Source organism: Mycolicibacterium brisbanense, assembly GCF_001570425.1.
GTDB lineage: Bacteria > Actinomycetota > Actinomycetes > Mycobacteriales > Mycobacteriaceae > Mycobacterium > Mycobacterium brisbanense.
Genome location: NZ_BCSX01000068.1, coordinates 1 through 51962 on the forward strand (window position 1 = coordinate 1; position 51962 = coordinate 51962).

Genomic DNA, 51962 nt, shown 5'->3' on the forward strand with positions numbered 1-51962 from the left:
CCCGGTCAAACAACTCCCGCCGCGTCGCCTTCGAATGCCGATAACCAGTTGGCACGACAACCTCCCAAATCACCGATGTTGTCGTAACCGTATGAATCTGCCGGCCGATTTTTCGCAGCCGATGCACGCTCGCGACGGGACTGGGTCTGACCCCCCGACGAGCTTGCGACGCCGGACAGCACGTCAGCGAATCGTTGGGCCTCGGTGCCGATGATCGCAATCCGGTCCACGCCGTCAGCATGTCAGCCGATCAGGTGTTCTGTCCTGCGGTCGCCGTCCCATCTGCGCAGGCCCGTGATCTTGCCGGTGATCTCGGCGGGCTTGCCCGCGATCCGCAGCGCGGCCGGCAACTTCGCCGGGGAGATCCTGCGGGCCAGCGTGACGTGCGGAGTCCAGTGCCCAGGCTCGGTGCGTGGCATCGGGCCGGGCGTCATCAGCGGCACGCACGAGCGGTAGACGTGCGCATGGACATCGAGGATTTCAGGCGATGGCAGCAACAGGCGCGCGAGTACCCCGGCGGTGCGCCCGAAGATCAGGGTCGCGCCGATGTGGCATGACAGCGGGAAGCGGTCGATGACCGGCAGCAGCACCGTCTCGACCGTCGCATCGATGTGTTGGGCGACCGCCAGCGTGGTGTGGGGTCGGCTCGCGGGCGCCTGACTGGGGATGCCCGCCTCGCGCAATCCGTCCCAGATACCGCGGATCGCACCCTCGGTATCGGCGTCGAAAACGAACTCGACGGAATGCACCATGTCAAAGACTCTCGATCCACCCTCGGTCGAACGCACTGGCGCTGATCGCCTCGAACTCCTGCGCAGTCGCCGCGCCGGCCCCGGCAGGCAGCACCGCGCGCAGCGGCGCCAGTCGGGCCAGCTCCTCCAGATTGCCTTCCTCAGCGGTTCCGGGCTGCGCGGGCCATGCGCCGATGACCAAGCCTGCACATGGAATACCTTGTCCAGCAAGTGATTCCAGTGTCAGCTCAGTGTGGTTGAGGGTGCCCAAGCCCGCCGAGACCACGACGAGCACCGGGGCCGAGACCTCGGCGGCCAGGTCGCGCAGCGTCACCCCGTCGGCGCCGATCCGCACGAGCAGCCCGCCCGCTCCTTCTACCAGGGTCAACCGCCCGGGCGCGTCGGCCGATCGCACCGCATCGACCAACTCGGCGCGGGTCGGCAGCGCCAGTCCGGCCCGTTGCGCGGCCGCCTCTGGCGCCAGCGCCTCGGGATAGCGCCAGCCGCCGTGCAGCGCCGTCACCCCCGCCAGTCGGCGCACCTCGCCGAGGTCGTCGTCGCCGTCCGCGTCGCCGGTCTGCACGGGCTTGCACACGGCGACGTCGCGGCGAGCCAGCCGGGCCGCGCACGCCAGCGCCGCGGTGGAGACCGTTTTCCCGACGCCGGTGTCCGTACCGGTGACGATGAGCAACGTCATGCGCGGGCGGCCGCGAGGACCTCGGTGAGCACCCGGCGCGCCAGGTCCATCTCATCGTCGGTCAGCGAGGCCCGTGCCGTCAGCCGAAGTCGCGAGGTCCCGGCCGGTACGGTCGGCGGCCGGAAGCAACCGACCCGGACACCGCGCTCCAGACAGGCCGTCGCGGCGGCGAACGCAACGTCGGGCTCACCGAGAATGACCGAGACCACCGCTGAGTCGGGCTCGGCCGTGACACCCGAGATTCGTGCCAGCTCGGCCGCGTGCGCCAGCACCGCTCGGGCCCGCTGAGGTTCGGCGATCAGCACGCGCAGCGCCGCGAGCGCGGCACCGGCGGCGGCAGGCGCCAGCCCCGTGTCGAAGATGAACGGCCGTGCCGCATCGATCAGGTGAGCCCGTACCGCCTCGGGGCCGAGGACGACGCCGCCCTGACTGCCCAGCGCCTTCGACAGCGTCGTCGTCATGACGACGTCCGGCGCCCCGGCCAAGCCGACCTCGTGCAGGAGACCCTGGCCGCCGGTGCCGCGGACGCCGAGACCGTGCGCCTCGTCCACGATGAGCAGCGCTCCGTGCCGGCGGCACACCGCGTGCAGTTCCCGCAGCGGGGCCAGCACGCCGTCGGCGCTGAACACCGACTCGGTCACCACGACCGCGCGGTCCTCGGTACGCGCACCGAGCGCCGCGTCGACGGCAGCCACGTCGCGATGCGGTGAGACCACCACCCGGGCGCGGGACAGCCGGCACGCGTCGACCAGCGACGCGTGCGTCAACGCGTCGGAGACCACCAGCGAACCGGGTCCGGACAGGGCCACGACCGCGCCGAGGTTGGCGGTGTAGCCGGACGAGAAGACCAGGGCGGACTCGGCGCCGACGAACTCGGCCAGCGCGTGCTCGAACTCCTCGTGAAGCTCGGTGTTGCCGGTGACCAGGCGCGATCCCCCGGCGCCTGCACCCCACGTGCGCAATGCCTCGACGCCGCCGTCGAGTACATCAGGATGCTGCGACAGGCCCAGGTAGTCGTTGGACGCGAGATCGAGCTCGGCGCCGACCGGCGGGCGGACCCGCAGCTCGCGCCGCAGTCCAGCGGTCCGGCGCTGCTGTTCGACGTCGGCCAACCAGGACAGCGGTGATAGATCTGTGCGTGTCACCTGATGCTCCTCGGTGCTCGGCCGGCAATTGAACATGCCGGCGGTGCCGGCAATTGAACACCGTTCAGGTTAGTGCACCCGCCACCCCGACCATCGCCGCGGTGATCTGTTCGACCTCCTCGGGAGTGCAGATGTACGGCGGCATCGCGTAAACCAGGTTGCGGAACGGACGTAGCCAGACCCGGTGCCGCAGCGCTGCCGCGGTGGCCACGCGCATGTCGACCGGCTGTTTCATCTCGACCACGCCGATCGCCCCGAGCACCCGGACGTCGGCGACACCGTCGAGGTCACGGGCCGGGGCCAGACCCTTGCGCAGCCCCGCTTCGATCGTGCGGACCTGCGTGCGCCAGTCGCTGTCGATCAACAGCTCGACGGCGGCCACGCCGACCGCGCAGGCCAGGGCGTTGGCCATGAACGTCGGCCCGTGCATGAGCGCGCCCGGCTCACCCGAGCTGATGGTCTGGGCGATCCAGGCCGTGCACAGCGTGGCGGCCAGGGTGATGTAGCCGCCGGTGAGTGCCTTCCCGACGCACATGATGTCGGGACTGACGCCTGCGTGATCCGCGGCGAACAGCTCGCCGGTGCGGCCGAAGCCGGTGGCGATCTCGTCGAAGATCAGCAGCACGTCGTGGCGGTCGCACGTCGCCCGCAGGTCCGCCAGGTAACGCGGATCGTGGAACCGCATACCGCTCGCACCCTGCACGACCGGTTCGACGATCACGGCCGCGAGCTCGTCGGCGTGGTCGGCCAGCTGCTGTTCGAACGCCGCACTGTAGGCCGGGTCGTACTCGCCGGGAACCTGGGGCGCGAACTCCTGGGCGACCAGCACGTCGGTCCAGATGGAATGCATGCCGCCGTCGGGATCGCACACGCTCATCGGGGTGAACGTGTCGCCGTGGTAGCCGCCCCGCCACGTCATCAGCCGGTGCTTGCCGACCCGCCCGAGGCTGCGCCAGTACTGCAGGGCCATCTTCACGGCCACCTCGACCGAGACGGATCCGGAGTCGCTGAAGAAAACCGTGTCGAGTCCGGCGGGGGTCAGCTCGACCAGGAGTTGCGCCAGTCGCGCAGCAGGCTCGTGGGTGAGCCCGCCGAACATGACGTGGTTCATCGTCGCCATCTGGCGGGTGATGGCCCGGTCCAGGGCCGGATGCCCGTGGCCGTGCACCGCCGTCCACCACGAGGCCATCGCGTCGAGCACCTCGACGGGCTCGCCGTCGATGGGGTCGATCACGGTCAGCCAGGCACCCTTGGCGCCGACGGCCACCACCGGTGCGAGAGCCTCGGCCCCGATGGTGCTGTAGGGGTGCCAGACGTGTGCCGTGTCGATGGCACTGATCTGGGCCGGTGTCAGCTCAGCCACAGAGCGGCAGCCTAGCCCTTTGCTCACTTGCCGCGCCGTAGGCATACGAAATGTGAGCACCACAGGGTTTTTAGGTAAATTGACCTCGATCATGATGACTCTCGCCCCAGCCCGGTCGGCGCCCGTCACCGACGATTCGCGCGCCGCCACTGCCGCCATGGGGACCCGAAACTCGGGTTTCTATCGGCACGATCTGGACGGCCTGCGCGGTATCGCCATCGCGCTGGTCGCGGTTTTCCATGTCTGGTTCGGGCGCGTTTCCGGTGGTGTGGACGTTTTTCTGGCGTTGTCCGGGTTCTTTTTCGGTGGCAAATTGTTGCGTACTGCGCTCACCCCGGGTGCCTCGCTGTCAGCGGTTCCCGAGGTGGTTCGGCTGGTCCGCCGGCTGCTGCCCGCACTGGTGGTGGTGCTTGCGGCCGCGGCGGTGCTGACCATCCTGATCCAGCCCGAGACCCGCTGGGAGACATTTGCTGACCAGAGCTTGGCAAGCCTGGGGTACTACCAGAACTGGGAACTGGCCAGCACGGCGGCGAATTATCTGCGCGCGGGCGAAGCGGTCAGTCCGCTGCAGCACATCTGGTCCATGTCGGTACAAGGCCAGTTCTATATCGCATTTCTTGCCTTGATCTTCGGATTCGCCTATCTGTGCCGGAAGGTCTTCGGCCGGCACCTGCGCACCGCGTTCGTCGTGCTGCTCAGCACGCTGACCGTGGCCTCCTTCGTGTACGCGATCATCGCGCACAACATCGACCAGGCGACCGCGTACTACAACAGCTTTGCCCGGGCCTGGGAGTTGCTGCTCGGTGCGCTGGTCGGTGCCGTCGTGCCGCTCGTGCGCTGGCCCATGTGGCTGCGCACGGTGGCCGCGACGATCGCGCTGGCCGCGATCCTGTCGTGCGGCGCGTTCATCGACGGCGTCAAGGAATTCCCCGGCCCGTGGGCGTTGGTTCCGGTCGGCGCCACGATGCTGTTCATCGTCTCGGCGGCAAACCTGATGACCGGTACCGGGTCGGACGACCGGTTGCCGCTGCCCAACCGGATGCTGGCCACCAAGCCTTTCGTCTCGCTCGGTTCGATGGCCTACTCGCTGTACCTGTGGCACTGGCCACTGCTGATCTTCTGGCTCTCCTACACCGGTCACTCGCACACCAGCTTCGTCGAGGGCACGGTTGTGCTGCTCATCTCCGGTGTCCTGGCCTGGCTCACCACCCACTACGTCGAGGAGCCACTGCGGCTGCAGAAGTCGGCCAAACCGGCCTCGCCAGCCCCCGTCATCCCGCTGCGGACCCGGTTGAAGCGCCCGACCATCGTGCTGGGCTCCGGCGTCGCCCTGCTCGGCGTCGCCCTGACCGCCACGTCGTTCACGTGGCGTGAACACGTCACCGTGCAGCGGGCCAACGGCAAGGAGCTGGCCGGATTGTCCGCTCGGGACTATCCCGGTGCCCGCGCCCTGCTCAACCACGAGCGGGTGCCCAAGCTGCCCATGCGGCCGACCGTTCTGGAGGCCAAGGACGATCTGCCGGCCACCACGCTCGACGGCTGCATCAGTGACTTCTCCAATGCCGACGTGATCACCTGTACCTACGGCGACAAGGACGCGACCCGCACCATCGCGCTGGCGGGCGGTTCGCACGCCGAACACTGGATCACCGCCCTGGACCTGCTCGGCCGGTTGCACAACTTCAAGGTCGTCACCTATTTGAAGATGGGTTGCCCGCTGACCACCGAGGAAGTGCCGTTGGTGATGGGCGACAACCGGCCATACCCGAAGTGTCACCAATGGAACGACGAGGTGATGTCCCGGCTCATCGCCGACCGGCCCGCCTACGTGTTCACCACGTCGACCCGGCCGTGGAACATCAAGCCCGGCGATGTCATGCCGGGTACCTATATCGGTATCTGGGAAACCCTGTCCAAGAACAACATTCCGGTTCTTGCGATGCGGGACACCCCGTGGCTGGTACGGGACGGCCAGCCGTTCTTCCCGGCCGACTGCCTGGCCAAGGGCGGCGACTCCGTATCCTGCGGCATCAAGCGCTCCGAGGTACTCTCCGACCGGAACCCCACTCTGGATTTCGTCGGGCAGTTCCCACTGCTGAAGCCGCTCGACATGAGCGATGCGGTGTGCCGTAAGGACTATTGCCGGGTAGTGGAGGGAAATGTGTTGCTATATCACGATTCTCACCACATCTCGACGACGTACATGAGAACGATGACGGGTGAGCTGGGCCGTCAGATGGCGGCTGCAACGGGTTGGTGGTGAGGCCGTGACCTCGTCCGTCGAACCGCCCGCTCCTCCGTCCCGCACCACGCCGACGGTGTGGCCGGGCGACGCGTATCCACTCGGTGCCACCTACGACGGCGCGGGCACCAATTTTTCGCTGTTCTCCGAGGTGGCCGAACGCGTCGAGCTGTGCCTGATCGCCAAGGACGGCACCGAAGAACGGATCAACCTCGACGAGGTCGACGGGTATGTGTGGCACGCGTACCTACCGACCGTCACCCCGGGCCAGCGGTACGGTTTCCGGGTCCATGGGCCCTGGGACCCGAGCGCCGGGCACCGGTGCGATCCCAGCAAGCTGCTGCTCGACCCGTACGGCAAGTCGTTCTACGGCGATTTCGACTTCACCCAGGCGCTGTTCTCCTACGACCTGACCGCCGTACCGGAGGGCACCGGAACACCCCCACGCGTGGATTCCCTGGGCCACACCATGACCAGCGTGGTGATCAACCCGTTCTTTCAATGGGGATCCGATCGGGCGCCCAAGACCCCTTATCACGACACGGTGATCTACGAGGCCCACGTCAAAGGGATGACCCAGACCCACCCCGGCATCCCGGAGGCGCTGCGCGGAACCTACGCCGGCCTGAGCCACCCGGCGATCATCGACCACCTCAAGTCGCTTCACGTCACGGCCATCGAGCTGATGCCCGTGCACCAGTTCATGCACGATCACCGGCTGCTGGAACTCGGGCTGCGGAACTACTGGGGCTACAACACCGTGGGGTTCTTCGCGCCGCACTACCAGTACGCCGCCAACCGGCACGCAGGCGGCGCGGTGGCCGAATTCAAGACGATGGTCAAGACGTTCCATGACGCGGGCATCGAGGTGATCCTCGACGTCGTCTACAACCACACCGCCGAAGGCAACCACCTCGGCCCCACCATCAACTTCCGCGGTATCGACAACGCCGGTTACTACCGTCTGATGGACGGCCAGCGCGAGCTCTACAAGGACTTCACCGGAACCGGTAACAGCCTCAACGCCCGGCATCCCCACACCCTGCAGCTCATCATGGATTCCCTGCGCTACTGGGTGTTGGACATGCATGTCGACGGATTCCGGTTCGACCTGGCATCGACCCTGGCGCGCGAGTTCTACGACGTCGACCGGTTGTCGGCGTTCTTCGACCTGGTGCAGCAGGATCCCGTGGTCAGCCAGGTCAAATTGATCGCCGAACCGTGGGATGTCGGCGAGGGCGGCTACCAGGTGGGCAACTTCCCAGGTTTGTGGACCGAGTGGAACGGGAAATACCGCGACACTGTGCGTGATTACTGGCGGGGCGAGCCCGCAACCCTGGGTGAGTTCGCGTCCCGTCTCACCGGTTCGTCGGACCTCTACGAGGCGACGGGCCGGCGGCCCGGCGCCAGCATCAACTTCGTCACCTGTCACGACGGCTTCACGCTGCGGGACCTGGTGTCGTACAACGAGAAACACAACGAGGCCAACGGCGAGGACAACCGCGACGGCGAAAGCCACAACCGGTCGTGGAACTGCGGTGTCGAAGGGCCCACCGACGACCCCGACATCCTGGCGCTGCGCGACAAGCAGATGCGCAACATCATCGGCACGCTGATGCTCTCGCAGGGCACGCCGATGATCGCGCACGGCGACGAGATCGGCCGCACGCAGCTGGGCAACAACAATGTGTACTGCCAGGACTCGGAGCTGTCCTGGATGGATTGGTCACTGTGTGAAACCAACGCCGACCTGTTGGCGTTCACGCGCAGGATCGTGAAGTTCCGCAAGCGTCACCCGGTGTTCCGGCGCCGCCGGTTCTTCGAAGGCAAGCCGATCCGCAGCGGCGATCAGGTGCGCGACATCGCGTGGCTGACGCCATCGGGAACCGAGATGACACCGGACGACTGGGGCGCGGGCCTGGGCACCTGCGTCGCGGTGTTCCTCAACGGCGAGGCCATCGAGGCGCCCGATGCCCGCGGCGAACGCGTGGTCGACGATTCGTTCCTGTTGTGCTTCAACGCCAATGACCACAGCCAGGATTTCGTCACGCCGGACGGCGACTACGCCAGCCAGTGGACGGCGGCGTTCGACACTGCCGATCCGACCGGGGCGTCGGACCTGGTGGTCGCCGCAGGCGAGAAGATCTCGCTGCAGGCCCGCTCGCTGCTCGTGCTGCAGAAGACGGCCTGACCGGTGGCCATTCCCGTCCTGTCCACGTATCGACTCCAGATGCGTGGAGATTGCTGCACATTCGACGACGCGGTGGAATTGCTCGACTATCTCGACGAACTCGGCGTGTCGCACCTGTACCTGTCCCCGATCCTGACGGCGGTCGCGGGGTCGACCCACGGTTACGACGTCACCGACCCCACCAGCGTGTCGCCAGCGCTGGGCGGCGCCGACGGACTCCGGCGACTCGCCGAGGCCGCGCGCACAAGGAACATGGGCCTCATCGTCGATATCGTGCCCAACCACGTCGGCGTGTCCGACGCCGAGCAGAACCGATGGTGGTGGGACCTCCTCGCCAACGGCCGCCAATCCCCCTACGCGCAGTTCTTCGACATCGACTGGGATCTCGACGACGGGCGGATCGTGTTGCCCGTCTTGGGTTCCGATGCGGACGTCGAACACCTGACCGTCGACGGCGATGTGCTGCGCCTGGGTGATCTGGTCTTCCCGGTCGCCACGGGCACCGGCGAGGGTACGGGTGCACAGGTCCACGACCGGCAGCACTACCGGCTCACCGGGTGGCGCACCGGCCGCTGCGGGTATCGGCGGTTCTTCTCGATCACCTCCCTGGCCGCGCTGCGTCAAGAGGACCGTGACGTGTTCGACGCCACCCACGCCGAGGTCAAGCGGTGGTTCGACGAGTCGCTGGTCGACGGCCTGCGGGTCGACCACCCCGATGGATTGTCCGATCCGGCAGGCTATCTCGCATGGCTGCGCGATCTGGCCGGGCCGTCGGCGTGGATCGTGGCCGAGAAGATCCTCGCGGCCGACGAAAGCCTGGACGCTTCGCTGCCGGTCGACGGCACCACTGGATACGACGCGCTGCGCGAGGTCGGCGGTCTGTTCGTCGATCCCGCAGGCGCGGGTGTCCTGACGAAACTGGCGAATCAGGACGATGCCGCGTCCGAGATCCAGCTCAAGGCCATAGCGGTCACCGACACCCTGGGCAGTGAGCTGGCCCGGCTGTGCCGGGTGATCACCTCAGCCACGGACACCCCACACCCACTGCTGCCCCAGGCTGTCGCGGCCCTGGTCAGCCGAATCCCGGTGTACCGCTGCGACTATCCCGCGCTGGCCAGTGTGCTGCCCGTTGCGATTGCTGAAACAGCCGTGGCCGCACCGGAATTGGCAGAGGCATTGGCTGTCGTGTCGGCAGCGGTGGCCACCAGCCCCGAAGCGGCGGCCCGGTTCAACCAGCTGTGCGGGGCCGCGACTGCGAAATCGGTTGAGGACTGCGCGTTCTACCGTGATGCCCGCCTCGTGTCGCTGAACGAGGTGGGCGGCGATCCGGCGCTGTTCGGGGTCAGCGCCGCCGAGTTCCATCAGCGGGCCGCGACCCGGGCCCGACTCTGGCCGCTGGCCATGACGGCACTGACCACGCACGACACCAAACGGGGTGAGGACGTGCGGGCCCGCATCGGGGTGCTGTCGCAGGTGCCGTCGGAGTGGGCCGACCGGGTCGGTGAGTGGTCTGCCCTGGCGGTGCCTCCGGACGACGGCACCGCGTTGTTCCTGTGGCAGAACATCTTCGGTGTGTGGCCGGTCGACGGCGTGGTGAGCGCAGAGCTGCGGGCGCGGCTGCATGCCTACACCGAGAAGGCCATCCGGGAAGCCGGCGCCCACACGTCCTGGCATGACCCCGACGACGAGTTCGAGACGGCCGTACACACCTGGCTCGATCAGGTGCTCGACGGCCCGGTCGCGGCGGGCTTGACCGAGCTCGCCACGCGCCTGCACGAGCATGCCGTCAGTGACATCCTGGGCCAGAAACTCATCCAATTGACCGCGCCTGGCGTGCCGGACGTGTACCAGGGCACCGAGCTTCCCGAGGACAGCCTGGTCGACCCGGACAACCGTCGGCCCGTCGACTACGAGGTGCGTCGCCGTGCACTGCGCGACATGGACGACCCGAAAATGCGGGTGACGAGCGCGGCGTTGCGGTTACGCCGGGAGCGTCCGCAGAGTTTCTTGGCCGGTGGTTACCGTCCGGTGCCGGCCGTCGGACCTGCCGCGGCGCACGTGGTGTCGTTCCGGCGCGGGGCCGATGTGCTCGTGGCGGTCAGCCGCTGGACCGTACGGCTGGCCGAGACCGGTTGGGCGGACACCACGATCACGTTGCCCGACGGGGCGTGGGCCGACCGGCTCACCGGTGCGCAGTACCGCGGTACGGTCCCCGCCGCACAGCTGTTCGGCGACCTTCCGGTCTCCCTCTTGGTGCGTGGAGATGACTGAATTCGCGGTGTGGGCACCGAAACCCGAGGTGGTACGGCTCGATGTCGACGGCTGCCGCCACGACATGACCCGGGATGGCGACGGGTGGTGGCGCGCCGACGTCGACGCTGCCGCCGGCAGCCGATATGGATTCGTCCTCGATGACGACCCGCAGGTACTTCCGGATCCGCGCTCGCCCCGTCAACCCGACGGCGTGCACGAACGCTCCCAGCTGTGGCAACCCGCGCCGGACGCCTGGACCGACGCGCACTGGGCCGGGCGATCCATCGCAGGGGCGGTCATCTACGAGCTGCACACCGGCACGTTCACCCCGGCCGGAACCTTCGACGCGGCGATCGAAAAGCTGGACTATCTGGTGGATCTCGGCGTCGACTTCGTCGAGCTGATGCCGGTCAACGCCTTCAACGGAACACACGGCTGGGGCTATGACGGCGTGCTCTGGTACGCGGTGCACGAACCCTACGGCGGCCCCGACGGTCTGATCCGTCTGATCGACGCCTGTCATGCCCGCGGGCTCGGCGTGCTGATCGACGCGGTGTTCAACCACCTCGGCCCGTCGGGCAACTACCTTCCCCGGTTCGGTCCATACCTGTCCTCCGGCCATAATCCCTGGGGCGCCTCTATCAACCTGTCCGACGCCGACGCCGACGAGGTGCGCCGCTACATTCTCGATTGCGCGTTGCGCTGGATGCGGGAGTTCCACGCCGACGGGCTGCGCCTCGATGCCGTACACGCCCTCATGGACAACACCGCGATCCACCTGCTGGAGGAGCTTTCGGCCGAAACCGATGCGCTCGCAGCAGAACTGGGCAGACCGCTATCGCTGATCGCCGAGAGCGACCTCAACGACCCGCGGCTGATCACACCGCGGGATCAGGGCGGCTATGGCCTCACGGCACAGTGGGACGACGACATCCACCACGCCATCCACACCGCTGTCTCAGGCGAAAGGCAGGGTTACTACTCCGATTTCGGGTCGCTGCGTACGCTCGCCAGCACCCTGAAGAACGGCTACTTCCACGCAGGCACCTACTCGTCGTTCCGGCGCCGCAGGCACGGCCGCCCACTGGACACCGCGACCATACCGGCCACCCGGCTGCTGGCCTACACACTGACGCACGACCAGGTCGGCAACCGCGCAGTCGGCGACCGGCCGTCTCAGCGGCTCGATACCGGACAGCTCGCCGTCAAAGCCGCCCTGGCACTCGGATCGCCTTATACCGCAATGCTTTTCATGGGTGAAGAATGGGGCTCGTCATCGCCGTTCCAATTCTTCAGCTCGCACCCCGAACCGGAGCTGGCCCGCGCCACGGCCGAAGGCCGCAAAGCGGAATTCGCCGAGCACGGGTGGGATGCCGATGAGGTGCCCGACCCTCAGGATCCCGCGACGTTCGAACGGTCGAAACTGAACTGGGACGAGATCGACGAGGGTGAGCACGGCCGGTTGCGGCGCCTCTACCGGGACCTGATCGCCTTGCGTCACACCGAGGCCGACCTCGCCGATCCGTGGCTGGACCATATGCACGTCGAGTTCGACGAACGTCAACGCTGGATCGTGATGCGGCGGGGCGCACTGTCCATCGCCTGCAATCTCGGAGAAGACGCCGCCAGCGTCCCGGTGACGGGTGAGCTGGTGCTGGCGTGGGGCGAGCCGGAGCCGGGGCCCGACGCGACGACACTGGCGGGACATTCTTTCGCGATTCTGCGAACTGTCAAGCCGCTGTCCACAGCCGAGGAGCCTGTGGATAACGCGTTACCCCGGTAGCCGGTCCCGCGCCGATGATGTCGCCATGAGTCATCGTGAACTGCTGCCCGTGCCGCCGATCGACACCGCCACTGACCCCATCCATTCCACGGCAGATCTGCGCCAGCGCTGGCGCGCGCTGATGGGCGAGCTGGGGTTCGGGCAGCGGTTGCTGTGGGTCGGATTTGTCGGCGCCGACCGCTGCCTGTACAAAACCATGAGCCAGGTACCGGTGCGGGCCAAACCACAGCCCGGGCTGGTCGAGTACATCGTGAGCCGGCTACCGCGCGTGCTGGCCGGGCTGGAGGATGGCGCGACGGTGGCATTGCTGCTGACGCGGCCGGGCCGCGGCCCGGTGTCGAACCTCGACCGGGACTGGGCAACACTGCTCACCGCAGCGGCCGTCGAGTACCGCGTGCCGCTGGAGCCGATCTTCCGGGCCAACGACGAGGCGGTGCTCGAAGTCGAGCCGACTCTGCGGCTCGCCGGCTAGGTCAAGGGCGCGCCTGCCGCCTCGATGACCGCCAGGACGATGAGCGCCGCGACCGCGCCAAGAGCTACGTCGCAACCGAATGCCGCACCCCTGGCGACTACCCGAAACCGGAAGCCGCCGAGGGGAACACGACCAGCCCGACGCTCAGGTCAGGTAGCGGTACGTCGGGGACCCGGGCTCGAGCAGCTCGACGTGGATGTCGGAGGCGTCCATCCGCGCCAGCAGACCTTCGAGGTCGGCCGCCGAACTCAGTTGCACACCGCACAGCGCCTCACCGGTCTCCCGGTTGTTGCGCTTGACGTACTCGAACAGGGTGATGTCATCGCCCGGCCCGAGCACCTCGTCGAGAAAGCGCCGCAGCGCGCCGGGCTCCTGGGGGAAATCCACCAGGAAGTAGTGCTTGAGGCCCAGGTGGACCAGCGAGCGTTCCAGCACCTCGTTGTACCGGGAGACGTCGTTGTTGCCGCCGGAGATCAGGCAGACCACGGTGGAGCCGGGCTCGATGTCAGCCTCCAGCAACGCCGCCACCGACAAGGCGCCGGCCGGCTCGGCGATGATGCCCTCGTTCTGGTACAGGTCGAGCATCGCGGTGCACACGGCGCCCTCGTCGACGGTGGTGATCGACACCATGTCGCCTGCCGCGGCCAGTGCGGCGTAGGGCCGCGCACCCGCCCGGGCAACGGCGGCCCCGTCGACGAACTGGTCCACATGCTCGAGGGTGACCGGCTCGCCTGCCGCCAAGGCCGCGATCATCGACGCCGCCCCGGCCGGTTCGGCACCGAGCACCGAGGTGCTGGTGGTGCGCTCGGCCAGATAGGTGGTGATGCCGGAGATGCAACCTCCGCCGCCGACGGGCACGATCACCAGATCGGGTTCGGTGTCGAGTTGCTCCAGCAGTTCGGCGGCGATGGTGCCCTGCCCGGCCATGGTGCGCAGGTCGTCGTAGGGCGGTACTAGGGTGGCGCCTGTGCGTGCCACGTCGTCGAGCGCCGCCGCGGCGGCCTGGTCGTAGGTCGAGCCGATGGCGATCAGCTCGATGAACTCCCGGCCGTGATACCGGATGCGGTCGCGCTTCTGCTTGGGGGTCTTGGCAGGCACGTAAACCCGGCCGTGGATACCCATCGAACGGCACGCCATCGCAAAGCCCTGCGCATGGTTGCCGGCCGAGGAGCACACCACGCCGGCGGCCTTCTCGTCGTCGGAGAGCTGCGCCATCAGGTTGAACGCACCACGTACCTTGTAGGACCGCACCGCCTGCAGGTCCTCACGCTTGAGGTACACCGTGGCGCCGGTGGCCTCGGACAACCGCTCGCAAATCTGCAGTGGGCTCTGCGTGACCACGCCGGAAATTCGCCGGGCAGCCTCGTCGATATCGGCCGCGCGAAGCGGCGCCGACGTACGGGGGCTCAGTTCGGCAGTCACCGGTCAATAGTGCCACCGGCCAGCGGTTTCACTTCACCGGGGTGAGCACGAACACCGGGATCTGCCGGTCGGTCTTCTTCTGATACTCGGCGTAATCCGGGAATGCCGCCACGGCCCGGTCCCACCACGCGGCTTTCTCGTCGCCGAACACCTCGTGTGCCTCGTAGTCGCCGGACACCGTCCCGTCCTGTAGTTCGACCCGGGGATTCTTCTTCACGTTGTAGTACCAGACCGGGTTCTTGGGCGCGCCACCCAGCGAGGCGACCACGGCGTACTCGCCGTTGTGCTCGACGCGCATCAGCGGTGTCTTGCGGATCTTGCCGGTCTTGGCCCCCACCGTGGTCAGCAGGATCACCGGCCTGCCGTTGAGTTCGGTGCCTGCGGTGCCCCCGGACGACATGTAGGTCTCGGCGTTCTCCCTGGCCCAGTCGGATGTGCTCGGTTCGTATTCTCCAGTCAGCGGCATGTGGCCAGCCTAGAACCGCGGGCTACAGAATTGGTTCGACTTCCGCGGCTCCCAACCGGTAGCACCGTCATCCCTTCGTCGCTGCAGGCAGCGTCAGGGTGAACGTCGCACCGTGTCCGACTTCGGACGAGACCGCGATATCACCGTCATGTCCGTGGGCGATGTCGCGGACCAAGGCCAAGCCGATGCCGTGCGGTTGGCGGCCCGGGGCGCCGCCATGCGAAAAGCGCGCGAACATGGTCGACATGGTCTGAGGGTCGATGCCGGCGCCGTCGTCAGCGACTGTGACGATGACGTGTCCGTCGTCCCGGCGCACATGTACATCGACCGAGCCGCCCTCGTGTTCGTGGGTGAGCGCGTTGTCGATCAGCGAGGTAAGTGCCCGGCGCAGCGCCGCCGCTGACCCGTTGACCTCCGCCGCGGGGTGGTCGACGGACGTGAAAGATATTGTGACGCCGAGAGATTCGGCGTATGTCCGCATACTGTTACATACCGCGGTTGCCAGCTCCGCCACGTTGACGAGCTGCCTGGGGGTTGCGCCGGCCGTCATCGTCGCCGACGCAAGCAGGTCTTCGACGACATCGCCGAGAACCCGTGTGTCGGCGACCAAGGCGTCGGCGTCGTTCTGGAGCCCAGCCCGGTCACCGTCGCTCACCCGACTGGCCAACAGCTGAGCTCGGGTGTGCAGCACGGTCAACGGTGCCCGCAGCTCATGAGAGGCGTCGGCGATGAATCGGCGTTGCAGGGTGAGCGCCAGCGCAAGTGGCCGCACCGACCGTCTCGTGAAGAGCACCACCACGGCAATCGAGGCCAGAATGCCCGCCAGTTCGGCAAGCCCCAGCGACAGCAGCACCCCGTTTCGACCCGCTCGATACGGCGCCAGGTCCAAGAGCGCCACCACGGTCCCCTCGGGCCGCGCCATGACATACGCGCGCATCTCGGTATCGCCGACTTTCAGGTCCGAAAACCCGGCCGGCCCTGCGAGCAAACCGACGCCGGGCTGGCCTCCGTCGCTCACCGACACCTTGCCGGTGTTGTCTCGAAGCACCAGTTCCATACCGGGAGGCGGATCGTTGACGTCGTCGGCGGTCGCAGCCACCGCCTGCAGTTGGCTGTTGATCTGCCTGTTCTGGGTGCGGACGTCGACGAAGAACACGACCGAGCCGACCACGAGCAGCACTGCGGCCAGAGCCGCGGAGGCCTGGACGGCGGCGACGCGCCCGGCGCGTTGAACGATCGTGAGATCGTCGGCTGCGTCCAGCTGTGTCGAACGGTTGGCGTTGCGGCGCAGCATGGTCACTCCAGCCCGAACCGATAGCCCGACCGGTGAACCGTCCGGATCACCTGCTTGCCTAGCTTCCTGCGCAGATAGTGCACGTAGGAGTCGACGGCGCCCGGTGACTCCGCGCCGTCGAACACCAGCTCGAGCAGTTGGCCGCGGCTGAAGACCCGCCGCGGCGCCGACATCAGAACCGCCAACAACGACGCTTCTCGCTCCGAGAGTTCCACTTCCGCGCCGCCTGGGGTGTTGCCCGACACCCGCCGGCTGACGCGGTCCAACTGCAAACCGCCCGCACGAACTGTCGCTGCGGTGCTCTCCGGGCGCCGCAGCAGAGCGCGGACCCGCGCCAGCAATTCGGGGATCTCAAAGGGCTTGACGAGGTAATCCTGTGCGCCGGCGTCGAGACCATGGACGCGATCGACAATGGAACCGCGCGCAGTCAGCAGCAACGCCGGCGTGGGAATGCCTCGGGACCGCAGGAGGGCGATCAGGTCGGATCCGTCCATCACCGGCAGGCCGCGGTCGACGATCATCGCGTCGTATTCCCCGGTGAGCGCGCGGTGCAGACCCTGCTGACCATCCAGAGCCGTGTCGACCCGGTATCCCTGTTGGGCGAACAGCTCGGCAAGCATGGCACTGAGCGCACGGTCGTCCTCGACCAGCAGGAGCGCCGGCTGCGGCTGAGGCGAGGGCACGTAGCGAGGGTCCCACGCGATGCCGTCCTGCGGCTGTGAACCGCTCGCAGCGTAGGCGTCTCGGGTCACCGGCTTCGTCGGGTCCGGCGGTGTACCCCGGTTGCGCGCTGCTCCCCCGCGGTCGGCCTCGGCGTGGTCAGCGAAAGTGCCAGCCGCGGGCATCGCGCGACGGCGGCGCGGGCGGCGTCGACCGCATCGTCGGGAATCACGGGCTCTCGTGAACCGGACGGCGCAAGCGGGTAGCCCCATGGATCGCGGTCGAGCACCGCAGGCAGGAGTTCTGTACACAGTCCCCGCCCGTCGCACCGGGTCCAGTCGATATGCAGCCGCACCCGCGGCTTGGCCGGGGGTTTCACTGACCACCGGCCCGGTGTGCAGGGCCGAATGTCTCGAGAGCGCTACGGATCATTCGGGTGGCTCCGTCAGGATGCCGGCAGGCTCCCCGGCCGCCGACCAGGTCGAGCAGTCGGTGGATCTCCGGCACTCCGGCATGGTCGGCGGGGTCGAGTACGAGCCTGTCGAGCAGATGCACCAGGCGCGGAAGCCCGATGCGGCAGGGGCCACATTGGCCCGCGCTCTGTTCGGCCAGATAACCGGCGATCTGCGCGGTTCGGGCCAGTCCGCATTCCCGCGCGCCGAGCGCGTGCACGATGCCCAGGCCCGAGACCGGCACGGAGTCGAATTCAGAGGCAGGGACCCATGTCCCGTGATATCCCCCGACGAGTGCGGCTTGCACCGTCAAAGGGTCGGTGGCACCGCACCGCCCGATCAACTCGGCCACGGTGACATTGGTCGCGACCTCGACGACACCCTGCTCGATGACGGCGCCGGACAATGTCACAAGCATGGTTCCGGGATTCTGCGGGTCTCCGACGGACCTGAACCATGCCGGTCCGAATCGTGCGATCAAGGCGATATGTGCCAGTGTCTCAACGTTGTTGACCAACGTGGGTTTTCGTCGCACGCCGGATTCCACGGTGAGCATCACGCGGTCACGCGGTAATGCCGGACCCCCTTCGATGCGTCTGACCAACGCGGATTCTTCGCCTGCGATGAACCTCTCGGGTGCCTCGACGATCATGGGTTCACGCCCGCAGATCCCCGCCTTACGGCGCTCGTCCAGCGCGCGACGCATACCCTGCACGGCTTGTGCCGGTAGGTACAGGTAGATCCTTTCGGCACTGACCGCACTGGCCGCGAGGTCGAGCCCGTCGAGCACCAGGTGCGGTGCTCGAGTGATGAGCGCCGCGTCCTTCCGGCTGAGGGGCTCTCCCTCGGCACCATTGGCCACGACGACCGGTTTGTCTCCCATGACTGACGCCATCTTGCGGGCTGCGGGAAAACCGGCTCCGCCACGGCCGCGCAAACCGGCCTCCGCGAGCACCGAAAGTAATTGGGGTCTCGACAGTTTCGGTACGGCACCGAGCCGCCGCTGATGCGCTGCCAACCCAGATTCACCACCGACCAGCAGGCGCGACAACCCTGACTGGCCCTGCCGCAGCGTCATGACGCGCGCCCGGAAGCTCGCGCCTTGGTGTATTCGGTGAAGTTGCTCTGCAGCCGCCACACCAGAGCAGCACCCACCGTCACGACACAGCAACTGGCGAACACCAAGAACCACACGGCATAGACGTCGGTCCCGTTGCCCAACGCGTGGGCCAGGGCAATCGGCCACAACGCATAGGTGATCCAGTGGACGGTGCGGAACACCCGCACACCAAGACGGTGCCGCAGCAGACTGGTGGCGATCACAACAATCAACAGGTCGAATGCCAACGTTCCCAACCCTTGCCACAGTGGCCGATACCGCCCGAGAAACGGCACGGCGAGATCGACCAAACGCAACTGGGCGTACGGATCGAAGAACAGCAGCCCCAGGTGCAGGACAACAAGCAGCGTTGCGGCCAAGGCGGCGAAACGGTGTACGTCGGTGACTGCGAACCGCGGCAAGGCCAACAGCGAACGCCCCGAGCGGGTTCCGATCCCCAATGCCACCGAGACAGTCAGGAAAGCCAGCGCGGTGACCCCGGTTCCGCGCCCGAGCGCCCAGAGGGCTTCGTCAGTCATCGGTCCACCTCACGCGGTCCGGCCGGCCAGCCGCCGATCAGGTACTCGAGCATGTCCCGGTCCACCAGCCGTGCGGTCGTATCAAGGCTCGCAATCCATTTCAGTGCGCGCCAACCGCGAACGATCGCGGCTGTGCTGATGGTGTTGGCGGCGAAGCAGGTGCGAGCGGCAACGGTGACGGTGCGCCACACCGGGTTTGCCGGTAGGCGCGTCCGTGGGTCGAGGATGTGATGCATCAGCTGGTCGCCGCGGGGCCACCGCCGGCGCACCGTGCTCGACGTCGCGAGGGCCGCGCCGGACGGTAAACCTATCGAGCTGGCAGGGTCGCCGTCGAGGTCTTGGACCAAGATCTGCCAACCGTCCTCCGGTGCGGTGCCTGCGGTCGCGATGTCGCCGCCCAGGTTGACCAGCACGCCGCTCGCCGTCGCGATATGAGCACGGTCGGCGCACCGGTCCGCGGCGATGGCCTTGGCGGTCGCACCGAGATCGAGTATCACGCCGGCAGGTACCGAGGCGACGCGGTCATGCAACGTGACCATCGACCACTTCGCGGGGATCGCGGCGGTGTGGGCGAACCTCGTGATCGCATTCCCGCCGGCGTACTCGTTGTCGACGTACTCGTTGTCGTAGCCGAGTTCGATCATCGCCGAGCCGACGGTGGGATCGACGTCGCCGTCGGTGAGGCGCGCTGCGGTGAGCGCGGCGTCGAGCAAGTCGGCGAGCACCTCGGACACCTCGGTGGGCTGACCCCCCGACCGTGCCAGGGCGTTGATTTCGGAGTCCTGACGGAAGCGCGACGCAGCTGCTTCGATGACGTCGAGTTCCGCCTCGACTTCACGGCGGGCGACCTCAAGACTGCCAGGATCGGTGACGACGATCTGCATGCTCATGCCCCATCGCGGCCACTCGATGCTGAAGGTTTCCGCCGCGGCGGCCGGCGGATGCTCGCGGCCGATCATGATCCGCGTGAACGTGAGACGTGCGGCGAGAAGTTGGGTGACACGACGGTCGCGGGAGTGAGCGTGCGACGCTGAGTTGTGCGGGGTGCGACCGTCGTCGGCGCGGCGGTCTGGGTTGCGACGGGCGCTTGGGCCGGGGTGGTCTGACGGGAGTATGTCGGTGCCGGCGTGTAGGTGCGTACGGGCGTCTGGACAACGGTGGTCTCGGTGCTGGTGTCCGGCGGCGGGCTGGGCGCAGGCGGCGGGGACGACGGAGCCGGCGGCATCGCGGCGGGCGGCGGCTGGGGAACAGCCGGGGCGGGGTCTGCACCCTGGCTCGGCAGGGCCTGGTCGGCGACATCGGCGACGGGCTCAGCGGGCCTGGCCGTATCGCCGTATGCGAGGGCGGAGGCACCGGCGACACCTGCTGCCCCAAGGCCGGCCAGGGCCCAGGAGGCCACGGCGGCCCGGCGGAATCCCGAACGCGGTGAGTTCATAGCGCCCGATGCTGACAGCCGGTTCTTCGAACATTCCAAGAACTTCGGGGAATCGCGGCTAAACGGCCCGGCAAGGGGTAAACCCATTCTTATGCGCCATGTCCAACGGCGGATGCGGTCGGCGGGAGCGCGCACCGTGGTGATCGCCGCTCTGCTGGCAAGTGCGTGCTCGGCCCAGTCCGGACCGCCCGCCGGCGGGAACACCGCGCGCATCACGATCAACGGGCAGCAGTCCTCCACCGCCTTTCCCATCGACTGCACGCAGCGAGCCTGGTTGTGGATCATCGACTCACTGCAGAAAGAACCTGGCTTCACGGCGATGGTCGAGACGGGAACCGGCGTGACCCCCAAGGCGGTTCGCCTGCGCAGCGTCGATGGATTCACCGGCAGTTGGGCCGAAGGCCGGGCCGGCACCGCCGAGGCCAGCATCGACGGGTCGACGTTCACCATCACCGGCACGGCAAGCGGTGCCAACGACGACCGCCCGACCAGACCGGCCGATGTTCAGTACCGGCTGGAAGCCCGCTGCTGAACCCCCCGCGGTCACTGACCTTCGAGCAGGTCGCGAAGGGTCTGTAGGTCGGCGGTCACCGCGGCGACGTCGGCGTCGAAGTCCTCATCGGAGACCCCGGGACGCTGCCGCACGGTGAACACCACCTCACACTGTGCTGCCCCGGGGGCGGCTGCCACCACCCGCATGGGGTTGTAGACCTCCTCACCGGACGGCAACCGCACCACATGATCGAGGACGCCGAACGTGTTGGGCGGGCTGAACTGTACGGTCACCTGGCCCATCGGGGAGTCCGCGACCCAGCCGTCGGCCGACTGCCGAAGTGATCCCTCAGCCAAGCCCGCCGCCCAGCGCGACAACTCGTGCGGGTCGGCGGCGAACGCATACACCACGTCGGGCGCGGCATCGATCCAGACACTGACATGACGACTCCGCATGTTCACAGCGTAGGCAGCCACACTGACACGATGAACGGTCAGGCGGACGTACCTCGTGAGCCGCACACCCCGGTGGAAAAATTCGTCGCGCGCGCGGAGCGGTTGGCCGCGGAAACCGGCCATCACGTGCCGTCGTGGCTGCGGCCCGGTGACCCGGAAAGTCGGCTGCCCGTCCTGGTGGCACTCGTCGCAGCCCTGGCCCTGCAAGTGGCCATCCCGCGCAGCTACACGGTGGTGCCCCGGTGGCCGCTCATCGTCGCAGAGCTGCTTTTGCTGGCTGTCCTGGTGTGGCTCAACCCGATCCGGTTCACCCGCTCGACTGTCCTCGGCCGGTACGCCACGTTCGTGCTGTTGGCCGCGATCACACTCGACAACACGCTCTCGGCGGTCTTGCTCGACGTGAAGATCCTCTCCGGCGCGGTCAGCAACAAGGCAGCGATCCTGTTGGGCAGCGGCGCAGCCATTTTCGTGACCAACATCATCGTGTTCGGCATCTGGTACTGGGAGCTCGACCGCGGCGGGCCGTTCGCACGGCAGACCGGCAAGCACCCGTATCCCGATTTCATGTTCCCCCAGATGGGCAATCCCAATGTCGCCAAACCGGATTGGCGCCCGACCTTTGTCGACTACCTCTACGTGAGCATCACCAACGTGATGGCCTTCTCTCCTACCGACACCATGCCGTTGGCGCGGTGGGCGAAGATGGCGATGGCCGTTCAGGCCATGGTGGCGCTGTCCACCGCCGGGCTCGTAATCGCCAGGGCGGTAAACGTTTTGGGCTGATCGTTCAGTGTGGCGACGGGTGTACCGTCGCACTATGCGCACTGTCGTCACCGACCTGACCCCCGTCGAAGAGACCGCCCTGCTGACGCTGTACGCCCGGGCCTCGGACAATCGGGCGCCGCGCCCGATACTCGGCGATGTGCTGGCCGATTCGATCGTCGACGACATCGAATACGACTTCGCAGGCCTGGGTGTGCAAACCAGCGTGGTGTGCCAGACGGCGCTGCGGGCCAAGATGCTCGATGACCGGGTGCGTAGCTTCGTCTCGGCGCATCCGGACGCAGTCGTGGTCGATCTCGGGGCAGGTCTCGACAGCGGCCTGTACCGGGTCGCGCCACCACAGTCGGTCGACTGGTACCACGTCGACCTGCCCGGCATCAGCGCGCTACGCGCGGGCCTCCTGCCGCCGGATCCGCGGTCGCACATCGTGGCTGCGTCGCTGGCCGCTGCGGACTGGGCAGCGGCGATTCCGGCGGACCGGCCCGCCATGCTCGTGGCCGATGGGTTGTTCGCATTCCTCACCGAACCGGTGATCGCCCGGATCTTCCGTGGCATCACCGGGCACTTCCACAGTGGCGAAATCGCTTTCAACGACTACGGTGGCATCGGCTGGTTGAGCCGCGCAGCGCTCAAACTCTATCCGCGGAAGATGTTCAAAGACGTTGGCAGTCAATGGGGTTATCTCGGGTTCAAAGATGCTCACCACCCGCAGAATTGGAATCCGCGGCTGACCCTCGTCGAAGAAGCGAGCCTCACCCACGCCGCCGAAGTCGACCTCTTTCCGGGGTGGCTGCGCATCGCCACCCGCCTGATGGGCAAGACCAAGGCGACGGCGCGCAAGGGAAGGATCCTGCGTTACCGGTTCTGACGCAGAGCCGCCGGCATTGCGTCAGATCGGCAGCGCTCGATGGATGCCGCAGGTGCATGCATCGATCGACGGACATGTACAGCGCATGCCCCACTCGATGATCGCCCTGGCCCGAGTCAGTGCTTCGAGTTGTTCATCGATGCTGGCGAGCTTGGCGTGGGCGAGGGACCGCGCGGCCGGCCGGCCCGGGGTGTCGTCGCCGATCAGCTCGGCGACCTCGTCGAGTGTGAAGCCGGCTGCCTTGCACAAGCGGATCACTTCCAGGCGCACCAGCACCGACTCCGGATAGCGGCGCTGACCTCCCACGCGTTCCGGCGCCGGTATCAGGCCGATCTGCTCGTAGTAGCGCAACGTGGTCTGGGCGACACCGCAACGTCGTGCCACGTCTCCGATGGTCAATCGGGTGGTCATTCCGGCGCTCCTCACGCGTGCTGCTTGACTTAGAGTCAACTCTAAGTTGTTGACTTGGCCCCATGCCAGATGCCATCGCACCCAGCCTGAGTCGGTCCCGCTACGCGCTGCTTCGGACGTATCGCCGTGACGGCAGCCCCGTCGACACCCCGATCTGGTTCGCTCACGACGCCGACGCCATCGTGTTCCGCACCAAGATCGGGCCGAAGACCAAGCGGCTGAGCGCACGTCCCGACGTGGAACTCGTCGCCTGTGACTACCGCGGCCGCGTCACCGACCACGCCTCCTTCGCCGGTCGGGCCACCGTCTTGTCAGGCGCCGCCGCGCAGCAAGCCAACGACCTCCTGCATCGGCGGTACGGATGGCAGTGGAACATCGTGCCACTGCTGAAGATCCCGGGCGTCACGAATGTGCACCGCGACCTTCCACTGTGCGAAAAGCTGCGGCGGGCGCGCGATCGCGGTGTCTGGTCCGACAGCGCGATCGTCCGCATCGATCTCACCGACCGGGCAAGCTAGCCCAGGCGCAGCCACGCCTTGAGCGCCCATCAAAGCCGACGGGGGCGTCACCCAGCGACTGATCGAACTCCGGCGGGCCATCGCGATCATCGTCGTGATGGCCCGCCGCGAGGTTCCGACGTGGATTACCTGACTTCGTACTCAAGCAGCGGCGTGACTGGCCAAGCCTTCTAGCCTGTGCTCGGTGTGATTGATCGCGCGCCGCGCCCGGAACGCCCACACAACCTGGGTGATGCCGATGACGATCAACCAGGCGCCGGTGACAATGGCCAGAATCAGGATGGACGCGAACGGCGAGGCAAGCACCACCATGCCGGCGACCACACTGATCACGCCAAGGAACACATGCCAGCCGCGGTCGGGCAGATCGGAATAGCTGACCGCCACTGCTGCCTCGGCAACCCCTTGGAAGATGAAGCCGACGCCTATCCAGATGGCCAGAAACAGGATCGGGTAGCCCTGGTCGAGGTGACGAAACGCCAGCACTCCCAACACCAATGACAGCGCACCGCTGATGAACCACAGCACTCGACCACTGGCCGACTGATGGATGCTGAATGCCACGACTATCTGCGCGATTCCCGAAACCAGCAGGTAAGCGCCGAACAGTATCGCCGCGACGTCGACCGAGATCGCCGGCCACGCCAGCACCAGAACACCCGCGCAGAGTGTGACCACACCCCACGCCAACACGGACTTCCACAGATTGCCGAGCAATCTCGCGGTTTGCACGGTAGTCATGATGCTGAACCCTCGAGACTCTTGACGCGTCCAGCGAGGTCCGTCAGGGAATCAGACAATGTATTCACCACTCTGCTCCTCTCACAGATCGGTTGTCCGACACCGCAGACTTTTCTCGTCACAAGACGCCGGCCGTAGGGTAAAACGTCCCAACTCGACAGGCATGTTGTCCGTGACTGGAGAGTGCTCGGAGCTTTTCGCACATCGCCAGACCTGAATTTCCGCAGAGCCGGTCGCCCGTGGATCAGCACGGGACCGGTCAGTGAGCGCAGCTAAGCCGCCGACGCAGCACCCCATACGACAATGGCGGTGGAATGTCGTAGCACTGCGACGTTCCCGGGCAGGCTAGTACAGCTAGCCCAGGCAGCCCGGGCCCAGCAGCGCCTTGAGGTCGCCCATCAAAGCCGACGAAGGCGTTACCCGCAGCGACTGGTCCAGCTCCAGTGTGGTGATGCGCTCACCGCTGATCAGCCGGAGATGGACCTGCGCAGTACCCGGATGGTTCGCCAGCACCTGCTTGAGTGCGCTGACCTTGTCGATGGTGCACTGCCGGGTCGGCAGACTCACCGCAAGAGGCCGGTCAGCCTGAGCGCTGGTGAAGTCCGGCACCACCAGCTCGTGGGCGATCAGCGAGATGCGGTCGTCACGCGCGGCCACCTTGGCCTTGACCAACACCACCACGTCGTCGGCGATCTCACCGCCGAACAGCGAATAGGTCTGGGGGAAGAACAGCACCTCGATACCACCGGTGAGGTCTTCCAATTGCGCTGAGGCCCAGGGCAATCCGTTCTTGTTGACGCGGCGGTTCACCGACGCGAGGATGCCGCCGACCACCACTTGGGCGTCGTTGGGGACGTCACCGTCGAGGATCGCCGGGATCTGGGTGTCGACCTGATTGGCCAGCAGGTGAGCGACGCCGTTGAGCGGATGGCCGGAGACATACAGGCCGAGCATCTCACGTTCCAGGGCAAGCTTGTGCTTGTCCTCCCACTCGTCATCGGGAACTTTGATGGTGAACGCGGCGTCCCCGGCGTCGGCGGCATCTCCCCCGCCGAACAGGTCGAACTGGCCCATCGCCTCGGCCTTCTTGGTACCGAGCACCGAATCGACGGCGTCGGTGTGCACCAGGAACAGCCCTTTGCGTGGGTGACCGAGTGAGTCGAAGGCGCCGGCCTTGATCAGCGATTCGGTGACCTTCTTGTTGCAGGCCGCGATGTCGATCTTGTTGAGGTAGTCCGAGAAGTCGGTGTACTTGCCTTTTTCGGCGCGGGTACTGACCAGTGACGCAACCACATTCGCGCCGACGTTGCGCACTGCGCCCAGGCCGAACCGGATGTCGGCGCCCACCGAGGCGAAGTTCTGCACCGACTCGTTGACGTCGGGCGGCAACACCGTGATGCCGAGCCTGCGGCAATCGGCGAGGTACACCGCGGCCTTGTCCTTGTCGTCGCCGACGGAGGTGAGCAGGCCCGCCATGTACTCGGCCGGGTAGTTCGCCTTCAGGTACGCCGTCCAGTACGACACCAGACCGTAGCCGGCCGCGTGCGACTTGTTGAATGCGTACCCGGCGAACGGAAGAATGGTGTCCCACAAGGCTTTCACCGCGGCCTCGGAGAACCCGTTGGCCGTCATGCCCTCCTTGAAACCCTTGTATTCGGCTTCGAGGACTTCGAGCTTCTTCTTACCCATGGCCTTACGCAGCGCATCGGCCTTACCCATCGAGTAGGAAGCAACCTTCTGCGCGATGAACATGATCTGCTCTTGGTAGACGATCAGGCCGTAGGTCTCGGCCAGGATGTCCTTGAGCGGCTCTTCGAGCTCCGGATGAATCGGTTTGATGGCCTGCCGGCCGTTCTTGCGGTCGGCGTAGTCGTTGTGGGCGTTCATGCCCATCGGACCGGGGCGGTACAGCGCCAGCACCGCGACGATGTCGTTGAAGCCCGTCGGCTGCATGCGGCGCAGCAGGTCGCGCATCGCGCTGCCGTCGAGCTGGAACACTCCCAGCGTGTCGCCCCGGCCCAGGAGTTCGTAGGCCGCCGGGTCATCGAACGGCAGCGTTTCCAGGTCGAGATCGATACCCCGGTTGGCCTTGATGTTCTCGATGCAGTCACCGATGATCGTCAGGTTCCGCAGGCCCAGGAAGTCCATCTTCAGCAGGCCGATGGCCTCACACGACGGGTAGTCCCAACCGGTGATGATCGCGCCGTCCTGCGGGCGCTTCCACAGCGGGATGGCGTCGATGAGCGGCTCGGAGCTCATGATCACCGCGCAGGCGTGCACACCGGCGTTGCGGACCAGGCCCTCCAGACCACGTGCCGTCTCGAAGATGGTCCGCACATCGGGATCGGTGTCGATCAGCGCGCGGACCTCGGCGGCCTCTTTGTACCGTTCATGGCTGGGGTCGGTGATGCCAGACACCGGGATGTCCTTGGCCATGATGGGCGGCGGCAGCGCCTTGGTGATCCGGTCGGCGATGGCGAAGCCCGGCTGGCCGTAGTGAACGCGAGCCGAATCCTTCAGTGCCGCTTTGGTCTTGATGGTGCCGAAGGTGATCACCTGCGCGACCCGGTCGCTGCCCCACTTGTTGGCGGCATACCGCAGCATCTCGCCGCGGCGACGGTCGTCGAAGTCGATGTCGATATCGGGAGCCGACGGGCGTTCGGGGTTGAGGAACCGTTCGAACAGCAGTCCGTGCGGGATCGGGTCGATGTTGGTGATGCCCAGCGCGTAGGCAACCAGCGATCCGGCGGCCGATCCACGACCCGGCCCCACGCGGATGCCGACCGAGCGGGCGTAGTTGATCAGGTCGGCGACGATCAGGAAGTACGACGGAAAGCCCTTGTCGCAGATGACCTTGATCTCGTAGGTGGCGCGGTCGGTGTACTCGGAGGGGACGGCCCCGCCCCCGACATGGGCGAAGCGGCGTTCCAGCCCGGCCTGTACCTCGTGCGTCAGCCAAGACGCCTGGTCATGTCCTTCGGGCACCGGGAACACCGGCATCCGGTCGGTCGGCGTCCACACATCGGCGTAGGACTGCACGCGCTCGCCGATGAGCACCGTGGAATCGCAGGCCCCCGGCACCTGGGAATCCCACAGGGCGCGCATCTCTTCGGCCGACTTGAGGTAGTAACCGTCGCCGTCGAACTTGAACCGGTTCGGGTCGGACAGTGTCTTGCCCGTCTGGATACACAGCAGAGCTTCGTGATTCTGCGAGGCCTCGCGCGTCACGTAGTGGCAGTCGTTGGTCGCCAGTGGCGGGATTCCGAGCTTCTGCCCGATCTCCAGCAAGCCCTCGCGGACCCGCCGCTCGATGTCGAGGCCGTGGTCCATCAGCTCGAGGAAGAAGTTCTCCTTGCCGAAAATGTCCTGCCATTTGGCCGCGGCCGCCAGTGCCTCGTCGCGTTGACCGAGCCGCAGCCGGGTCTGCACCTCGCCGGAGGGGCAGCCGGTGGTCGCGATGACACCCTGGGCATGTTCGGCGATGATCTCGGCGTCCATACGGGCCCATTTGCCGAGCTGACCCTCGAAGGAGGCCAGCGACGACAGCTTGAACAGGTTGCGCAGACCGGTCGCGTTCTCCGCGACCATTGTCATGTGGGTGTAGGCGCCACTACCCGAGACGTCGTCGCCCTTCTGGCTCGGGTCGCCCCATTGGACTCGCTTGGTGTCGAATCGCGAACCGGGAGCGATGTACGCCTCGATCCCGATGATCGGCTTGATGCCTGCCTTGGTTGCCGAGTTGTAGAACTCACTGGCCCCGAACATGTTGCCGTGGTCGGTCATGCCGATCGCCGGCATGCCCAGCCTCTGGGCCTCGGCCAGCATCGGTGTGATCTTCGCGGCACCGTCCAGCATCGAGTACTCGGTGTGATTGTGCAGGTGTACGAAGGACCCCGAAGATGAACCGCTCATAGGGTGGCCAGTCTATTGCGGACCACCGACACATCCGGGCGTGTCGCCGAGCGTGTCTGGCGAGCACCGCTCAACAGGCTTGCGAATTCCCGCCCAGCAACCCACTGTCGAGCACGGCATCGAGTTGCCTGGCAACCGACACATAGTCGCACGGCGCGTCCACGCCAACCCATACCCCGACCCCGCACAGGATGGCGTGGAGCAGCTCGACGATGGCCGTGGCATCGGTGTCGGCGGGCAGGTCACGCCGGGCGACCGCGTCGCCGACCACACTGAACAGGAACGCGCGGGTGGCCGTCACGGTGGCCGTCGGCAGTGCCGGGTTGCGCTCGGCCTCCAGACGCACACTGACCAGAAACGCCACGAAGGAGCTGTCGCGGTGCCCGACCTCGAGCACCGCCGTCACGAACGCGCGCAAACGATTGACCGGTAGCTCATGCTGTTTGGCCTGCTCGATGCAGTCGACGAGCACCGAGTGCGCCTCGTGAACCAACTCCCCGTACAGGTCGTCCCAGTCGGCGAAGTAGTAGTTCAGGGTGGGCCGGCTCAGCTCGGTCCGGCGGGCGATCGCCTGAAAGGTGGCCGCTCCGTACCCGTACTCGGTGATGATCTCGCGGCCCGCGCGCACGATGCGGGCTCTGGTCTGGGCGGCGTCCGCCCCGACCGGCCTGCCCGGTTTGCGGCGGCGCTGTGCACGTCCGCTCCCGTAGCCCATGGGCAAACGCTAAAACATAGCTAAATGTCGGTCAACACCTTCACTCGCAAACTACGGCGAAAACGGACATCACGCGGAGTCATAAGTGCGGATGAAATCGCGCTGCTTGCGGCTGCGGAGCAGCAGGTTGTCCAGATGCACGCCCAGCGGACGCACGACGTTGAGGAAGTTCCACCGGCCGGGAATGATCACGCGCACCTTCTCCCGCTCGACGGCGCGGAGCACTCCCGCGGCCGCCTTCTCGGGACTGATGCGCAGCCGCTCACTGGAGCGGGTCGGCGGCACGTTCGTGAGCCTCACCATCGCCGTGTCGACCGGACCGAAGTAGGCGATGGTCACGCCGACCCCGTACGGGGAGAGCTCGATCCGCAACCCGCGGCCGAGCATCTCCACCGCCACCTTGCTGGTCGAGTAGGCGACACCGCCCAGCGTCGGCAGCAACGTCCCGAACTCACTGTTGGGCGGCCACCCCATCGAGGACACCAGAACAGCGTGACCGCGCGACGCGATGAGCGGATCGATCGCGGGCTCGAGGGTGTTGAGAGTCCCGATGAGGTTGACATCGATGACCCGCTGCGCCGTACCCGGTTCCAGCACCCGCAGGGTCGCGGGCCGGTGCGTGATGCCCGCGGTGCAGAACACGAGATCGAGGCGGCCGAATTGTTTGACGACCCGGTCGACCGCTTCGGCCATCGCTTCGCGGTCGGCGACATCGGCTCCGATGGCCAGCGCGGCGCCGCTGCCGAGCGCCGCGTCCTCATCGATATCGACGGCGCACACCATGGCGCCCCGCTCGGTAAGGAGCCGGACCTCAGCGCCTCCGATCCCGCCGCCTCCCCCGGTTACCAGCGCGACTGCGCCCGAAAAATCTCGCATCGAAACGGGACCTCCGCGTTGGTTTTCCACTGCCGACGGACACTTCTGACCCTACCGGGCACACAGGACCAGTATCGGCCAATCGCGCAGTTGGACCTCACGATTCGGTCCTCAGCGTGCGCGTGCCCTCTATGCTGGCCCCAACACGGTCGACGCGGTCGCAGCACACCATCGATATCGCGGCTACCAGGAGGTGGCGCAGTGGGCGACGGGTCCGATGCCATCTGGCCGGATGCCGGTTGCCCGCGACCGGCGCCCCGGGGAATGGCTTCGTCCTCTTGCTATTTGGCGATGCGGGACGGTGTCCAGCTCGCTGTCACAGTGCATCGCCCCGCTGCACCGACGGGGACGGCGCTGCCGACCATCGTGCATCAGACCCGGTACTACCGGGCGATGGAACTGCGGTGGCCGTTGCGAATGCTGCGGGGCGGCAAGCCGTTTGACCACATTCGCTCCACGGCCGTATGCCGTCGTCGCTTCGTCGCCGCCGGTTATGCGTGGGTGGACGTCGACGTGCGCGGATCCGGCGCCTCATACGGCCACCGGGTCTGCGAGTGGTCCCCCGATGAGATCCGCGACGGTGCAGAGGTTGTCGACTGGATCATCCGCCAGCCCTGGTCCGACGGGTGCGTCGGTGCGCTGGGCACCTCCTACAGCGGCGCTGCTGCGGAGCTTCTGCTGGTCAACCAGCACCCCGCGGTGCGCGCGGTGGCGCCCCGATTCTCGGTCTTCGACGCATACACCGACATCGCGTTCCCTGGCGGCATCCACGGCGCCCGGTTCACCGAGACCTGGGGACGCTACAACGCCGCGCTCGACCGCAATGCGCCCCATGAGGTCGCGGGGTGGTGGGTCAAGCTCCTGGTGACCGGCGCGATGCCGGTCGACGGCGACCGTCGCGGTCGGCTGCGCGCCGGCGCCGTCGCCGCGCATCTCGACAATTACGAAATCCACCCCCAGGCCCTGTCATTGACGTTCCGTGATGACGTGGCACCGTCGGATCCCTACCGCCACGGCACCGCAGATGGCCCCGCTCCGATCGGTACACCCATCGATCCGTGCGGCAGCATCAACCGGTTCAGCCCGCACAATTACCGTCGCGACATCGAAGGGTCAGGCGCCGCGATCTACGGCAGCGGAGGCTGGTTCGACGGTGCCTACGCTCATTCGGCGATCAAGCGCTTCTTGTCGGTGGCCACGCCGGGCAGCCGACTGGTCCTCGGCCCGTGGAACCATGGCGGCCGCTGGCACATCGAACCTGGTCGTACACCGGCGCTTTCGGCATTCGATCACGAAGGCGAACTGCTGCGGTTCTTCGACCACCACCTGAGAGGCCGCGACAACGGCATGGCGACGCAACCCGTCGTGCATTACTTCACCATGGGCGAAGGTCGCTGGAAATCCGCATCGTCCTGGCCGCCACCGGCCGACGTCCTCACGTACTACGTCGCCGCCGACCGTCGGCTGACCGTCGAGGCCCCCGAATCCGGTCCGCAAGCTGCTGACGACTACCAGGTCGACCTGACTGCGGGTACCGGCGAGCGCTCACGCTGGCGCACGCAGGTGGCGATCGGGGAAGCTGTGCGTTATCCCGAACGCGGCACCGCAGACGAGAAGTTGCTGACCTACACCTCTGGCGCCCTGACCGACCCGCTCGAGGTGACCGGACATCCCCTGGTCACTCTGTTCGTCACCTCGACAGCAACCGACGGCACGTTCTTCGTCTATCTCGAGGATGTGGACGCCCGAGGCTCAGTCTCCTACGTCACCGAAGGCGAACTGCGCGCGCTCCATCGACATCTGAGTACGGACGCGGCACCCTACCGGCAGACCGTTCCGTACCGGTCCTTCAGGCGCGCCGACGCGCAACCGCTTGCCCGCGGGGAGATCGCGGAGCTGAGGTTCGATCTCCTGCCGACGTCGTATGTGTTCAAGGCCGGTCACCGTATCCGGATCGCCATCTCGGGTGCTGATGCCGATCACTTTGCGGTACTGCCCGGCAGCGCACCTGCCATCCGCGTTCACCGCGACGGCGCACACGCGTCTCGGGTCGAATTGCCGGTCGTCACGCGCTGAACGGGAATTGTCAACGCCTTTCGGCGATCCACTCAGAGGTGAAGTTCTGTATCGCGGGGATCCCGTCGCAGAACTGACGCCCCAGATAGTCCTCCAGCTTGCCGCCGACGAACGGAACGGCCACCCGAACCGTGGTGCGGCAGAAGAGCTCCGAACCGGCGTTCTGTGATGTGAGGGTAGCCGTTCCGTGCGCCGACACGGGCGCGCCAGGCACCGCCACGCGGATATCTCCCCTGGCCACGTCACCGCCGGGTCGCCACGCCTCGTCGCGCACCATCGTCAGATCGCCGCGGTATAGCTGAGTCACCAGTGTCGGCAGCCGGTCGCGCAGAAGGCGCAGCGTCACGGTCACCATCACCGCACCTGCCGCATCGACCTCAAGGCGATCGAGAGTGGCCCCAGCGCCCGCATAGGCAGCGAGCCGTGCCTGCCAATAATCCCGGTCACCGAATGCCGTGAGGATCTCGGCGACACCGGCGGCAGATTGCACCGACACGTCGAAGGACCGCGCCATACCAACACCGTAATGCCGATACCCGGTGGACTCAACCTGACCGGATCCGAACCAAAGTTCTTGCGGCAGTGGGATCATCAGCGCATGGCTAAAGCGCGCCGGTCCTTTGAAGGATCAACGAGAAGTTCGGCGTCCGCATCGCGGGTGTGGGACGTGTGGACCGATCCGCCTCGATGGCCGGGCGGCATCATCGAATCGGCATCGATCGACCGCGAATTCGGCCTAGGCGCCCGGATTACCGTGAAAGGCAAGGGCGGACCGGCAACCGCTTCCACCGTGACCCAAGTGGAGTCACCGAGGCTGTGGACCGGCACCTCCTCGTTTCCCGGACTGTCCATGCGCTTCGAGCATCAGATCGACCCTGTTCCCGACGGGACGATCTTGACCGAACGGGTGATCATGGCAGGTCCGCTGGCAGGCGTGGCCGCCATGTTCATCGGCCCACGCCTGGCGACCGCGTTCGTGTCGTCGACCGGGCGCATCGCCGAAATCGCCGAGCAATCCTGATAATCGAGGTCATACCGCGACGAGGGCGAGCTGCCCCGCGAAGACGAATGCGGTAACACAGAAGACCACGACCGCGGGCAGCGTCGCCACAATCGAATCACGTACGCGCCGATGTGCTATCACGGCGCCGATCATCATCAGCAGGAACCCGACTGCTGCGGCGATGCCCAAAGGCCGCCAGAACAGTCCGCCGATCAGCCCGATCGCACCCGCCAGTTGGCACGCCCCGATGAACTGGCTGAGCCCGCGCGACAGTCCCAACCGCTGCCCGTTCTTGCGTGCTTCCTCCAGATAGAACAGGTTCAGGATCGCGGCGACACCGAGATAAACCGCCAACACGATCGAGGCCACCACCACCGCGATACTCATCCGATCCCCTATCGAAGCGTCGCCACTGCGTTGGGTCTAGCTTCCTCCTGAACTGCCCGCAGCGCCAGACTCGCTTCCAGATGTACCGCCGCCGGTATCAGATTGTGGCGTACCGGTATTCGTGCCCGCGCCGGTGCCGTCAGTGCCTGCAGTCGATGGGCTGACCTTGTTGCCGGTGCGGGTCCCGTTCAACGCATCCTTGACCTTCGCCACAGCATCGGTCACCGCGCCGTTGATCTTGGCAGTCACGGTCTTCAGGCCCGACAGCGCGGGCGATCCGCCGATCGGACCTCGCACCACATTGGTCTGAGGCTTCTTCGGCGCCTGCGGCGCATCCTGTGTTGTCGCGGGCGATACCGGATCATGTGCGCCCGACGCATTCTGCCCGGATTCGGAGGTACCCGCCTGGTCGGCTGAACCGGCCGGATCCTCGCCGGCGGCCGGTTCGTCGAGTGTTTTCACGGCCGTCAGCTGCGCACCGCCGTGTGGCGCCTCCTTGTCGGTGGTGGGCTCCTGCTGCTTCGCCCCCGTCAGCTGTTGCCCACCTGGCGGCTGCGGCAGCGCCGAATCGGCGGCCAGTGAGCTGATCGGGTTGATATGCACGGTGTTCAGCGCTTCGAGACGATGGATGGTCTCTTTCAACCCGGCGGCGACAGCATCGGCATCGGCCTCCCACCGCGTGACCGGCGGCAGCAACTCGAGATGTTGCGGCTCTGCCGGATACACCCCACCGTTCGGCGGCCGGTTGTAGCCGGTCTCGATGATGGCCCGTAGCAGCGGATCAAGTGCTTTGACGATCTCTGGGGGCACCCCGAGATCCAACAGCGGCCGGGTCAGTGGCAGCTGTCCCTCGGGATTGCGAATCACCACGTCGGAGATGTTGCCATTGGTCGTCACGATGTAGTGCGCGGGATCTTGCTGTGCCAGCGCCACATCCGCGGAGCTAATGGTGCCGTCGTGGTTGAGGTCGAAGTCCACGTCCTGGTAGTAGCCGTTGTGAACGTAGACGAAGCCGAGGGCGGCGTTGGCCCAGGCGATCGGATTGAGCACATACTGTGGTACATCCGATGCACCGTCATACTGCTTGCTGATCTGAATCACCTGCGGACCGTTGGGGTCTGGGTTCATCGAAGCGCCGAAACTCAGTCCGATCAGTGGTACGTACACGCCGGCAGGCAGCCGCGCCCACAGGCCGCCGTCGTTGCGTGCACCGTTGCCGACCAACACGAACGTGATGTTCGAGGTGTCGTATCCTTCGGCCTCCAGCTGGCGGATCGCCTCGGATTCTGCGTTGGCGCCTTGCGAATAACCCACGACGTAGATGGGGTCGTTCGGGTTTTGCGCCCGTGCGTCTTTGATGGCCGTGATGGTGTTCTGGGTCGCGATCGTCCGCGATGCGTCATAGGTGGGGTCGGTGAGCCCGGTCAGGATTCCGAACGATCGCGGGTACTGCACGTAGTAGTTGCCGCCCGCACCTGGGGTCGAAACATAGTCGTAGCCCTGGTCGAGGGCACCGCTCAGAGTGCCGCGCATCCGGTCTGGCGCTTGGGAATTGCCGGTGGGAATGATGTCCTTGGTGCCGTCGATGAAGATGCTGGTCGCCGCAAGGAGGCGGACCATCGGCGCGTTGGCGTCGACGACGTTGACGAACCCGACCAGACCGGCCACTTCCAGCGCGACTCCGGCGGTCACGTACGACACGGTTCTTGTGCTCATGCTGAGCTGTCGATGATTTCCCACGCGTTCCTCCACCCCGACTCTTGGAATTAGCTGGCCGGTGAGATCCGGCGATAAGAGCCTAACGCGCTTGCTGTGAAATCGCTGTAGTTTCCGCTGGGAATTCCTGACAGCGAACAGCCTGTCGCTGCGGGTTAGTCATATGCGAAGTCAGCACCCAACGTTCCCATATCACTGGGCATTCACGGATGCACGCGCAGCGATGACCGAGCAGCGCACCGCCCGCGAGATACCGGGAAAGGCACGATCACCGGCCCGCGCCGAGACCGCGTCACGATGGTCATCGCACGCCCTGCGACATCTCTATTCTGTGTTTGCTGATATCTCCTTCGGAGTGTTCAGGCGCCGGCCCCTGCAGAGCTGCTGGTCGCCGCGTCGCTTTGAGTCTTCGCGCCCGCGGGCTTGGTGCCAAGCGCCTTTTCGATCGACGTGATCGTTTTCGTCACAACGCTCTTCAGCGATGACGTGGGGTCCTTGGTTCCCGCCGACACCGACTTCCCGCTTGTCGTGGTCGTCCCACGCACCACGTTCATCTTCGGCTTGGTCAACAGGGGCAGCAATGGCGGAAGGGACGGCTTCGTCGCCTCGGGCTCGCTGGTGGTGGATGCTCCTTGCGTGGCAGAGGCGGATTCCGCGGAGCCGGTCGGCGTCGTCCCGGTCGGTTCCGTGCCGACCTCGCCGGTGCCCGAGCCGCCCGTCTCCGGCGGCGCCGGTGTCTGCGTCGACAGAGCTGATGTCTGCGTGGCCGATACCTGCTGCGGTTCAGTCGGATTCGCATTTCCGGTCTGCGACTGCCCGCTCAGGAGCGACGCTGCCGCCATGACCTGTGAGAGCGAAACCGGTGGCGGAGGCTGGTTCGGTAGCGTCACCGGCGGACCGAAGATGCCGTAGGCGCCCTGCCCTTGCACATACGCCGGCGGCGTTCCCGGAACGCGCTCCCCCGCGAGATCCTCCAACCCGATGAACAGGCCCGTGGGGATGGCAACGGCAAGGGCTGCGGCGAACTTCACGGGATTCGGAAAGTAGAAGATGTTCGCGGGCGTCGGCTGCCCCGGGTTTATGGTGCGGTCGTAGCCGGATTCGATGAGCACCCGCATGACGGGGTCCAGTGTGTCGGCGATGATCGGGCCCGCACCGGGAATCTTGGCGATGGGCATGAGCAGCGGCACCGGGTAGGTCGGTATCAGGTAATAGGCCGTATCGCCTTGGCTGCCCTGGTAGATGGCGCTGTTCGGGTCGACATTCTGGTAGTTCGGGTGCACCAGGACCAGGCCGGCCGCGGCGTTCGCCATGGCGAACGGGTTGAGCGGGTTGGTCGGGAAGTCTGCGAAACCGTCGTACTGTTGGGCAATGTCGTAGGTGGTGATCTGGCCCGGCGCGGCACCCGCGGTGGTCGTGGGAGTAGCGCCGCTGAAGGTGAAGTCCAAGCCCGGGATGTAAAGCCCGCGGAACCGTTCCAGGGCACCACCGTTGGGACGGTTGCCGTTACCGATCAGGACGAAACTGACAGCGGGCGGCGTCCCTGGATTGTTGGCCCAGTATTGATTGAAGCTCCGCTTGTATTGCGTCGCGACATTCGCCCCCTGGGAGTATCCGAAGATCACACTTCCGGAATCGATGGTTCCCGGAGACGGTAACGCCGCCACACCAGCGGCCACCGCGTCGTCGTAAGTCATGGCGTGGAAGTAACCCACCGAAACGGGCCAGAAGCTGGCGGGATAGTTGACGAACACATTCGGTTGTCCGGCCGGTGGATTGACCGTGGCATCGATGTACGGCGTCGCCAGGTCGATGTTCTGTTGCGGCGTGTCGAGCGTGCCGCAGTAGGGCCTGCAGAACGGCTGGGCGTATTGAGTGCCCCTGACGATGTAATTCGATGCCGCGGTGAGGGTGAACACCGAGGTCATCGTCGCGGTGAGGGCCAACAGGACCGCAGCTCCGAGTACCAACAGTGCCACCAGAACTGACCGAATGAAGACACGCATGATGAACCCGCTTGATTGTGGTGTGCAGTTTGGCTCGCCCCGACTTGCGATACCCCTGCATCATCCACCACGTGCGCCCGGAAATGTGCTGTGTCCGGCAAATTGATGCTGTGAATCTCGTTGGGTGACGGCGAAATATCGTGCTAGGGCGAGAAACTGTTTGTACTCGCAACCAAGTGCGACTTTCGTGGTCTCCCCGCAGATCTCGATCTTATTTCGCCTCATTATGCCGACGCTCTGCGAGTACCGTATGTGTGTGACCGCAGAAGGATTCGACGCCGTCATCGTGGGCGCCGGCTTCGCCGGTATGGGTGCAGCCATCCAGCTCAATCGCCTCGGATTCGACAACCTGACCATCCTCGACCGCGAAGACGATCTGGGTGGAACGTGGTATGTCAACCACTATCCCCGGCTGACTGTCGATATCCCCACCACGACGTATTCGTACTGGTTCGAACCCAATCCGTACTGGTCGAGGTTGCACGCCCCCGGCGACGAGTTGAAGAGATACGCCGACCACGTCGCCGAGAAATACGATCTTCGCCGCTACATGCGCTTCGGTACGACCGTCGAAAGTGCCCGGTGGGATGAGGATTCACAGCGCTGGCTGGTGGCTCTCGCCGGTGGCGCCACGCTGACGACGCAATTCCTGATCACCGCCACCGGCTACCTGTCGCAGCCGCGGGTCCCGGACATTCCCGGGATCACGGGTTTCGAGGGACGGATCATGCACAGCGCCAAGTGGGATGGCAGCTATTCGCTCGACGGCCGGCATGTCGCGATCATCGGAACGGGTGTGACCGCTGTGCAGTTGATCCCGGAACTGGCCGAGCGTGCGGCGGAACTGACTGTCTACCAACGGACGCCGATCTGGGTGGTGCCGCGCGTCGACTTCGCGATACCCGCCGCCGTGCAGCGACTGTTCGCCCGGTTTCCCCCGTCGCAGCGGCTGCTCAGAGTCATCACCGATGCCATCGCCGAGGCGGGAATCTTCACGGCGGTGGTGCATTACAACTGGTCCAAACCGCTGAATCGGTGCGCCGCCCAGGTATCCAAACTGCACATGTTCGCATCCGTGCGGGATCGGGCGACGCGGCGAAAACTGACTCCCGACTATGATTTCGGGTGCAAGCGCACCACCTTCTCCAACCACTACTATCGGACGTTCGCACTGCCTCACGTCCATCTGGAGACCACCGGCATCGCGCAGATCGAACCAGACGGAATCGTCAACGGCGAGGGACACAAGACCGTCACCGACACCCTCGTCCTGGCCACCGGGTTTGATCTTTGGGACGCCAATTTCCCGGCGATCGAGGTCATCGGGCGCGCGGGTACGAATCTGGGGAAATGGTGGCGGGAGAACAATTTTGAAACATACGAGGGCCTCTCGGTTCCCGGCTTCCCGAACTACCTGAACATGGCCAGCCCGTACGCCTTCACCGGCGCATCGTTCTTCACCATGACCGAGTACCAGATGCGGCACATGTCGCGGCTGTTCGGTGAGCTCGTCCGTCGCGGTGCTGACACATTCGAGGTCACCGCTGACGCCAGCGCGCAGTTCTACCGGCGGATTTCTCGTCGCCTCGGCGACATGGTGTTCTTTCGGGGCAACTGCGCGACGTCGCGGTCCTACTACTTCCGGGGTAACGCCACGATCACCCGGCCGACGTCGCGACGCAATGCGATTCGTGAAGCGATGAGATTTCCCCTGACCGATTACCGCTTCAGCTGACCGCGGGTCAGAACGCGTACCGGTGGAACTGAACGATGTTGCGCAACCCCGGGGTGCGGGCTGCTGCGGCCGCGAAACGCCGGTAGCCGTTCGGCAGTAGCTGGACGGTGCTCGCCTCGAACACCGAGATCGCGCACAACGATCGGGCCCGCGGAATCTGGCCGATGATCTCCTCCGGCGAATTCACCGCCCAGCCCAGATCAGAGCCCGACCACCGCACCACTTTGTTGTTCTTCGCCTGGGCGCGCCTACCGAATCGACTCCAGAAGTCGAGTTGCAGTTCCCCGGAGGGGAACCGACTGACCACGCGGCGCAGCAGGTCGATGCCGTCACGTTCGGTGAGATACATGCTGACGCCTTCGGCGATCAACAAGGCCGGACGATCGTTGGGAATGTTTCCGAGCCAGTTGGGGTCGGTGGCCGACGACGACACCAGATGATAGTTCTGGCGCGCCGGGTACAAGCGTTCGCGCAGTGCGATGACATCCGGAAAATCGATGTCGTACCACTCGACTTCGGGCCCGGGATCGACCCGGAACGCCCGGCTGTCGAGTCCGCACCCTACGTGAAGCACGATCGGTCTCTCGGCCACCGCGAGAAACTGCTGCACCCAAATGTCGAACTGGGCGGCGCGCACGGCGATCGAGGTCACCTGACGGCGACGCTGGCGGGGAACCGGACTGCGACTCCAGTCGTAATCCAGCTGGGCCATCAGCTGTTTGGCGAAGCGATCACCCAACACGGGACGTGCGGAATCTGCATCCAGCGCCTTCGCGTAGACCATGTCCAGCATGGTCTGCGGCGGTCCGCTCAAGTCGACGTGCATCTTGGTAGCCATTCGAACCAACCCTTCGGTGATGTACTCGCGATTGACGGTCAGGACAGCGCGGACGCCTCGACGGACGCGGCGCGCAGCATGGTGAGAATCAGATCCAGCGATCGTTCCGGCGCCGCAGCATCGACGTGGTGCTCCAGGACCAGTTCACCGGCCACAACGCCGAACCCGTACACGTCGATGACAGCCGACGAGGCGCGGTGGAACTGCGACGAAAAGCCGACCACCTCCAGCCCCGGCGGCGTCGGCATCGCAGCGACGTTGCCGATGTTGGTGGACAACACCACATCTGCCAATCCGGGCAGCGTCCCCTCGTACTGCAGGTTGAAGTGGAGCAACGACTGCTGCACTACACCGTCGCCGAGATCCGCCTGCAGTGTCGACGCGATCTCGCCGGCGAGCTCGACGAGTGTGGTGGCCGGCGTGATCTGCGCCAGGTACGTGGCGACTCCCAGCGCCAAGGTACATGCCGTCGGCGAAACGGGAGGCTCGAGCAGCGGGCGCAGGTTGACGTTGTAGACGTACGGTATGGGAATGTGCGGAGTCTCGCGGACCCGCCACTCGGCCAACAGGATTGCTGCCGAAACCAAATTGTTGACGAACAGCCGGTGCCTGCGTCCGTATTTGATCAATGCGGCCGTTTCCGCTTTGGTCAGGCGACCTCGGGCAGTCGGGACCGCGACGGGCCGCGAGTATTTGGTGGTATTGGTCGACCGCCGGGGCGGCAGCTCATGGGCGAACATGGCGGGGATGAACCGATCGAGCCCCGACCTCGACAGCTTTGTCACTCCCCGCTGTTCGAGGATCGCCTCGATGGGTTCCGGTGCCGGCTGTGGACTGACCGGGCCGGGATCCCCCGTGGTCACCACCGCCGTATAGCGAGTGAACAGGTCGAAAAGCAGTCCGGCGATGTGGTTGCCGTCGGCCAGGCTGTGATGCACGTACAAAGTGAGTTCACCGCCGCCGCCGAAGACCCGCACAACCAGATTGATCAGCGAAGCTCCCTGGTCGAGCGGAATCTGCGGGTCCCCGTCATCGTCTCCGGCCAACCACATTCCGGGGTGGAGTAGATCGTCGCCGACAATCTGGAAGCGGCCGTCGGCAGCCTGCTCGAGGTGGCCGGCATACACCGGATATGTCTCCAGCAGACAGTCGAACGCGATCGACATCGCGTCCGCGTCGAGAGGTCCCGCGAGCGTGAGCGTCACCGATGTGAATGTCTGTGTCTCAGCGAAGAAGTCCTCGCTCGGCGCGAGCCTGCGGATGACAGCCGTGGGAAAGGTCATCAGGCCTCCTCGTCGTTGCGCGGTCCGGTCATGGCGTTCACCCCCGCATACTCACCCGGCGATAGCCGACCACCATCGGGACCACGCAGGCCGCGATGATGCCGCCGGACCAGAGCAAGACACCGGCCGATGGCGTGGACAAGCCGCCGCCGAGTGTCAAACTGCGCATGACCTCGGTCGCATAGGACAGCGGTTGATGTTCGACCACGGGCTGAATCCAGTTCGGATACTGGTCCAGCGGCACGAATCCGGTACAGAAGAACAACAGCAGCGCTGAAACCAGGGTGATCGCCTCGACCAGCGTTGCGCTGGGCCAGTACACCGCGATGGTGAGTGCCAGCATGGCGAACGCCATCCCGAACAGCACCGGTACACACAACCAGACGACGCCGGCCAGCGCGCCTCGCTCCAGCCGCAGCCCCAGCGCCAGGCCGACCGCCAGCAGCGCAACAGAATTCACCGCGACCCGAATGGCCTCGGAGACCAGTCGCGCCACAAGCCCCGACGCGCGATGCACAGGCAGCACCCACAGCCGGGCAAGCAGACCGTCGTTGCGCTCCGAGATGAACCCGACCACACCGACCGAAGCACCGTTCATCGCACCGATCAATGTCACCAGTGGCACGCTGCCATAGAGTGCGCTGTGCCCCGTCACTGCCGAAATCGCGTCCCCCAGGACGATGTTCATCACCACGAGAAAAAAGATCGGCAGGGCGAGTCCGAACACGAACGTCATCGGGTCGCGCACCAGGCGGATCAGCAGCCGCTTGGTCTGCGCCCAGATCTGCACCGGCAGCACGCGCAGGGAGTTTTCGCCGAACCGGCGATCCGGAACCGGGAACGCGGCCTCGCTGAGCACGGCCGAGTCCCGCAGTACCGCGTGATCGGTGACCGACATCATCGCCGCCTCAACACAAGCGCCAGCGACAGCGGGATCATCACGACGGTGACCCCGGCCAGCCAGGCAACCGATGGACCCACCACCGACCAGTTGACCTGAGCCGCCGCGGGTGTCGAATCGCCGGCCAATTCGCGCATCGCGTAGATGAACTGGGAGATGGGTTGATTGCGGACCACCGGCTGGATCCAATGCGGAAAATGCTCAACGGGTTGGATCCCTACGGACAGTAGCCCGAAGATCAACTGCGGCAGCATCAGCCATTGCGTCGTGGCCTCCGGGTTCTTCGACGAGCTGCCGAGCAGATCCGCCAGGTAGGACAGCACCATGCCGATCGCCAACAGCAGCACGCAGAACAACACGGCGTAGCCGATACCCCGGTAGAACCGGAAGCCGATGACATATCCGGTGGCCAGTGCGGCGGCGATACCGATGGCGCACCGGTAGGCGCCGGCCGACATACGCGCGACCAGCGGTGTCAGCGCCGGGATCGGCATGGAGTCGAAGCGGCGGTTGATGCCCTTGACCGAATCTGTCGCTGCCCGCAACGCCCCGGTGATCGCGGCGAACGAAATACCTTGCAACGCAATGAGAGGCATGAGGAACTGCGCGTAGCTGCTCATCCCGGACCTGGCGCCCATCATGTGATTCAGCGGGATGTACCACCCCGCCGCGAACACCACGACGGCCACGACCCCGGTGGCCACCTCTCCGTTGCGCAGCGAGGGTGCCACCAGCCGGACGGTGAGCACCCACCACTGCCCGATGGTCGAAGGGCGCGGTCGCGCCGCGCTCAGCGCGGCCGTCATGGCATCACATCCTCTCCAGCTGCGGCTCGTTGCCGTTCAACCGGTGCTTACCGACGCCCGCCCCGGCCAGCGCGTCGTCACTGTCGTCGTCGGCGGCCGGAATATCTGGCGGTGAGACCTCGGAATCGTCGGTGAGGGCAAGGAACACCTCGTCGAGTGACGGGCGGCGCAGTGCGATGTCGGTGAGTTCGATGTTCGCCGAGTTGAGCAACGACAGCGCCTCGACCAGGGTGCTGGGACCGTCAGGCGCAGGCACGGCGATGCGGTCGGCAGACTCCTCGAGCGCAGTCCTGTTGTGTTCGGGCACGAGTGGTCCGAGTGCTGTGATGATCGCCGGCAGATCCTTGAGGTCGCGCGGGACGATCTCGCAGTAGCTGCCGCCCGTGCGCTCCTTGAGCTGATCGGCGGTCCCCTCGGCGACCACCGTGCCGTGGTCGATGACGATGATCCGGTCACTCAGCGCGTCGGCCTCTTCGAGGTACTGAGTGGTCAAAAGGGTTGCGATGCCGAGCTTCTTGAAGCCCGACACCAGATCCCAGATGGTCTGCCTGCTCCGCGGGTCCAGGCCCGTGGTCGGCTCGTCGAGAAACACCACCTCGGGCCGGACCACCAGCCCGCAGGCGATGTCGATGCGTCGCCGCATCCCACCCGAATACGTGCCGACGCGTCGATCCGCGGCGTGAACCAGGTCGAACTCGGCGAGCAGGTCCTCGGCGCGAGAACGTGCCACCGCCTTGGACAGGCCCTGCAACCGCCCGAACAACGTGAGATTCTCGCGACCGGTCAGCACATCGTCGAGGGCCACTTGCTGGCCGGTCAGCATGATCGATCGGCGAACGCTCGCCGGGTCTTTCGTCACGTCGAATCCGGCGATGCTGGCCTGCCCACGATCCGGTCGGGTCAGTGTCGAGAGGATGTCGACCATCGTGGTCTTTCCCGCCCCGTTCGGCCCGAGCAGTGCCACCACCTCTCCGCGCCCGACGTCGAAGCTGACCCCGCGCAAGGCCTTTACCGCACCGAACGATTTGTGGATCTCGTTGACGACGACGCTCTTGTCCGGAGTAGTCAACACAACCTCCTCATCAGATCCTCCGTTGCTGATACCGGTTCACCGGCTGGTTCACTCGGCGGACAGGTCCACCAACCCGAGTTCCGACATGGCGCCACCGAATTCGTCCTGCGTCGGCGCCGTCGCCAGTGCTTCGGACAGGAGTTCCTCGAAGTCGATCGGGAAACGGTCGGCCATCATGGTGACCGTCGCCCTTTCGACCCGGCGCGCGTCGTACCACCAGTCCACATGCATTCCCGCCGAGGAGCGGTAGATCCGCATCTCGATCGGGAATCCCAGTCCGGGCGTCTTGTCGCGCACGCCCATCCCGGTCTCGCGATCGATCTGCACCGGCCCGGCCGCCGTGGGCAGATCGGGCATCACACCTTCGTTGCACAGCAGGATATCCGGGGAATCCACCGCGCCGAGCGCCCGCGATGTCGGCCCGTACAGATAGCGCAACAGTCCATAGCCGACACCCTGATGTGGCACCGCGCACATGGTTTCGTGCACACCATCGAGCACCTGCGTGGCGGTGGATGCGCCGTGGCAGGACAGCGACACCGGGTAGACGGTGCTGAAGCCGCCGACAGTGCGCCGGGGATCGACATCCGGCTTGAGCACAGCGCGCCCGGTTCCGGCGATGGCGACGGCGAGCGTCCCATCCCCAACGGTGCGCGCGATGGTCCGCGACAGCGCACCGAGCATCAACTCCTCGACAGCGAACTCGAATCTGCCCCTTGCCCGTTCGACGAGGCCTGTCTGCTCGGCGGCGATCAGCGATGGCACACACTGCAGGTCGTCCACGCCGGGAGGTTGTCCGGGACCCGGATCTGCCAGGTGCAGTGTGGGTTTGGCGGCTTCGTCCAGCCAGTACTGCCTGCTGTCCAGGACCGCCGGATGCGTGGCGAGCCCGGCGTAGCGCTGTGACCATTCGCGCCAGGTCGCGGTGACCGGAGGCAACGTGATGTCGGTGCCGGCCAGTCGCTGAGTGAACGCGGTGAACAGGTCGGTGAGCAGGATCTCCCGGGACACCCCGTCGGCCACCAGCTCATGGATCGACATCGCGAGGTACCGTCCGGCTCCGCTGCGATCCACGATGTAGGTCGCGACCAGTACCGGACTGGAAAGATCCTGCCGACCTACCTGCCCGTTGAGGATGTCGACGGCCGCGCGCCGCTCGTCGTCGCTGCCCGGCGTCACGGTGTCGGGCAGCGACACCTCAGCGATGTCCAGATGGTCGCACGGTGCCATGATCTGCTGTTCCCATGCTCCGGCCCGTTGACTGAACGCGGTTCGCAACGCGTCGTGCTGGTTGATCACCGCCGCCAACACCGACCGGACGTCTTCGATTCCGACGGTGGAATCGAGTCTCATCAGGAGAGGCACCCGCCAGCAGCCGGATTCGCGCAGACCATGCTGCAGGAAGTGCACCGCGATCGGCGAAACCGGTTGGGGCGCATCGTCGACCGATACGGCAGCCAACCCGCCTGCTGCGTAGCGCGCGGACAATACCGCGGTCAGCGCCGCCACGCTCGGGTGATCGTAGAGATCTTGCGGTGTCAGCTCCAAACCCTGATTGGTCGCGCTCATCGCGACGCCGATCGCGATGAGGGAATCCCCGCCGATCTCGAAGAAGTCGTCGTTCGGACCGACCGAACTCACACCGAGACACTCGGCACAGATTCGCCGCAGCGTCGATTCGATATCCGCCTGCCCGGTACCGGCGCCGCCGGTCTTCGTCTCGCCGGTCGGTTCGACCACGTGCCCGCTCGGCGCACTGCCGTTGGTCCTGACCGGCGCCACCCCGTCGGCGGTGATCTGCGGGTCCACCCAGTGCCGTTGCCGGACAAAGGGATATCCGGGCAGCGAGACCAGCATGGGTGTGCGGCTCGACAACGGCGACCAGTCCACCTCGACGCCCGCCGCCCACAGTTGGCCGAGCGCCAGCAGGAACGTGTCCCGGTCGCCGCGGTTCTGCACCTGGTGCCGCATCAAGCGGACGGCTCGATGCCGTTGCGACCATTTCGGGTGGCGCATGGCCGATCCCGTCAACGCACCGCCGGGCCCGACCTCGACCAACACAGCGGACGGATCGTCCAACACGTCGTCAAGTTCGTCGGAGAATTTGACCGTGGCCCGAATCTGGCCGGCCCACAGGGTCGGATCGGTCGCCTGCGCGTCGGTGAGCCAGGTACCGGTGACATTCGACAGCACCGGTGTGTGCGGCGGATGAAGCTGGACGCCGGACAGGAATTCGCCGAACTGGGGCACGACCGGATCCATGAGCTGCGAGTGGAACGCGTGCGCGGTGCGGACCCGGCGGGCCAGTATCCCCCGCTGCCGCAACCGGTTCTGGAACTTCATGACGTCTTCCGGTGCCCCCGCCACGACACAGTTGCCGGGGTCGTTGATCGCTGCGAGGTCGAGGCCCGGCGCCAGATACTCGGCGATGGCTTCGGGCGTCATCGCGACCGCTACCATCGCGCCCCGCGCTGAACCGTGCATCAACCGGGCCCGGGTCGCGACGACACTGATCGCCGTGGGCAGGTCGAATATTCCCGCCAGTGCCCCAGCCACGTATTCACCGATGCTGTGGCCCACATACGCCGAGGCCTGAACTCCGTAGGCCTGCAGCAGCCGGGCAAGCGCGTACTCGACGGTGAAGAGGGCGGGTTGGGCGCGGTCGGTGCGTTCCAGGTCGGACTGATCGGAGCCGAACAGCTCTGCTTTGAGATCGATGCCGAGCTCACGCCGGAAGCCGTCGGCGCACCTGTCGAACTGCTCGGTGAACACCGGCTCGGATTCGTAGAGGCCGCGCGCCATGTCGGCGTGCTGCGCACCTTGCCCCGGGAACATCAGGGTGACGCGGCGCTCACCGGCCGGTGCCCGGCCGGTTGCGGTCACCTCGGTCGCCTCGCTGACGAACACGTTGTCGTTCTCGGCGGCGCCCAGCACTGCGGCCGCGTCAAGCCGGTCGTGGACGACGGCGGCCAGCCGGCACCTCTCGAGGCGCCGCCGGTCCAGCGTGGCAGCCACATCGGACAGGTCCAACGCGGGGTCTGCGGCGAGCTCGGTGGCCATTGCCGCCCGGAAGTCTTCGAGCGCCTCAGGCGTGCGGGCCGACAGCCGCAGCACCTGTGGCCCGTCGTGCACCGGTCGTGCCGGTTGCGCGGGCGCTTCCTCGACGACGACATGGACGTTGGTGCCTCCGACACCGAACGAACTGACCCCCGCGCGGCGCACACCGTCCCACTCCCACGGCGTGTACTCGCTGCTCACCGTGAACGGGCCACGCTCGAGGTTCAGCGCCGGATTCGCAGTGGTGAAATGCAGCGTCGCGGGAATGGCACGGTTCTTCAGGCACAGGATCGTCTTGATCAGCCCGGCGATCCCCGAGGCCTCCGCCAGATGGCCGATGTTCGACTTCACCGAACCCACCACACACGGACCCGACCGCGGCGTGTCCGAGAGGCTGAAAGCGGCTCGCAGCGCCTCCATTTCGATCGGGTCACCCAGAGGCGTGCCCGTCCCGTGGGCCTCGATGTAGCTGATGGACGACGCGTCGATGCCGGCCACCGCTTGGGCCTCGGCGATCACATCGGCCTGCGCAGCGCCATTCGGAGCGGCGTAGGTCATCTTCTTCGCGCCGTCGTTGTTGATCGCCGAGCCGCGGATCACTGCGTGGATCCGGTCGCCGGCTTCCAGCGCCGCCTGCAACGGTTTGAGCGCGACCACCGCAACGCCGCTGCCGAACACTGTGCCGTCGGCCGCGGCATCGAACGGCCGACAGTGCCCGGCCCCGGAGACCATCGAGCCGGGCTCGTGCCAGTAACCCACGTGATGCGGAATCCGGATCGACGCGCCGCCCGCGAGCACCATGTCGCATTCGCCGTTGAGCAGGCTCTGGCAGGCCGTGTGCACGGCGACCATCGACGACGAACATGCAGTCTGCACAGTCACACTCGGCCCGCGCAGATCGAACTGGTGCGAGACCCGGGTGGCGAGGTAGTCCTTGTCGTTCTGCAACGACATGTTGATCAGGTCGAAGGTCGCGCCCTGCCCGAGAAACGCGGACCGATCGTGGTGGGACAGCAGATTGTGCAGCATGTACATGCTTGCGCCACTGGTCGCGAACACCCCGATCGAACCGTCGAACGCGGCGGGATCACAGCCGGCGTCCTCGAGCGCATGCCAGGCACACTGCAGGAACAGCCGCTGCTGCGGATCCATCATGCGTGCCACCTGCGGTGGGAAACCGAAGAATTCGGCGTCGAACTCGTCGATCCCGTCGACGAGCGGGGCGCGGCGCACATACTGCGGATCGGCGAGGGTGGCGGCGCTGACTCCGGCGTCGATGAGCTGGGCCTCCGTCAGCGTCCGGATGGACTCCTCACCGGCGCGCAGATTCTGCCAGAAAGCTGACGGCGAGTTGGCACCCGGGAATCTCAGCGCCATGCCGATCACCGCGATGGCATTGGGTGACAACGAATCTTGTTCGACGGTGGCAGTCACGCGCGCTGTCCTCTCTTACGCCGCACCGCGGCGCCCTGGCGGGCAGCGGCACGTTGGTTGGCTCGGTCGCGAAGCGCGTCGATGGCTGCGCCGGCGTCCGGTGTGGACACCCCGCACTGCTGCATCACATCGGCGGTGATGTCGTCCAGGGAAGCACCCTGCAGCAGCATGGCCACCGGAGGTTCGACCCCGAAGTCGGACTGGGTGGCATGCCGGATCCGCACAGCCATCAGGGAATCCATGCCGAGTTCGATCAGCGGCACCGCCGGGCTCAGGGCAGCCTGGTCGGTGTAGCCCATGATCGCGGCGAGCCGTTCCCGCAGCCGCTCACCGATGATGCGTTCGGCGTCAAGGGGATCCAGCTCGGCGAAGTCCGGGGCGCCGGCCCACTGGTCGTCGGTGGGGCCGCGTTCCTCGGTGCCCTCTGCAGGCACCAGTGGGTCGACCATCTTGAGCTTGGCGCGGGTGCGGTATGCAGCGGCGAGTCGGGCCCAGTCGGCGGCCGCGACCACGGCACGAACCGGGGCGTCGACCGCCAGCGCCCGGCCCAGTGCGCGGATCGCCACGTCGTCGGGCATGGGCTCGAGGCCCGAGCTCAGTGTGACCTGTTGATACTCTTCGGACTGGTTGTCGGCCAACGATTTCCACCATCCCCAGTTCACCGTGGTGGCGGCGAGCCCGGCGGCGCGGCGGGCGTAGGCGAAGGTATCCAGGAACGCCGTGGTGGCGGTGTAGTGCGCCAGCCACCGCGAACCGAGCAACCCGGAGATCGACGCGAACAGCACGAACTGGCGCACTGGATGTTTCGACGAGAGGGCGTGCAGCAGCGATACCGCGTCCAGCTTGGGCCGGAACATCATCTGCACGTCCGCTTCGGTCATGTTCGCCAGCGTCACCGGTCCACCACCGAACGCCGCGAGATAGATGCCGTTGAGTACGGGGAGGTCACGGCCGAACCGGTCGAACAGTGCCGTCATGGCCTTCGGATCCGACGCATCGGCCGCAACGGGCACGAGCGTGGCCCCCTGATCGGCTACGGCTTGTGCCAGCTCCGTCATCCGTGAACCGGGAGTGCGGGACACCGCAACCACCGTCTTGGCTCCCATCGCGACGAGCTGGCGAACCAGATGCGGGCCGATGTTGCCCGTGGCCCCGATGACCAGATGGCTTCCGCTGCCGCCGAGTTCGGCCGACGGCGCAGACCGTGCCGGCGCCGGCCCCAGCCGCGGTACGTGCCGTCGGCCTGCGCGGTACACCGCCTGATCGTCGTCGTCGCTCCCGGCGGCCTCGGCCCGCAGGTAACCGGCCACCCGCTCGGCGGGCACCGACTCGTCGACATCGATGACACCGCCCCAGAATTCGGGGTGCTCCAGCGCCAGTGTCCGGCCCAGACCCCACAACACGGCATGGGCAGGATTGGCCCGATCCCCCTCCGAGAGCGGCTGGGCGTTACGCGTCAGCAGGTACAGGCGGGGCGGCTCCGGCAGCACCGCCAGCGCCGCGCACAGCTTGCGACACATGTTGAACAGGTGATAGCCGGGCTCGGCGTCCAGGCATCCGATCGCCACGTCGGGCGCGAACACCACATGCGCGACACCGCGCAATGCGTCGGCGAGCGCGTCATCGTGGTCGGTCAACGCCGAGGAGGCCAGCAGCGTGGCGTCGAGTTCTACGCTCAGTTCGGCATCCGAGACCACCAGCCAGGACCCTGATGCGTGCCGGTCCTCTGGCAGCGGGCGTGCTTGCCACGTCAGCTCGCAGCACCACTGTGGTGGCACTTCCCCGCTCGGCAGATCCGTCTGTTGCGCGACCGCGACGCGGTCCCGGGCGGGCCCGTCGATCCAGTGCCTGGTGTGTTGCCATGGTGTGGTAGGCAATTCGGGCGGCAGACCGTCGGGGTGCGGGGTCTGGGGAGCCGCCACGGTGTGGGTCGCGTTGAGGTTGGTGTGGAACGTGCGGGTGTCGTCGGTGTCGCGCGACAGCGTGCCGACCGCGTGATGGTGTGTGTCGCCGAGCGTCTCGGTGATCGAATGCGTCAGCACCGGGTGCGCACTGATCTCGATGAACGTGCCGTACTGCTCGCCGAGGTCGGCGAGCGCCTGGTACAGCCGGACCGGTTGGCGGACGTTGGCCACCCAGTAGCCTGCGTCGACGTGCGGGGCCCAGTCGTTGGTCACCGTGGACAGGAACGGCACCGCCGGTGGCTTCGGCTCCAGATCCTGCAGGTCCGTGCGCAATTCGCCCAAGATCGGATCCATGAGCGCACTGTGCGACGCCACCTCCATGTTGACCCGCCTGGCGAAGCGGTCCTCTCGCTGGACATCGGCGATCAGTTGGTCGATCTGTGCGGGTGGCCCGGCCACCACTGTCTGCCGTGGCGACGAATACACCGCGAGGCTGACCTGTTCACGCTCCGCGATGAGGGCGGACGTGGCCTCGGCGTCGAGTTCGAGCAGTGCCACAGCGCCGTGGCCGGCCAGACGTGCCATGAGACGGGAGCGGGTGGCGATGACGCGCAGACCTTCGGCCGGGGTGAGTGCGCCTGCGGTGACGGCGGCGGCGACTTCGCCCATGGAGTGTCCGATGACGGCGTCGGGCACCACGCCGTAGTGCCGCCACAACTCCGTCAACGCCACCTGAAGACCGAAGAGCGCGGGCTGGAATCGGGCGTCGCCGATCACCGGTTCGCCGTTGGCGATGACCTCGCGCAGCGAGAATCCGACGGTGTCGAGGAACATCGGTTCGAGGGTGTCGATGGCGGTGGCGAAGGCGGGTTCGTCGGTGAGTAGTCGGCGGCCCATGCCGGCCCATTGGGAGCCTTGTCCGGAGTAGACGAACACCCGGCCCGGCCGGCACGGCCCCTCATGCGGCCGGACCAGTCCCGGGGCCGGGCGTCCGTCGGCCAGTGCCTGCAATGCCTCTGCCGCCTGGGTGTGGTCGCGGGCGCAGATGGTGGCGAAGGTGCGGTGCTGGGTGCGGTGGTGGTTGAGGGTGTGAGCGATATCGGCGAGTCGGACTTCGGTGCCGGGGCCGGTCATCCACTGGGCGAGCATGGCCGCGGTCGCGGCGATCCGCTGAGGCGTTTTACCCGACACCACCAATGTGGTCAGCGGCGGGTCGGGCTGCGTGACAACGTCTTCCACCGCAGGTGCTTGCTCGATGATGATGTGTGCGTTGGTCCCGCTGGCGCCGAATGACGAGACGCCGGCTCGGCGTGGTCGATCGCTTGCCGGCCAGGCCAGCAATTCGGGCGCGATGGTCAAGCGGGTGGCGTCGTGGCTGGCGTGGGGGGTGAGTTGGTGGAAGTTGAGGTGTTTGGGGATGTAGCCGTAGCGCACACTGAGCACGGTCTTGATGAAACCGGCGATCCCCGCAGCCGATTCGAGATGACCCAGATTGGTCTTCACCGAACCCACCACCAACGGGGCAGCATCCCCACGATCGGCGAAAACCTGCGCCAACGCGTCCAACTCGATCGGATCACCCAACGCCGTACCGGTCCCGTGCGCCTCGATGTAATCGATATCAGCGGGCTGCAACCGCGAGGCCGCCAACGCCTGACGCATCAACGCCTGCTGCGCCGGACCATTGGGCACCGTCTGCCCACTGCTCGCCCCGTCCTGGTTGACCGC

Annotated in this window: 43 protein-coding genes; 12 read left to right on the forward strand and 31 right to left on the reverse strand. The window is 66.3% G+C overall.

Features of this window, described 5'->3' with window-relative positions; genetic code table 11:
• Positions 1 to 5: 5 nt before the first annotated feature.
• From RMCB_RS35530 to RMCB_RS35550, 5 genes are all read right to left on the reverse strand, one after another.
• On the reverse strand, positions 6 to 230 hold the full coding sequence (locus RMCB_RS35530) for a hypothetical protein (protein ID WP_062832514.1): 225 nt from the start codon (positions 228 to 230) through the stop codon (positions 6 to 8).
• A gap of 12 nt (positions 231 to 242) precedes the next feature.
• Positions 243 to 752 carry a 2'-5' RNA ligase family protein gene (locus RMCB_RS35535; protein WP_062832515.1) on the reverse strand — a complete coding sequence of 170 codons (510 nt, stop codon included), beginning with the start codon at positions 750 to 752 and terminating at the stop codon, positions 243 to 245.
• A 1-nt stretch (position 753) separates the two neighbouring features.
• Positions 754 to 1428 carry a dethiobiotin synthase gene (gene bioD / locus RMCB_RS35540; RefSeq protein WP_062832516.1) on the reverse strand — a complete coding sequence of 225 codons (675 nt, stop codon included), beginning with the start codon at positions 1426 to 1428 and terminating at the stop codon, positions 754 to 756.
• A complete protein-coding gene (locus tag RMCB_RS35545; RefSeq protein WP_062832541.1) occupies positions 1425 to 2573 on the reverse strand; it encodes an 8-amino-7-oxononanoate synthase in 1149 nt (382 codons plus the stop codon). Before RMCB_RS35545 ends, bioD begins: the two co-directional genes overlap by 4 nt.
• 64 nt (positions 2574 to 2637) lie before the next feature.
• Positions 2638 to 3936, reverse strand: a complete 1299-nt coding sequence (locus RMCB_RS35550) for an adenosylmethionine--8-amino-7-oxononanoate transaminase (RefSeq protein WP_062832517.1) — start codon at positions 3934 to 3936, stop codon at positions 2638 to 2640.
• A 91-nt stretch (positions 3937 to 4027) separates the two neighbouring features.
• On the opposite strand from RMCB_RS35550, the gene RMCB_RS35555 reads away from it, so the two are divergent.
• Genes RMCB_RS35555 through RMCB_RS35575 form a run of 5 tightly spaced genes read left to right on the forward strand, consistent with a single transcriptional unit; the run spans position 4028 to position 12877 of the window.
• Entirely contained in the window at positions 4028 to 6199 is a 2172-nt protein-coding gene (locus tag RMCB_RS35555; protein ID WP_062832518.1) for an acetyltransferase SucT, read from the forward strand.
• Positions 6200 to 6203: 4 nt separating this feature from the next.
• The gene (glgX, locus tag RMCB_RS35560; protein ID WP_062832542.1) at positions 6204 to 8369 is read left to right on the forward strand and encodes a glycogen debranching protein GlgX; all 2166 of its coding nucleotides are present in this window, start codon (positions 6204 to 6206) and stop codon (positions 8367 to 8369) included.
• Positions 8370 to 8372: 3 nt separating this feature from the next.
• A complete protein-coding gene (gene treY, locus RMCB_RS35565; protein WP_201028400.1) occupies positions 8373 to 10640 on the forward strand; it encodes a malto-oligosyltrehalose synthase in 2268 nt (755 codons plus the stop codon).
• Positions 10633 to 12405, forward strand: coding sequence for a malto-oligosyltrehalose trehalohydrolase (gene treZ / locus RMCB_RS35570; protein WP_062832519.1), 1773 nt, complete (start codon positions 10633 to 10635; stop codon positions 12403 to 12405). Before treY ends, treZ begins: the two co-directional genes overlap by 8 nt.
• A gap of 25 nt (positions 12406 to 12430) precedes the next feature.
• Complete coding sequence (locus RMCB_RS35575; RefSeq protein ID WP_062832520.1) at positions 12431 to 12877, forward strand: hypothetical protein; 447 nt, start codon at positions 12431 to 12433, stop codon at positions 12875 to 12877.
• 144 nt (positions 12878 to 13021) lie between these two features.
• Here the strand turns inward: RMCB_RS35575 and ilvA are convergent, their stop codons facing one another.
• The 9 genes from ilvA to RMCB_RS35620 form a co-directional block, all read right to left on the reverse strand.
• A complete protein-coding gene (gene ilvA / locus RMCB_RS35580) occupies positions 13022 to 14299 on the reverse strand; it encodes a threonine ammonia-lyase IlvA (protein WP_062832521.1) in 1278 nt (425 codons plus the stop codon).
• 28 nt (positions 14300 to 14327) lie between these two features.
• Positions 14328 to 14765: a nitroreductase family deazaflavin-dependent oxidoreductase gene (locus RMCB_RS35585; protein ID WP_029367168.1), complete on the reverse strand. Its 438-nt coding sequence runs from the start codon at positions 14763 to 14765 to the stop codon at positions 14328 to 14330.
• A gap of 67 nt (positions 14766 to 14832) precedes the next feature.
• Complete coding sequence (locus tag RMCB_RS35590) at positions 14833 to 16059, reverse strand: sensor histidine kinase (protein WP_234792370.1); 1227 nt, start codon at positions 16057 to 16059, stop codon at positions 14833 to 14835.
• Positions 16060 to 16061: 2 nt separating this feature from the next.
• Entirely contained in the window at positions 16062 to 16742 is a 681-nt protein-coding gene (locus RMCB_RS35595; protein ID WP_062832545.1) for a response regulator transcription factor, read from the reverse strand.
• 65 nt (positions 16743 to 16807) lie between these two features.
• A complete protein-coding gene (locus RMCB_RS35600; protein ID WP_072278616.1) occupies positions 16808 to 17098 on the reverse strand; it encodes a ferredoxin in 291 nt (96 codons plus the stop codon).
• A complete protein-coding gene (locus RMCB_RS35605) occupies positions 17095 to 18249 on the reverse strand; it encodes an NADH-ubiquinone oxidoreductase-F iron-sulfur binding region domain-containing protein (RefSeq protein ID WP_062832522.1) in 1155 nt (384 codons plus the stop codon). Before RMCB_RS35605 ends, RMCB_RS35600 begins: the two co-directional genes overlap by 4 nt.
• Positions 18246 to 18809 (reverse strand): ferric reductase-like transmembrane domain-containing protein, encoded by a 564-nt coding sequence (locus RMCB_RS35610; protein WP_062832523.1) that lies wholly within the window; start codon positions 18807 to 18809, stop codon positions 18246 to 18248. The genes RMCB_RS35605 and RMCB_RS35610 overlap by 4 nt, the downstream gene beginning before the upstream one ends.
• The gene (locus RMCB_RS35615; RefSeq protein ID WP_234792371.1) at positions 18806 to 19768 is read right to left on the reverse strand and encodes an FAD:protein FMN transferase; all 963 of its coding nucleotides are present in this window, start codon (positions 19766 to 19768) and stop codon (positions 18806 to 18808) included. The genes RMCB_RS35610 and RMCB_RS35615 overlap by 4 nt, the downstream gene beginning before the upstream one ends.
• Positions 19765 to 20244: a hypothetical protein gene (locus RMCB_RS35620; RefSeq protein WP_062832524.1), complete on the reverse strand. Its 480-nt coding sequence runs from the start codon at positions 20242 to 20244 to the stop codon at positions 19765 to 19767. Before RMCB_RS35620 ends, RMCB_RS35615 begins: the two co-directional genes overlap by 4 nt.
• A 91-nt stretch (positions 20245 to 20335) precedes the next feature.
• Between RMCB_RS35620 and RMCB_RS35625 the strand changes: the two genes are divergently transcribed.
• Positions 20336 to 20776, forward strand: coding sequence for a lipoprotein LpqH (locus tag RMCB_RS35625; protein ID WP_051243448.1), 441 nt, complete (start codon positions 20336 to 20338; stop codon positions 20774 to 20776).
• 11 nt (positions 20777 to 20787) lie between these two features.
• Here the strand turns inward: RMCB_RS35625 and RMCB_RS35630 are convergent, their stop codons facing one another.
• The gene (locus RMCB_RS35630; RefSeq protein WP_029367176.1) at positions 20788 to 21192 is read right to left on the reverse strand and encodes an SRPBCC family protein; all 405 of its coding nucleotides are present in this window, start codon (positions 21190 to 21192) and stop codon (positions 20788 to 20790) included.
• Positions 21193 to 21222: 30 nt separating this feature from the next.
• On the opposite strand from RMCB_RS35630, the gene RMCB_RS35635 reads away from it, so the two are divergent.
• A complete protein-coding gene (locus RMCB_RS35635) occupies positions 21223 to 21975 on the forward strand; it encodes a hypothetical protein (RefSeq protein WP_234792372.1) in 753 nt (250 codons plus the stop codon).
• 34 nt (positions 21976 to 22009) lie between these two features.
• Positions 22010 to 22843 carry a class I SAM-dependent methyltransferase gene (locus RMCB_RS35640; RefSeq protein ID WP_062832525.1) on the forward strand — a complete coding sequence of 278 codons (834 nt, stop codon included), beginning with the start codon at positions 22010 to 22012 and terminating at the stop codon, positions 22841 to 22843.
• A 21-nt stretch (positions 22844 to 22864) separates the two neighbouring features.
• On the opposite strand, the gene RMCB_RS35645 is transcribed toward RMCB_RS35640, so the two are convergent.
• Positions 22865 to 23254, reverse strand: coding sequence for a MerR family transcriptional regulator (locus RMCB_RS35645; RefSeq protein ID WP_062832526.1), 390 nt, complete (start codon positions 23252 to 23254; stop codon positions 22865 to 22867).
• Positions 23255 to 23316: 62 nt separating this feature from the next.
• Here RMCB_RS35645 and RMCB_RS35650 point away from each other — a divergent pair, with 62 nt between their 5' ends.
• The gene (locus RMCB_RS35650; RefSeq protein WP_062832527.1) at positions 23317 to 23772 is read left to right on the forward strand and encodes a PPOX class F420-dependent oxidoreductase; all 456 of its coding nucleotides are present in this window, start codon (positions 23317 to 23319) and stop codon (positions 23770 to 23772) included.
• 141 nt (positions 23773 to 23913) lie between these two features.
• Here RMCB_RS35650 and RMCB_RS35655 read toward each other — a convergent pair whose 3' ends face one another.
• The 4 genes from RMCB_RS35655 to RMCB_RS35670 form a co-directional block, all read right to left on the reverse strand.
• The gene (locus tag RMCB_RS35655) at positions 23914 to 24513 is read right to left on the reverse strand and encodes an HdeD family acid-resistance protein (RefSeq protein WP_109784535.1); all 600 of its coding nucleotides are present in this window, start codon (positions 24511 to 24513) and stop codon (positions 23914 to 23916) included.
• 354 nt (positions 24514 to 24867) lie between these two features.
• Positions 24868 to 28425, reverse strand: coding sequence for a DNA polymerase III subunit alpha (gene dnaE / locus RMCB_RS35660; protein ID WP_062832528.1), 3558 nt, complete (start codon positions 28423 to 28425; stop codon positions 24868 to 24870).
• Positions 28426 to 28495: 70 nt separating this feature from the next.
• On the reverse strand, positions 28496 to 29140 hold the full coding sequence (locus RMCB_RS35665; protein ID WP_062832529.1) for a TetR/AcrR family transcriptional regulator: 645 nt from the start codon (positions 29138 to 29140) through the stop codon (positions 28496 to 28498).
• Between the two features lie 69 nt (positions 29141 to 29209).
• Positions 29210 to 30016, reverse strand: coding sequence for an SDR family NAD(P)-dependent oxidoreductase (locus RMCB_RS35670; protein ID WP_062832530.1), 807 nt, complete (start codon positions 30014 to 30016; stop codon positions 29210 to 29212).
• Between the two features lie 264 nt (positions 30017 to 30280).
• Here RMCB_RS35670 and RMCB_RS35675 point away from each other — a divergent pair, with 264 nt between their 5' ends.
• The gene (locus tag RMCB_RS35675) at positions 30281 to 32092 is read left to right on the forward strand and encodes a CocE/NonD family hydrolase (RefSeq protein WP_084388714.1); all 1812 of its coding nucleotides are present in this window, start codon (positions 30281 to 30283) and stop codon (positions 32090 to 32092) included.
• 10 nt (positions 32093 to 32102) lie between these two features.
• Here RMCB_RS35675 and RMCB_RS35680 read toward each other — a convergent pair whose 3' ends face one another.
• Positions 32103 to 32606, reverse strand: coding sequence for a DUF2505 domain-containing protein (locus RMCB_RS35680; protein WP_062832532.1), 504 nt, complete (start codon positions 32604 to 32606; stop codon positions 32103 to 32105).
• Between the two features lie 84 nt (positions 32607 to 32690).
• On the opposite strand from RMCB_RS35680, the gene RMCB_RS35685 reads away from it, so the two are divergent.
• Positions 32691 to 33113 (forward strand): SRPBCC family protein, encoded by a 423-nt coding sequence (locus tag RMCB_RS35685; RefSeq protein WP_062832549.1) that lies wholly within the window; start codon positions 32691 to 32693, stop codon positions 33111 to 33113.
• A gap of 9 nt (positions 33114 to 33122) precedes the next feature.
• Here RMCB_RS35685 and RMCB_RS35690 read toward each other — a convergent pair whose 3' ends face one another.
• The 3 genes from RMCB_RS35690 to RMCB_RS35700 form a co-directional block, all read right to left on the reverse strand.
• Positions 33123 to 33482: a DoxX family protein gene (locus RMCB_RS35690; protein ID WP_062832533.1), complete on the reverse strand. Its 360-nt coding sequence runs from the start codon at positions 33480 to 33482 to the stop codon at positions 33123 to 33125.
• 36 nt (positions 33483 to 33518) lie between these two features.
• Positions 33519 to 35198, reverse strand: a complete 1680-nt coding sequence (locus tag RMCB_RS35695) for a PE-PPE domain-containing protein (RefSeq protein WP_084388713.1) — start codon at positions 35196 to 35198, stop codon at positions 33519 to 33521.
• Between the two features lie 359 nt (positions 35199 to 35557).
• The gene (locus RMCB_RS35700; RefSeq protein ID WP_062832535.1) at positions 35558 to 37204 is read right to left on the reverse strand and encodes a PE-PPE domain-containing protein; all 1647 of its coding nucleotides are present in this window, start codon (positions 37202 to 37204) and stop codon (positions 35558 to 35560) included.
• Between the two features lie 256 nt (positions 37205 to 37460).
• Between RMCB_RS35700 and RMCB_RS35705 the strand changes: the two genes are divergently transcribed.
• Positions 37461 to 38939, forward strand: a complete 1479-nt coding sequence (locus RMCB_RS35705) for a flavin-containing monooxygenase (RefSeq protein ID WP_109784539.1) — start codon at positions 37461 to 37463, stop codon at positions 38937 to 38939.
• Positions 38940 to 38946: 7 nt separating this feature from the next.
• Here RMCB_RS35705 and RMCB_RS35710 read toward each other — a convergent pair whose 3' ends face one another.
• The 7 genes from RMCB_RS35710 to RMCB_RS35740 form a co-directional block, all read right to left on the reverse strand.
• Positions 38947 to 39777 (reverse strand): class I SAM-dependent methyltransferase, encoded by an 831-nt coding sequence (locus RMCB_RS35710; RefSeq protein ID WP_062832537.1) that lies wholly within the window; start codon positions 39775 to 39777, stop codon positions 38947 to 38949.
• Between the two features lie 38 nt (positions 39778 to 39815).
• A complete protein-coding gene (locus RMCB_RS35715; RefSeq protein WP_062832538.1) occupies positions 39816 to 41060 on the reverse strand; it encodes a phthiocerol/phthiodiolone dimycocerosyl transferase family protein in 1245 nt (414 codons plus the stop codon).
• A gap of 37 nt (positions 41061 to 41097) precedes the next feature.
• Positions 41098 to 41958, reverse strand: a complete 861-nt coding sequence (locus RMCB_RS35720; RefSeq protein ID WP_062832550.1) for an ABC transporter permease — start codon at positions 41956 to 41958, stop codon at positions 41098 to 41100.
• The gene (locus tag RMCB_RS35725; RefSeq protein WP_062832539.1) at positions 41958 to 42767 is read right to left on the reverse strand and encodes an ABC transporter permease; all 810 of its coding nucleotides are present in this window, start codon (positions 42765 to 42767) and stop codon (positions 41958 to 41960) included. Before RMCB_RS35725 ends, RMCB_RS35720 begins: the two co-directional genes overlap by 1 nt.
• A 4-nt stretch (positions 42768 to 42771) precedes the next feature.
• A complete protein-coding gene (locus RMCB_RS35730) occupies positions 42772 to 43836 on the reverse strand; it encodes a daunorubicin/doxorubicin resistance ABC transporter ATP-binding protein DrrA (RefSeq protein ID WP_062832551.1) in 1065 nt (354 codons plus the stop codon).
• Positions 43837 to 43887: 51 nt separating this feature from the next.
• Positions 43888 to 48330, reverse strand: coding sequence for a type I polyketide synthase (locus tag RMCB_RS35735; protein ID WP_234792374.1), 4443 nt, complete (start codon positions 48328 to 48330; stop codon positions 43888 to 43890).
• Positions 48327 to 51962: type I polyketide synthase (locus RMCB_RS35740; RefSeq protein ID WP_084388716.1), on the reverse strand; the 3636-nt coding region annotated here is incomplete at its 5' end. The genes RMCB_RS35735 and RMCB_RS35740, both read right to left, overlap by 4 nt.

Coding starts and splice junctions, on each gene's coding strand:
- RMCB_RS35635 (WP_234792372.1), top strand. CDS start 21,223: ATGAACGGTCAGGCGGACGTACCTCGTGAGCCGCACACCCCGGTGGAA.
- RMCB_RS35535 (WP_062832515.1), bottom strand. CDS start 752: ATGGTGCATTCCGTCGAGTTCGTTTTCGACGCCGATACCGAGGGTGCG.
- RMCB_RS35700 (WP_062832535.1), bottom strand. CDS start 37,204: ATGCGTGTCTTCATTCGGTCAGTTCTGGTGGCACTGTTGGTACTCGGA.
- RMCB_RS35555 (WP_062832518.1), top strand. CDS start 4,028: ATGATGACTCTCGCCCCAGCCCGGTCGGCGCCCGTCACCGACGATTCG.
- RMCB_RS35685 (WP_062832549.1), top strand. CDS start 32,691: ATGGCTAAAGCGCGCCGGTCCTTTGAAGGATCAACGAGAAGTTCGGCG.
- RMCB_RS35605 (WP_062832522.1), bottom strand. CDS start 18,249: ATGACGCTGCGGCAGGGCCAGTCAGGGTTGTCGCGCCTGCTGGTCGGT.
- RMCB_RS35625 (WP_051243448.1), top strand. CDS start 20,336: ATGCGCCATGTCCAACGGCGGATGCGGTCGGCGGGAGCGCGCACCGTG.
- RMCB_RS35710 (WP_062832537.1), bottom strand. CDS start 39,777: ATGGCTACCAAGATGCACGTCGACTTGAGCGGACCGCCGCAGACCATG.
- RMCB_RS35640 (WP_062832525.1), top strand. CDS start 22,010: ATGCGCACTGTCGTCACCGACCTGACCCCCGTCGAAGAGACCGCCCTG.
- RMCB_RS35670 (WP_062832530.1), bottom strand. CDS start 30,016: ATGCGAGATTTTTCGGGCGCAGTCGCGCTGGTAACCGGGGGAGGCGGC.
- RMCB_RS35680 (WP_062832532.1), bottom strand. CDS start 32,606: ATGGCGCGGTCCTTCGACGTGTCGGTGCAATCTGCCGCCGGTGTCGCC.
- RMCB_RS35650 (WP_062832527.1), top strand. CDS start 23,317: ATGCCAGATGCCATCGCACCCAGCCTGAGTCGGTCCCGCTACGCGCTG.
- RMCB_RS35655 (WP_109784535.1), bottom strand. CDS start 24,513: ATGACTACCGTGCAAACCGCGAGATTGCTCGGCAATCTGTGGAAGTCC.
- treZ (WP_062832519.1), top strand. CDS start 10,633: ATGACTGAATTCGCGGTGTGGGCACCGAAACCCGAGGTGGTACGGCTC.
- RMCB_RS35620 (WP_062832524.1), bottom strand. CDS start 20,244: ATGAACTCACCGCGTTCGGGATTCCGCCGGGCCGCCGTGGCCTCCTGG.
- RMCB_RS35675 (WP_084388714.1), top strand. CDS start 30,281: ATGGCTTCGTCCTCTTGCTATTTGGCGATGCGGGACGGTGTCCAGCTC.
- RMCB_RS35715 (WP_062832538.1), bottom strand. CDS start 41,060: ATGACCTTTCCCACGGCTGTCATCCGCAGGCTCGCGCCGAGCGAGGAC.
- RMCB_RS35720 (WP_062832550.1), bottom strand. CDS start 41,958: ATGTCGGTCACCGATCACGCGGTACTGCGGGACTCGGCCGTGCTCAGC.
- RMCB_RS35725 (WP_062832539.1), bottom strand. CDS start 42,767: ATGACGGCCGCGCTGAGCGCGGCGCGACCGCGCCCTTCGACCATCGGG.
- RMCB_RS35585 (WP_029367168.1), bottom strand. CDS start 14,765: ATGCCGCTGACTGGAGAATACGAACCGAGCACATCCGACTGGGCCAGG.
- RMCB_RS35695 (WP_084388713.1), bottom strand. CDS start 35,198: ATGAGCACAAGAACCGTGTCGTACGTGACCGCCGGAGTCGCGCTGGAA.
- RMCB_RS35665 (WP_062832529.1), bottom strand. CDS start 29,140: ATGGGCTACGGGAGCGGACGTGCACAGCGCCGCCGCAAACCGGGCAGG.
- RMCB_RS35615 (WP_234792371.1), bottom strand. CDS start 19,768: ATGATCGGCCGCGAGCATCCGCCGGCCGCCGCGGCGGAAACCTTCAGC.
- RMCB_RS35575 (WP_062832520.1), top strand. CDS start 12,431: ATGAGTCATCGTGAACTGCTGCCCGTGCCGCCGATCGACACCGCCACT.
- RMCB_RS35630 (WP_029367176.1), bottom strand. CDS start 21,192: ATGCGGAGTCGTCATGTCAGTGTCTGGATCGATGCCGCGCCCGACGTG.
- dnaE (WP_062832528.1), bottom strand. CDS start 28,425: ATGAGCGGTTCATCTTCGGGGTCCTTCGTACACCTGCACAATCACACC.
- RMCB_RS35645 (WP_062832526.1), bottom strand. CDS start 23,254: ATGACCACCCGATTGACCATCGGAGACGTGGCACGACGTTGCGGTGTC.
- RMCB_RS35590 (WP_234792370.1), bottom strand. CDS start 16,059: ATGCTGCGCCGCAACGCCAACCGTTCGACACAGCTGGACGCAGCCGAC.
- RMCB_RS35690 (WP_062832533.1), bottom strand. CDS start 33,482: ATGAGTATCGCGGTGGTGGTGGCCTCGATCGTGTTGGCGGTTTATCTC.
- bioD (WP_062832516.1), bottom strand. CDS start 1,428: ATGACGTTGCTCATCGTCACCGGTACGGACACCGGCGTCGGGAAAACG.
- RMCB_RS35610 (WP_062832523.1), bottom strand. CDS start 18,809: ATGACTGACGAAGCCCTCTGGGCGCTCGGGCGCGGAACCGGGGTCACC.